Genomic DNA, 57671 nt, shown 5'->3' with positions numbered 1-57671 from the left:
AAGATCTTTAGACAGCGAGCGCAGCATAATCTAATACCAAAAGAAAAAGTGAACGGGATAAAAAGAATGGCAGGGAACGATCAATCGGTGATGATTGTGGTGCAAACAGCAATGTGAAACGTTGAGCTAATGCGGCTGAAATTGAATGAATAAAATCAAACAATAATTGATAACCAACGCTAATAGGATCCGTCACTTTAAGTGAAGACACGACATTTTTATCTCTGGTTAAAACAGGATAAAGGGATAAGAATGCTTTTAATGGGGATCCTAGACGATAGTAATTCCCCGATAATAAAAGGGTCTCTCGAGAATAAAAATAGCCTAAAAATAAAGCGCAACGAGGGAGTAATGTCCAATGGGTAAAAATTTTTTCTACGATAATATCAATATCGCAATCAAGCTGATTAATAAGTTGATATTGCTGGATTAATTGGCGATTAGCTAATTTTTGCCATATCACACTTTCTTCTTTTGACGCTAATACAGAATAATCTTCATGAATATAACTAAGAGGTTCATACATTACCTTAGATATGGTTTCAAATTGTTCAGGTGTTAGATTCATTATTGCTCTCTGCCTTCTGTATTTTTTTACGTTGATACATTATTAATGCCGTTGCAATAACAATGACGGTGACAATAATGACGAATAACAAGCTGGGAAATAACCAAGCGTTAAAAGATGAATTAGGATTATCTTGAAGTAATCTATTGTTTATTAGATTGAATTTATTAATATTTCTTGGATACAGCAAAACGGTAATATTATTCTCATCCATATTACTAAAGGCATTATGAATAAAAGCGCGAACATCTTCGCCCAACTGATCATTATCCAGCATACCTTCTTCATAAAAAACTAAAGCTGAAGCATGTGGTGTTGGAATAACGCGTTCAGTGGGGGCTATTGGATAGCTCACATGTACCCTCGCATCTATAATATGGTCAATTGTAAGTAATGATTGTTCTAATCGCTGCTCAATAGCTGAAATTAAACGGGCTTTTTCTGCTTGGGGTGATGATACCAATGCATCTGATGGAAATAACTGAGTAACTTCAATACGGGAGAGTGAGGGTAATTGATATTCTTTTAAGATCTGAATAGCGATCCCTATATCCTCTTTTTTGACCGAAACATCAAATAACCCTTTCCCTAATGCAGTACGTGTACTCGTTATTTGATGCTTTTGTAAAACTGCTTGAATTTCTGTTGCCTGTCTTTGATCCAAATTGGTCAGTAAAGATTGATCTTTACAGCCACTTAATAATGGAAACAGGCAACATAACAATGCTAATAACACATATCGCATTTTCATTGCTATTGAGCCTTGAGCAATGTTTCAACGATATTCAGTGATTTTCTGGCTAAAGTACTCGCTAAATTCATTGTAATTGTATAGTCGTTAAGTGTTGTTTGTAGCTCAGTGTAACTTTGGGCATCACTTAATTGACTTAATGTAGCCAACTTTTCTTGGATCTGTTTTTCATATTGAAAACCACTCGTAATGCTTTTTACCATCATTGAAGATAAATTATCATCACTCGTGCTTTTATCGGTTGATAATGTTGCTAAATGAACAGGAACAATAGGTGTAATTGCCATAAACAGCCTCCATGAAATAAAAACTAACGCATATTACCGATAATGCTCATTGCTAAATCCTTGATAACTTTAATAGATGTTGATTGTGCATTACGTGTAATATTATATTCAGCAAGTTTGGCTTGGTAATCGGCTAATGCGGCGGCATTCGATGTATCTGCTTTTAATGCCTCTAATGCAGTTTTTAATGCATCACTTTGATTTTTAACGGGCTCTTGGAAGTAATCATCAACTTTATTGATAGAGCTTACATCATCGGCAACAGGATAGGCTGGCATAATATTAGTCCTCTAGGATTAATTCTAAGTTATCACTTATAAGTATCGTTATTATCCCTGAGGAAAATAACGGTGTTGGTTATCAAGAAAAATATATCCACGATCTTCTTGTAATGTTGCTTTATTTTTCAACATAGGATTGCTTATTTTTTCACGGTAAAAGATAAATTTTCTGCCAAAAATGGCCGTTTGTTTTTTGATATAAGTATCCAAAATTTCTTTATTCTTGATAGTTAATGTATTATCAAAAATAAACGTTAATCCGTTATTTTTTTCTTCAATGGAGTAACCTATTGTTTTAGTGAGTTCGAATTCATTTATGTCATTAATAATGTCGGGTATTGATATTTCTTTAATCGTTGGCTGGCAATTTTTTGTAAATTTAGCATTTATAGTATTGACTATCCTTAATTTTTCACTTTCATTATGATAAAAAAAACTAACAATAGGTTTTAATCTATCTCTTAACATTATATTTATATTCTTGTGACGATTTCCAGTAGATAACGTTTTGATTTTTTCTAGATAGATGATTTTAGTTTCTAACGTATCTTTTATTTTTGAAGTGGGATATAGCTCATCATAAACACAATAATATCCATTTTCTCCTTTAAATCCTTTAAAATTTAAACTTATTGATACGGTTGATGTGTTGTTTTCTTCTATTATTGGTCTTTTTATATAAAAAATTAATAATGTAAAGAATAGAATAATTAGTATTGATAATAAAATAATTTTTTTATTCAGCATTCCTTTATTGTTGTTTTTTTTAAAATTAAATGATGAGAAAGATAAATCATATTTATCACTAATAAAAAAGAAAGGAATATCATTGCTATATATGGGGCTGTCGATTTTTAACGGATATTCTTTATCGATTTCTTTTTGTATTAAACTATTTTCAATTTTATATTTATTATTTTCACTGTTATGTTCATCAAGTATAATAGCGATTTTTTTCTCATCTTCCTGTTTATAACAAGGGATGTAAAGTGTGGTTTTCTCATTTTCTTCTTTATTTTCAATGTATTCCTTGTTGTATAAATATAATGAATAGCTATTGGGAGGGAGAGGGATAATGGTTTCTTTTAATGGGCCATTGAGGATATAAATATAATAAAGCATAGATTTAGCCTAATAATTAAATATCATTAATTCATTATATAAATATATTTTAGTTAAAATGGCATAAAAATTCTTTTAAAAAAAAGCATATGTTTTTTATTTGATAGTTGGTATTGATAGATTACTGCCACTTTTTTTAAATAATAAACGTAAAAAATTTGTTATTCATCTTTTGTAGTTAATTGTGGGTGATATTATTGTAATGTTATATAAAGTAAAGTCATGAAAATGAGTGAGCTAAAAATTTATTATTTTTACTTTTAATTTACTAATGAAAATAAGGTTGGGTATTTGTTATGCTAATAAATGATATGAAAATAAGTGGTGATAAAAATATATTGCCGGGTAATTCATTATTCTTTTGTATTCCCATGGATAATGATTATCCAGTTAAAATACATGATGAAAAAACCACTAAAATTATAAAAGGAAAGGCTTTTATTTATAATGCAAAAAATGAAAATGTTATCTTTCAATCAGAAAATCAGTCTTGGCGTATTGAAAAACGATCATTTTTTATTTGTGCAAGATTATTGGCATTTATTGATTACGCTCGTGATTTTTCAAAAATGACAGCAATAGGATCTGAATTTGATATTAATCAGCAGGTTTTTTATATAGAAGATACTAATAAATCTCTAGAATACGTATTAATAAATGAAGCAATAAAAGCAGAAAGCCAATTAGAGCCTTTATTTGTCACGATAAGACACAGTGAAAGTTATTGGCTTATTTTACATCTCATCAGCTACTTAGATGAGAAGAAAAGTAATATTGCACAAATTGGAGAGCGCTATGGTGTATCAGGCACACATTTTAGACGATTGTGTAAACGTTATTTAGGTAACTGTGGAAAAAGCCAATTACGTTCATGGCGTGCGGCATCTTCAATATTAACCACGCTATCAACGGATGAATCACTGACACAAATTGCAGTTGATAATGGATTTAGTTCAGCGTCTCATTTTTCTAATGAAATTAAGACATTATTTGGTATTACGCCAACAGAATTTCGCCGAATTGGTCAGCATCTTTATGAAAATAAAAAATAAGATTTATTGTGTTATTGGGCTAGTACTGTGTTGTAGTTTTTCTTTTCAAACTCAAGCTACGCAAGGAAAGGTGATTTATACGCATCAGGTAAAAAAACCGGATGTATTTATTGCTGTTGATACGCGAGTCGAACAATTTTTTCTGGTGTTATCAGATAAACTAAATAAACCTTTTATTTTGAGTAGTACTGTAAAAAAAGAGAGGATCACCGGAAATTTTGATATTTCTTCACCGGAAGAAGCATTTGAATTGATGGTGAAACGCTTATCATTACTCTATTTTAATGATGGAAAATCAATTTATATTTATGAAAGTAGCGAGATCCAGCAAGAGCTATTTCAAGTACAAAATATAGGTTTAATTGAGCTAAAAGAATATTTACAAGATGTGGGGTTGTATGATCCTCGCTATCCACTGCGAGCGGGTCGTGATCAACGTACTTTTTATATTTCCGGCCCTCCCGTCTATATTCGGTTGGTTAAAGCAGCAGCTGAATTCTTAGATAATGATGTGCAAGAACAAATTAATGAAAATATAAATAACCAGGTGCCAACGGGAAGTTCTCGTTACGGTGATGAATTTGTACAAATATTTCCATTAAAAAATACGTTCGTACAAGACAGAACGTACACTTTACGTGATGAAAAAATTGTTTTACCAGGTATTACTTCTGTTTTACAGCAGTTATTTATGTCTTCGGAGGGAATAAACAGAACAGCAACAGAGCTTCATCGTGATATAGAAAATGGCAATACGCAACAAGATGATGAAGTGGAAAATAGTATTCAAGAAGCTAATGCCCCCATTATGACTAAAATGGGGCGATACAATGTCGAATTAGTTCCTTTACCGGGTTCAAATAGTCTTTTAGTTAAAACCAGTCGAGAGGGTTTGGCTCTGATTGATTCGCTGATTACTCAATTAGATAAACCTAAAAGGCAAGTTGAACTGTCATTATGGATAATCGATATTGCTAAAAATAAAGCCGATAGTTTAGGCGTTAATTGGCAAGCGAGTTATGGATCGAATAAAGGCACTTTCTTTTTTAATACGGCAAGTTTAAGTGCTGCATCTGGTTTGAGTTTTCTAGGAAAAATTAAAGCATTGAGTGAAGATGGTGAAGCTCAAATGGTATCTCGCCCTATTTTATTAACTCAAGAAAATACACCTGCTATTTTTGATAACAACACTACTTTTTATACACAAATAAAAGGCGAACGGGTTGCCTCATTGGAATCAACAACATTTGGTACGATGATCAGTGTATTACCGCGTATTGGTAATTTGAATAAAGATATCGAAATGATCATTAATCTTGAAGATGGTGCTGAGAAAAAAGATGAAAGTGGTGACGATGAGCGTGTTGAAAAATTACCTGTCATTAATCGTACAAATATTAGTACGGTTGCCCGAGTTTCTGAAGGTGGAAGTTTATTAATTGGTGGATATACACGCGAAGATAATGTGAAAGCGGAGAATAGTGTTCCTTTTTTAAGCTCCATTCCTTTAATTGGTCGAGCATTTAGTTATCAATCTGATAATAATAAAAAAATGATCCGTATTTTCATGTTGCAACCTCGATTATTAGAAAAAATGAATACTGAAGCGTTAGGATCTTTAACTGAAAACCCATTTCAACCGATTGATAAAAAAACCTCTCAAGCATTAAAACAACTTCAGATTTTTATGAGGTAATATTATGATTGGGCCAATTAATATCTCTACGTCAACAAAGTTAACTAATGATAGTATTGATAAAAAAAGCCAGCAAGAAACAGAATATAAACAACCAAAAATAAATGAAAATCAAAACTATCAAAATCAATTAATGGATATATCTGATGATATGTCTATGGTTGCAACACTATTTTCTCAACGTTTTGGTCAATCACTAGATAAAAAAGCAAATAGAGGGCAAAGCATATTATATATTGCAGAAGAGGGTGCAGATAAAAAGCTTGATAACGTGATGATGTTATTTAGAAAATCGGGGCGAAGTTTGCAAGAGTTGCTCAGTTATTTACGTAAAATGTTCCCTGATGAAAGTGATCTCGTGATGGTTTTACGAGAATTACTCAGAAAAAAAAAGCTAGGTGCTCAATTAGACGCAGGTATTGAGAATGAGATAAATCGTTTACTTGAAGGGGAAAATGGAAAGCAAATTAGAGCCGGCATTAATATTGCACTTCAGGCCAAAACATTTGCAAAGTTACTTTCTCTTAATGCTTCGACACTAAGAAATCTTTATCGTAGTTTTATTAGCCTCGATCTTGAACCTATTTATTTTTTTAAAATGTGGCTAGAAGAATATGATATTAAACAATGTATACTTATTTTAAGTTTTTTAACACAAAGCTTGATTTGTGATATGCAATCATTAACGCCTAGTTGTTCTCAAAGTTTAGAGTTTGGTTATTTTCTCGAGAGGGTTAATAAGTTGCGGGCTTTATGTAGTTTTATCGAAATCAATATAGATAAACTAGACACACAAGATTTGAAAAATACAATAACAGATAAAGAGTTGTATCAATTGGTTTTTCATGGAATGACATTTCCAGAAGAAATGAAAAAATATTTAGTATCTCTTTTAGAAAATGAATGGATAGATTATTTAGTTAATATAAAAATGAAACTATTACAAGGAATAAAGACGATATTTAATAATTATCCGGAGTCATTATATTTATCTGATGATTTTAGAGATGAATGCCAAATAATTATACAAAAACTTATAGATAATTATCTTAGATTAGAACAGTATCAACAAAGAAAATAAAAAATAATTTATGGATAATTTCTATGATTTATAGATTTCTATTGGCAATAAAGAGTAAGCCAGAGTTAATCGTATTATCGGTTATGATTTTGGTTATTATAATGTTAATTATACCTTTGCCAACGTATATTGTAGATTTCCTTATTGGATTGAATATTACTATTGCTCTTCTTATTTTTATGAGTTCATTCTATATTACTCGAATATTGAACTTTATGACATTTCCAGCATTATTATTAATTACGACACTCTTTCGGCTTGCTCTTTCTATTAGTACGAGTCGATTAATATTACTAGATGCGGATGCTGGTGAAATTATTACTTCATTTGGCGAATTTGTTATTGGTGAAAATTTAGTGGTAGGTTTCGTTGTTTTCTCAATTGTGACTATCGTGCAGTTTTTGGTGATTACAAAAGGTTCTGAGCGTGTTGCCGAAGTTGCGGCACGCTTTTCTTTGGATGGTATGCCAGGAAAACAAATGAGTATTGATGCTGATTTAAAATCGGGCATCATTACTAATGAAGAAGTGAAAATAAGAAGAAAAGAACTAGGTCAAGAAAGTCAATTATATGGTTCCTTTGATGGTGCAATGAAATTTATTAAAGGAGATGCAATTGCAGGCATTGTCATTATTTTTGTTAACCTAATTGGGGGAATTTCTGTCGGTATGGCGCAAATGGATCTCTCAATTTCACAAGCGTTACATACTTATACTCTTTTGACCATTGGTGATGGGCTTGTTGCTCAAATACCAGCATTGCTGATCTCTATCAGTGCGGGTTTTATTGTAACGCGTGTTGGTGGTGAAAATAATAATCTTGGTTTTAGCATTATGAATGAATTACTTGCTCAAGATTTTGCATTATTAGTGACAGCAATCCTTGCTTTTGTTATTGGCTTTTTACCTGGTTTTCCAACACCCGTTTTTCTTATTTTATCTGTAATATTAGGTGGGTATTTCTTTAAAAAACAATGGAAGAATAAGAAAAAAGAAACCACCACAGAAAGTGGGGGGGAGAAAAATGAAGATAATGCTTCAGATCCTGACGGTAAAAAAGGTATTATTTCAAATCTATTTTCAAATAAAAATGAATTAAACGATGAGAATAGCTTATTGAACGAGGATATTACTTTATCTCAAGCAGAAACATTGCCTTTAATTATTACTGTTTCCTCTAAGAAGAAAGCGTATCTTTCAAAACTGGTTTTTGAAAAATGGTTGAAAAAAGAATTTATTTTACAATATGGCGTATTGCTTCCTGATATTGTTATTCATTATTCAGATAAAATTGATGAAAATAAAATCATTATTTTAATAAATGAGGTTAAGGCTGATGAATTTGATTGCCCTTTCCCTCTTGTTTATGTTTCAAATCCTAATGATGAATTATCTTCTTTGAATTTTAACATGATGGAAATTAAGGATAATGATGTTAGCCATTATTGGGTTAATAAAAATGACATGGATAAATTAACATCATTAAATTATAAAATAGAATTACCAGAAATCTATTTCTATAAAAAATTTTCCAACTTGATTACATTGAATGTTGTTGAATTTCTTGGAATACAAGAGACGAAAAATATTCTTGATAAAATAGAGGAAAATTCACCCGAACTTTTAAAAGAGTGTTATAGACAAGTCTCAATTCAACGAATTAATGATGTTTTACAACGATTAGTGCAAGAAAAAATTCCTATTAGAAATATAAAAACAATTATAGGAGGTTTAGTTCAATGGGGAAGTAAAGAAAAAGATCCGATACTTTTAACTGAACATATTCGATCATTACTTTCACGTTATATTAGCCACTTCTTTTCAAAAGATGGAAAGCTTAATGTAATTATTTTATCTCATAATATCGAAGAAATTATTCGTGGTGGAATAAGACAAAGTTCTTCAGGTACATTTTTGAATTTAGAACCTGCGGAACTTGATATGATAATAGAAAAAATATCTACTGCTATCGATGAGATTAAATATATTCAAGATTATGTTTTTTTAACCGCAATAGATATAAGGCGATTTGTTAAAAAAATAATAGAAACACAATATCCACAGTTATCTGTATTGTCTTATGATGAAATTACATCTGATATTGAAATTAACGTTTTACAATCTATTTAGGAGATATTATGTCTTTTGATCTAGCAAGATTAATTATGGATGCCATGAATGCAATTGGACGCAGTGATTTATTCTCAGAAGGAAAGTCTGTTGATAATCATTCAACAATAACAATTAGTTTAGGTGATATGCCTGATATTAATTTATTAGTTGTTGATGAAGTCCCTATGATTTGGTCAGTGCTTGGTGAATACGATGAAAACTTATTATCACAATGTAGTACGCCATTATTATTAAACAATGTGAATAATCAAACTGAAAGTTTTTATCCCGGTCAGCCCGCTTTAGTGAAAGTAGAATCTGAGTTAGAACTACGTGCCTCATTTATGCCGAGCGCGTTGCAAAATGGTGAATCAATGGCAAAAGCTATTGATGAATACTTCCAAATGATGAATAGCGTTCATCAACAATTTATAGGGTAAAGATGAATAGTACATTTTCAATATTTCATCACGCAGCTCACCCTATACGAATACAAGGTAATATTCTTGAAGTTATGCTACGAGATGTATTTATTGGAGAAATTTGCCTATTAAAAGATCCCATCACTAATAGTCAAATTATTGGTGAAGCGATCGTGATTGGTTTTCGTAATGGTATTACGATTTTAAGTATGATGGGAAGTTCGCAAGGTTATTCTTTGCAAATAATCGTAGTACCAACGGGCAACGCTTTCTCAGTCGCTTTAAGTCTCAATGTTTTAGGGAGTATGATTGATATTAAAGGGAATTATTTATTACGTTTTAGTGATAAAAAAATGAAAGAAGAAAACTTCTATTCATATTTTCCTATTGATGGTCATCCTCCCTTATTTAATGAAAGGCGCCCTATTACCACAGTTTTTGAATCAGGTGTTCGTGCAGTCGATGGATTATTAAGTTGTGGATTAGGGCAACGAATGGGAATTTTTGCCAGTGCCGGAACGGGTAAAACAATGCTTATGAATATGTTTATCCGTTTTTCTCAGGCCGATGTTTTTGTGATTGGGTTAATTGGTGAAAGGGGACGTGAAATCACCGAATTTGTTGAGGAGTTAAAAAAAGATAAACGATGCGAAAAAACGGTATTAATTTGCTCAACTTCAGATCAACCCGCAATAGAACGTTGTAATGCGGCATTAGTTGCCACTACGGTTGCTGAATACTTTCGAGAACAAGGTAAGAATGTCGTATTATTTATTGATTCTATGACGCGCTACTGTCGAGCTTTAAGGGATGTTGCCCTTACCGCAGGCGAGCTTCCTGTTCGTAAAGGCTATCCTGCTTCTGTTTTTGATAAATTACCAGCAATTTTAGAAAGACCAGGAGTGACTTATCAAGGCTCAATTACGGCGTTTTATACGGTTTTGCTTGAAAGTGATGATGAACCAGATGCTATAGGTGAAGAAATCCGCTCTATTTTAGATGGGCATATCTATCTTTCACGAAAAATAGCGGCTTCAGGCCATTATCCAGCGATTGATATATTAGGTAGTGTGAGTCGTATTTTTCAGCAAATAACGAGTAATGAACAACAAAAAGCGGCATTAAAAATAAGACAAATATTGATGCGTTTGCAGGATATTAAATTATTACAAGAGGTGGGCGAATATCGTGTAGGTGAAAATGAATTAAATGATATTGCTGTAAATAAACAATCTGCAATAGACGCTTTTCTTATCCAATCTTTTAAAGAAAAAGCCGATTTTCAACAAACATTGAACCAACTTTATGCGCTTACCTCTTAATCAACAGGTATTGATGAATGCGATTGCTAAGCGCCAGCAAAGAATAGAAAAAGAGCAACAAAAGCATCAGCTATTAATAAAAGAAGCTGAAGATAAGAAAAAAGAACAAATGTTATTAGCTTCGGCGTTAGAAAAAGAGATCCCTATGTATGAAAGAGTTGGTCATTATTCTACTCTTTCATTAAATCAACAAAAACGTAAACAGGCTATTATCTTAGCATCACGGAATATTGCCATTACTCAGATTAAGGAAATAGAGTATCAATTAGAAAAATTAAAAAAAGGTAGTCTAAAGTTACAAAAAGAAAGAGAAGTCGTGATCCGAAAACAAAATAAAATGAGACTTTATCTTGAAAGAAAAGCATTAGAAAAAGAGTTATATATTGAAAGATTAGAACAGAACGAGATACAGGAGATGGTATTATATGATATTAATAAAGACAGATAATGTTATCTTAAATAAAAATTTAACAAATGAACAAAATAGTGATAATAAGTCTTTTTTTTCTAAAAAATCGTCACTTTCTTCTGCTAATCTGAAATTATCAGTGACTGATAATGAAAAAATTTCCTCTGAAGATATCAGTAAGATAAAACAAAAATTAGATGATTTTTATCATATAACTCATAAAGATGATATTGAGCTAAAAAGTCATCTAAAAACAAACTCTAATGAAATAGGATCTAAATCTGAAAAGGAAGAAAAGAGTAAAAAAGAAGAAACTGAGTTTTTAAATTTAGAGGGATTATTATTAACACAAAGAAAAATATATTCACAAATTCGCTCTCAAATAAATAAAGTGGATCTAGAAAATAAATCACTCTTTAATTATGAAAGTAAAAGAACACCAATTTCTCATAAGATAACAACCGATAATAATTTAAAAATTATACGTGATTTAAAATTAAATAAAAATATAAGTATTAGTGCTCCTGAGAGTAAAAAGGAAAATAAATTAGATATTAGTGGGTTAGATGTCCTTGGCGAAAGGGAAGTCGCCAATAAGAAAAAAACTAATCATAATGTAGAAAAAATAGATAATAAATTGAAGAATAATCAACTTATCGAGAGCAATGAAAAACAAGTAGACAGTAATATAGGAAATAGTATAGAAATTAATATGGAAAGTAAAGGATCTTCTTATAAAGAGAAATACTCTCTTTATAAAGATAATGCCGTATTAAAAACACAAGAAAATGCATTGGATATTCAGAATAATATAATAGAAAAATCAGTTCATTCAACCGATAAATATACTTATTTAAAAACTAAGGGAATAGAGAATAATAGCCTTTTATTTAACACGGAAAAACTAAATTCGAGTATAGATAAATCGGATAGAAAAAAAGTAAGAGAAGAATTTAACCAAGAAGTTAATAATTTTTCATTTTTTAATACTATAACTCAAAAATATCAACAGAAAATACAAGAATCATCAATAGATAAAAAATTACTTGATATACCCGCTTTAAGTCTTCTTTATAAAGAAGTATCAAAGATAACCCAATCTCCCACTATTACTTATGTTTTTAAAAAATGGGGAAATGAGTTTCATCGGATGAAAATCAATTTCGATGCCAATAAAAAGATCCAACTGATTGCTTCTACTGGGCGTGTTTATCAATCCTCCTTAGAGAACTTTAACCAATATCAAGGGCGATTAGCGCTTTCATTAGAACATGACAATGATGGTTTGCCAATTAATGCGATTGAGCCTTCTGATGATAAAGACGATGAAAAATGATCTTATTAGATAATAATATTAATCAGGCTGAAGATAGTGATGCAATAAAAATACTATCTTCTTTATATAGATCGCAATCGCTGATTGATTCTGCTTTTTATTTTAAAATAAAAGGCAAAAATACATTAGGCTCATTTACAGGATTTGTTGCTGTTAACCAAGTCATGGATAATATTTATCCTGAAAAAAAAATAGATTGGGAACTTGTTCCTGAAACTTATCTTTATGTTCTATTCTCAGAAAAATGTTCACAATTATTGTTTCCTTTTTCAAAAGAAATGATGTCAGTAATCGTAGATAATATCTGTTTAGGGGAGCAAAAAAAAGAACGTTATCCCGTTGTTAATACCTCAATAGGAAACGTATTTATTTGCTCTTTTGAGGGGCATTATGAATGGAGGTTGTCCTTAAAAAATAAAATAAGTGCTATTGCTCAATTTCAGCTCGGTAATAGCAAAATATCAGTTTCATTATTAAAAAACCTTTTGTTAGGCGATATTGTGCTTATTGATAACATTGATTTCTCACTTATTCTTGGTGAAAAAAAATGGATGAGTTATCAATGGCAAGAAGGAGAAAATACGGTGGTTTTAGATGAAGAGTTATTGACTAATGAGATGGAGAAAAAAGCATTAATAGAAGATGTTGATACAAATGCAACTAGACCAGAAAATATCGATTTAAAATCAATAGATACTATTCCTATCACTCTTTCTTTTCTTCTCGCAAGTAAAATATTGCCTATTGAGCAAATTGAAAAATTAGCACCGGGACAACAACTTATATTACCTGACAATGCTTCAAGGCATATTATATTAGTTGTTAATGGTGTTGCGATTGCTGAAGGAGAATTAATTAAAGTTGGTGAGCGATTAGCTGTAGAAATTCAACATTCCCATTTACAGCAAGATTAAATGTATGGAAAGCTCAACGACACTTATTTTAACGTTAGCACTAGCAACATTGGCCCCTTTTATTATTGCGGCAGGAACCTGCTATTTAAAATTTTCTATTGTACTGGTTATGACGCGTAATGCTTTAGGTGTTCAGCAAGTGCCTTCTAATATGGTACTTAATGCGATTGCATTAATAATGGCTCTGTTTGTTATGACGCCACTAGCAAAAAACACCTATCAATATCTTATTGAAAATCCTGTTGATATTACCTCTCCTGACGCTTTTGAGCGATTTTCTGACGACGCATTAGGGGAATATAAACGATATTTGTACAAGTATTCTGATCCTGAGTTATTAGATTTTTTTGAACAAGCACAAGGCAATAGACCTGATAGTGACGGCGATAAAGAAAGTATAGAAAAATCGTTGTTATCACTGCTTCCTGCATACGCATTAAGTGAAATAAAGTCTGCTTTTATTATTGGTTTTTATCTTTACTTGCCTTTTATTGTTATTGATTTAGTCGTTTCTTGTATTTTATTAGCATTGGGGATGATGATGATGAGCCCTGTAACATTATCTGTTCCTTTAAAATTAATTTTATTTATCGCTATGGATGGTTGGACTCTTTTAGCTAAAGGACTCATTAATCAATATCTTGAACTCATGGCGGTAAGGTAATGGATATGGTTTATGCGGCGAATAAAGCCGTTTATTTAGTGATATTGCTTTCAGCTGCGCCGATAGCTATTGCGACATTTATTGGATTGGCTATTGGCTTATTGCAGACCATTACACAAATTCAAGAACAGACATTGCCTTTTGGTGTAAAACTCGTTGGTGTCTTTGTGTGCTTATTAGCCATGATGGGTTGGATGGGTGATAAAATATTAGTTTATGCAAAAGAGATGATGATGCTAGGGTTCACTGGATAAATTATATGTTAATACTGCTAGAGTATATACAGGTCTATTTAGTCGATCTTGTTTTACTTGTTGCAAGATTATTTCCTATCTTTCTTTTTATTCCATTTCTAAATAGTCGAGTGCTAAATAGTCAATTGCTAAAATATATTATCATTTTTTATGTTGCGATGGGGATCAGGCCAAGTATTACAATAACGGATAAAATAAGAGATATATGGGACATAATACTAGTTAGTGAATTAGCACTTGGTATTTTAATTGGATTACTCTTTGCAACACCTTTTTGGATAGCTTCTGCATTTGGTGAGTTTGTTGATAACCAACGAGGAGCAAGTATTGGGGATACGATTAATCCTACGACAGGGATTGAATCTTCTGAATTTGCTTCATTAACCGGATTATTTTGTGCTGCTTATTTCTTATCGACAGGCGGTTTAACTTTATTGATGAGTACGATAAAAGATAGCTATGATGTATTTCCTATTGGCTATTTTAACAAAGAAATTGGTTATTCTTTTATTGGGCATTGGCTAAATAATATGGTTCGTACTGCGCTTGTTTTAGTCTCACCCGTACTGATTATTATGTTTTTAAGCGAAGTTGCACTGGGCGTTTATTCTCTATTCTGTCCTCAATTAAATGCATTTTCATTATCACTATGTATAAAAGGAATTATTGCATTTATATCATTACTTCTTTTCTTTACTTCGGCGATGACCACAGAGCTTTATGAATTTTTTAATCATAGATACTTTTATTCGATTTTTATGAGTATTTATTATGGCTGAAAAAACAGAAAAGCCCACTCAGAAAAAACTCGATGATTCTGCAAAAAAAGGGCAAAGTTTTAAGAGTAAAGAGTTAACCTCGGGGCTTGTTTATCTTATTGGTGTTATGTATTTATTTCATGAGGTTAATTTGGATGAATTTAGCCGATTTTATCAATCTCTTTTACTCCATCCAACAAATATCACGTTAAAGAGTTATGTAGATGTAATATCAAAACTATTTTTTGATATTATCTTACCAATACTTGTTGTTACTTTTCTATCTGGCGCGATCCCCTCTTTATTTAGTTCACGTTTTAAACTTGCAACTGAAGCAATAAAAATTGATCTAAATCATATTAATCCAATTTCAGGGTTTAAAAAAATATTTAGCATAAGAACAATAAAGGATCTATTAAAAACATTATTATTCATAGTTATATTTTTAATTACTTGTTATATTTTTATTATTTTACATGGTACGGAAATATTTATATTATACCGCTCGGATTTAAATATTGTTGTTGATAAATGGTGTTCACTCGTTGTTAATTTTGTATTTGTATTTTTTATTCTATCAATACCTATTCTTATTTTAAATATTATTGCTGATTTCTTTATCTTTATGAAAGATATGATGATGGAAAAACATGAAGTGAAGCAAGAAAATAAGAATATGGAAGGTGATCCTGAAATAAAATCAACTCGTCGGCAGCTTCATCAAGAATTGCTTGATGAACCTATGAAGAAAGTGATCCGAGATTCATCTGCTGTTATCGTCAATCCAACCCATGTGGCTGTTGGTATCTATTTTGATCCGGATAATGGCATTATGCCTTTAGTTTCATTGAGTTGTATTAATGATAAAGCATTGGCAGTGAAGGTTTATGCTAAAAAAGTGGGTACTCCAGTTATTCGCTATCCTGAATTAGCAAGAAAAATTTACCATAAATATCATCTTTTTGATGTCATGATAGATCAAGATTTATTAGATGTTATGGATATTCTTATTTGGCTTAAGAGAATAGAAATGGAAGGCTTATTAAGAGAAGAAATGGATTATATAAAAGTTAAATAAATTAAGAAAACATATCCAGTTATTAATTATAAAAATAATGTATTTATATTTGTAAATATAGGCGTGTGTTTTATTAAAGTAATAAATTAATGATTACTTTATAATTTTATTATTAATTATTCATCATAGATGAAAGGATTAACATCATGTCAGTATATGAAAAAATGTCAGAAAATGAGCTTGATCAACTAGCAAATTATATCGTTTCTATTGTTCAAAATGGGGCACCACTTAAGGATGAAAGTGCTATTCCAGAAGGATTTATGGAAGGGATCTATTCATTTGCTTATGATTTTTACCAGAAGGGAAAACTGGATGAAGCTGAGGCAATTTTTAAGTTTTTATGCCTTTACGATTTTTATAATGTTGATTACATTATGGGACTTGCTGCTGTTAAACAATTAAAAAAACAGTATCAAGCGGCAATTGATCTTTATGCTTTAGCTTACCTTAATGCGAAAAACGATTATCGACCTGTTTTTTATGCTGGGCAATGTAACTTATCTCTTGGAGAAAAAGAAAAAGCAAAATATTGTTTTCATCAAGTTTCAGAGAAAATTAACGATCAATCTTTAAAAGAAAAAGCCAACCTTTATTTAGAGTCATTAAAAGATATTCCCCTTGTTGTTCTTAATACAGAGAAAGAAAATAAGGAAGAACAGTATGAATGATATTAAGAAAATTAATGATAATATTCCATTTTCTACACCTCCACTTTCAAAGGAGGTGGAAAATGTGATTAAAAATACGACTCAACAAGCTCAAAAAATTAATGTTGTAAATGAAAATATTGTTTCTTCACTAATTAAAGATAGAGAAAATAAAGTTTCCTCACCGATTCTTAGAGCACCAATTGAACAGAAAAAAAACAATCAAAGAATTAATGTTCAGGATGATGTACAGTATAAAATAAATGTTTTTTCTCAACAATATATAAAAAATAATAATGAAATTATATCATCAGATAAACAATTATCACCCGAGCATTATGATATCAGTGATCCTCAAAGTCATAAATCAACGAAAGAATATGATTTTTTGTATTTGCAATTATCCTATCAAAATGTAATTCACCAAAATGTTTTAGATAGAATTAAAGATCCGGATAAACTTGATTACTATATAGATAAGTTAAATCAATTATCGAAAGGTATTGATGGTTTAAGGGAGCAATTTAAATCAGCGATAAAAGATTTTGAAAATAATAAGGAGGCTTATATTGATTATTGGATGGAAATTTATAATCAGATAAAAGAAAATAAATTTAAAACGGAAGCTGAGGTCGAAGATTTTTTAAAAAATAATAACATTCCTAAATCTTTAATTAACGAACTGTTATCAGGAAATATTAAATCTAAAAAAGATATGGAAAAGTTACTGGAAAATACATTTCCATTCTTAAAACTACCTGATGATCTCTCTAATTTATCTTTAGATGATTTAGATAAATTATATAGTAATTTATCTCAATTTTTTGATAATGTTTTTAAATATATGCCCAATGTTTCTATTAGTGAAGATAAGATTAATACAATCACTCCATATAAAGATGAATTAAAAGCATTAATTAATAAAACAGAAAATGAATCAATAAAAAAACAATTAGAAAAAATAAAAGAAACATATCGAGAACTTACGACGACTCAAAGTGCATTAGAACTTGAAATAATGTCAGATTCCTTATCAGGAATGGCGTTATTAACTTTTTTATTAGCGAAAACACGAGAATTAACATTAAAAGTGATGCTGCAGCGTTCTGAATCTGAGCAAAAACTTTTTGAGGAAATGCAAGAAGTTACTGAAAAATCACTTAAAGAAAAAATTGAAGATCAAAAAGCTCAAATAAAAAAACAAGAGGAAATTCAATTTTGGGCGGGTATTGGTTTAAAAATATTAGCTGGATTATTAGCAATTGTTGCTGGTGTTGCCTCCATTTTTACCGCAGGTGCTTCAATGGCTTTGATGGCTGTTGCGGTTGTATTGATGGTCGCTGATGCTGCGTTAACTATCGCAGATGAAGTGTACCAAGCAATACATGGAACATCGTTTATGGATGAACTAATGCAACCTATTACTGAAGCAATAATGGAGGCTTTAGATAAAATTGCAAATTTTCTAGTCGACGTAGTTTATAGCTTTTACGATTCATTAAAAGTATTGGGTGTAGATAAAAAAATTATTGAGGAAATAAAAAACTTAATGCGAGATAAGCTAAAAATGGGGCTTAAAATTTTAATTACTGCAGTTTTATTTATTGCTGCAGTAGCATTAAGTTTTATTGTTGGTCCAGCAGTAAATGGTATAACAAGTGCGGTGAAAAAGATAATTAATCAGCAAGTCAGAAATATGCTGAAGAAAGTTTTTAATGAAGCACTTGAACTCATGATGGGAAAAATGATTAAAGAAATTATTGCTCAAGTATTTGAAGAAATAATGGAAAAAATTAATAAATTACTCGCTAAAGAAATGACGAATAAAGCGAGTGTTATGTTAAATAGAACCGTAATTACTTCTAAGTTAGTCAATGCAACAGCAACAAATGCAGTTAATATTTATAGTAGTACTATTTCTGCAAAAATTATGCAATCTATAGCTGACAGTAAAAAATTAGATGCGATATTAAATCTTATTCAAAAGTTAATGGATAAGATAATGGAAAGTTATAATGAGAATACTGATACTATTACTGAAATTTTAAAAAATATGAGTGAACAATCTTCTATAAGTAATCGTACAAAATCAGATATGATAAAAAACATATCTATTTAATAGAATCTATCTTTAATAAGGTATTAATATGAAAATAAGCAATGTTGATGTATTTAATGATTATAACTCTAAAGTTAATGAAATCATTAATAAAAACGATGTTACTAATGATAGTAAATTAAATAAAGAAGATTTAGATAATATAAGAAAAAAAATTGATAATAAATTAAATGATATTTTAGAAAAAACAATAGATAAATCAAAGCCAATTATCACTGAGAAAGAAATAAAAAAACCAGATATAAAAAAGATATTAAAATCACTAGAGGTTGATAATGATAATGATATCTATGATCATATAAAAACAGAAAATTTAGGTATGTTTAATTTTTTATCAAACGATATGATGAAATTAATTAATTTAATTGTTAAATATTTAGAAGCCATGATTAAAAAATTTGAAGCATCTAGAGAAATGGGTGTTATGCTAATGAATATTGAATTAAATATGGCTGATCAAATAAAAGACAATCTTAATAAAAAAGCCAATATTATGATTGGTGCAGCAATTACGAGTGCGGGTATTTCAATGGCGGTTCATGGCATGGGGGCTTTTGTTTCAATTAAGGGGATGGGAAAAGATCTTATCGGTCATTCTAACCCAACAATGATCACGGGTAACTTAGTCACTTCAACTGCTGATCCTTTAGCGCGTGTAGCAGATCAAACTTTACAGTCTCAAGGAATTGTACTCGATGGTAAGCAAAAAGTATTAGAAGCAAGAGGAAGTATTAATAATCATGTTATTAATAATAATAATGAGATGCAACGTGAAGTCACCGAAGTGATAAAGGCATTATTACAAGCAATAGAAACGATTATTCATGCTCAGCAGGATACTGCATCTACAATTAGTTCAAATGTAAAAGGATAATTTTTAAAAATAGTAATTAATATAATAAGTATCATTATTAGAAATAACAAAAAATTTTTAAATATTAAATTTTTATAGAGATTGAAACTAGAGTTGATGGTTTTAGAGAAAACCACCCAATAATGCTAACATTTTATTTAAATGTTTTTTTAAAGCAACTCTTTATTTAAAAGGTTAATATTATGGCTACTGCTACTGCTACTGCTACTGCTACTGCTATTAATTCGATTTTTTCTGAAAGTAATAATAAGTTATATGTGGAAAATAAGCCCTGTAATGAGATAGTACATAATCGGGATAAGTTTTTAATTAATTCAAATATTTTATTCAATGATTTAAAAAGAGAATATCAAGAGATTTATTTTAATGATAAGTCATACGATAGTCAATTTGAAAAATTGTCAGACAAAGAGAAATACTTTTATCTTGAGGGGAAATATGCAACTAATTGTATTGATGAAAAAAATAGTTTAACGGAAGTTAATCAAATTTCTCGTGCTTTAAATAGTGCACAATCAAAGAATAACTATCCAACAGATTCATTAAGGGATTTATTTGATGAAGTAAAACAATCCATCACTTCGGGTAAAAATGATTATTTGGATGTTTTAAAAAACATTTTTTCCAATTATATGGAGTTTGTAAAAGAATTAAGAGAAATATTATCTGAACTAAGCAAATCAGTGAAGGCAGGTAGTAAGGATGGATATATTAATATAGATGTTAATGATCTACTTAATAAGTTATTAGCACTAAGAACAAAAGCAGAAAGGCCTGGTTTTTTTAGTATATGGATGTATTTCAGTAAGGATGATGATGGTCGATATTACAGAGAGATTAATGGAGAAAAAATATATTATCAAAATAATATTGAAGCAGATAATGCTGTTCGTGCAGTAGAAAAATTACTGAATGAGATTAAAGGCGTGACATCAAAGAAAGAAGATAATTCAGCATCTGTTCGGCCTGATATTGATTTCTTATTTAGTGTGAATATAGATTTATCAGGAGTGGATAAATTAATTAATTATTTAAATGGAATGCCACAAGGTTCCCATGATATCTTACAAACAGAGTTTGATTTATTGAAAAAAACATTAGATGCGATTGAAAAAGGTATAAATACTAATTTGGATGAATTATCAAAAAAATACAGTTCTGCAAATAGTAATTATGATAATTTCGTTAAAATAGTCAGCAGTACAATGAACACCTTATTAGAAATGGCAAAAGGGTTCTTACGTTTCTAATTTTTATAGAGTGATATTATGGAAAATAAAGCTATTTTAGGGATAAAAAAGAGCTGATATTAAAATAAATATCAGCTCTTAAATTTATTAATAATGATTTAAATTAGAATTTATACTCTACGCCTAACCAGTAATTACGACCGTCTTCCATATAACCTTGAGTGTATTCATAAGATTTATCAAACAGGTTATTAATAGAAGCATTAGCAGAAACACCATAACCAAAGTCATAATCTAAACGAAGATCCGTTTTTGCATAGCCTGCCAGTTTTTCATTTCCATCAATACGGTTATAGGTCCAGCCTTGTGCTTCTTCCATAATGGTAAAACGAACTTGTTCAACAGGAATAAAGGTCATCCACATATAAGCTTTATGTTTTGGTAGTCCTTCAATATGAGCCACTTTTTTAGGATCACTATGAATATAGCTATAGTTTACGCCAAGCTCTAACCAATCTGTGACACTTCCCTTAGTGCCTAAATCAAGGCCAACATAATCAATACGACCACTGTTTTGATTTTGGAAGAATGCATTGCCATTGCGATAAACGGTATGTGCCATAATCGCATCACTGACACGGTTGTAGTAAATGCTGGTTTGGTAACCCCATTTATCCGTAATATGACCTTCATAGGTTAAGTCGAAAGACAATGCACGTTCAGGATCTAAGTCGGGATTGATGATCCCTTTTTGGGTTTTATCTTTTGGTTTTTCCGTGGTGTAACGCTCTTTTTGCGTTGGGAAGCGACTACGATCAGACACGGAGAAACGCACATTATCGTTATTCGCTAATGTGTATTTCGCCATCATTTCCCAGTTAAACGCCGTCTGCTTGTTATCATCAGCGCCTTTGTCTGTATCCACACTGTCACGCCAGTCATAGCTAATTGCACCGACTAAATCGAGATCATTTGTGGCAGCCCATTGATATTCTGTGGCTAAAGACCATGTTCTGTCTTTGTAACGCATCCAATCACCACCTTTCTCTTTTTGCGCGCGGTGTACGTCATCTTTCCAGTGTGCGGCAAAAGAGAGTAGATCACTTTCACGAGTATCAATACCTAACTGTAATGCCGCCCCGTTACTGTAATCGTCATAATGGCTGTAGGAAGGTTTTTTATCCTGTAAGTCTTCATACATATAGAGGGTATTTTCAAATTTATCGTGGTATGCACGGCTTTGCAGATTAATACCATCGGTGATTTGCGTGATACCACTGTAGTAATAACTCTCTTTATTGTAATCAGGCCACATCCAATATTTATATTTGCTTTTAGAGGGGATGGTCGATGTTGGGCTATTTTTATCACCGTCTTGTTTGACATAAGTCAGGGTGTATTCATCAGAAGCGCGAGGTGTCCAACCCACTTTGATCATGCCACGTTTATCATCAGTTGCGGAATTATCACGACGTCCATGAGTCCCTGCCATCGCATTATTTTCATCAGCACCTGGAATTGGTGTAAAGCGTTGTTTTAATTGGCTACCACTGATTTGAATAAAACCTAAATCATTACGAGCTCCTAAACGCGCACTCATGTTATGGGCATAATCAGCACCGCGAGCAAAACCTTGAGAATAAGCAATGCTTCCTTCTAAGGGTTTTTTCGGTGTCGCAGTGGTGATATTGATAGCGCCGCCCATTAAGTTAGGGCCTTGCAGTAATGAGGTATAGCCTTTGTTGACTTCGATGCTTGCCAGATCGTTAGTGGTAAAGCGCGCTAAGTCTAAGTTGCCATCATAAGGAACATACGTTGGAATACCATCGAAGAATACAGGCACTTGACGGCTATCAAAGCCACGCACTTTAATGGTGTATTCATTACGGTTGCCCGATTTTTGCATCACAACACCGGGTAATGTTGCAATAGCTTGTGCCGCATTGACTTTATTTTGTTCAAGCATTTGTTCTTGTGTTAACACATCTGGATTGGCCGCAATCGGGCTACTCCAAACGGTTAATAGATCAGGCGTTGATTGCCCATAGGTTGTATCTGCAATAGCCATACTTGGCAGTAGTGCAAGAGATAAGCAGTAGCATAGAGGTTTTAGTTTCATCATTCCAATCTCAATATACAATCAATATATAATTTTTTATATAACGATATGTGTAAAAACAAATGAATAAAATGAGTACTAACAATGTGTTAGCACTCGGTTTGTTATAAAACAAAGCAACATAATGAAAATAAGCGAAGCACAGCAAAGTTATTTCTCTATGCTACGACACCCTTTTTCTTGTTAATAACTTTCCTTATTCTGAGCTTATGTTGTCTTTGTTTATTGTTGATTAAATAGGTAAATACTCACTTACTGATAAGCTTTTATTTTTATTTAATCTTTTGGATAAAGGCGAACTTTAATATCCGCCGGTGGTGCGTAATAAGGTGCAGACGTCACCATTAAAGTAATGCCTGTTTGTGCGTATTTCTCAATCGTTTTCAGGTTAATACCGCCAGCTAAAGAAAGGTGGCAATGGGGCGCAATTTCAGGCGCTTCTTGTTGAAGTTGAGCAATATCTTCAATCGAGAATTTATCAAGCTGTAAAATATCAGGCTGTGCTTTTAACGCTTCTCTTGCTTGTTCGATATCATCAGCTTCTACAACAATACATTTTTCAGGTGCCGCTTGGCGTAACTGCTTAACGTGTTGTGCCCAATTATCAGGCTCTGATAAAAATCGACGATGATTAGCAAAGAGTAAAATCGTTTCAGAACAGCCTTGACGATGAATAACACCACCGCCCGCAAGTACCGCTTGTGTTGCCAGTAACTTGGTATTTGGGATATTTTTGCGTGTACAGGCAATTTGCCCTTTAGGTTGATAGCGGTGATAGATTTCTAGCATTCTTGCCATATAGTCACTCACACCACAACTCCACTCCAGCACGTTTTGTACCACTTTCCAGCCTTGGTGTAGTGCATCTGCTCGGCCTTCCGCAGTGATTAAACAATCGCCTTTGTCGGCAAAATCACCGTCTTGTCGATGTGCTTTTACCTCTAACCCTAACTTTTCCAATAAACGGCAACCTAGCGTGATCCCACTAACACAACCGGCTTCACGGCGTGTAAATGTCATTGTACCTAGCTGAGCACCAATATTAAGCGCTCGGCTAGTGAGATCACCATATTGAATATCTTCCATCAATAAATTATCAAGAAAGGCATCAGGATAATAAATCATAGGTTTAGCTCACTTTCAGGGACGACATCCCAAGAAACCATCGCCCAATCACGAGTTGGTGAAATCAGTGAAACACCTTTTTCAATACTTTCATGATAGTAATGAGTTAGGCGTACAATTTCGTCTTCGCTTAAAGGCCCTACGGAGAAGTTAATACCTTCAATAAATTGCTCAAGGTTATTGAAATTACTTTGGCAATTACGGCTACGGATATAATCTACTTTAGGGTGAATGCCCATTTGGTTTAGCATGTTTACCGCATAAATATAGGTGGGTAATGTCGGTACATCACGACCTAACAAGCGAATAATACGCTGATCAACAAAGGTTGGAGAGACTGTGTGAGTGGTATAAACACGTAATTTCGCTTGACGATTCAGTTTGATTAACGCCGCTTTTAAATCCATCACTAACGTTGAGCGTGAAGCCACTGCGATATCACAACGAGGAAGATCATCCCAACTATCTTCCCATGAGCAAGTGATAAATTCAGCATGATTGATACCTGCTTGTTCAGCTCTGCGTTTAGCAACGGCTAACATACCTGTACTGTAATCAATACCAATGGTTTTTTTGAATTTGTCTGCCACATGAATGCTAATAGAGCCAGGGCCACAGCCTACATCTAATAGGGTTTCAGCATCGGTAAAATCCATCATTTCACGAAATTTTATTAAATAAGGATCGTTAGGGTTAGCACAGGTCTCTGCCATTTTTTCAGCACGTTTGTCCCAATGCTCAGGTTCTTTTTTGGTTCTTTCAGCCTGTACCATGTGGTTTTTATAAAGTTCAGCAAAATCCGTGGTTTCAATAGTGTTCATATTCTTGCCTATGGTCATTTTTATTATCAGGGTAGGCGTGAAAATGCGCCTGAATATCTGTGGGTTGTACACCATAAAGGTGCGCTAAATTGTCGGGTGTCAGCAAAATGTTAGGGCTGTTTTGTAAAACAGGTGTATGAGGTGTTAGTAAAATCACCTCATCCGCCAAAGAGGCGGCATGTTGAGGGTGATGTGTAGACATAAAAACACTGATCCCTAATGCTTTTAATGCCTTAACTTGGGTAAGCAGTTTGATTTGATTACCAAAATCAAGGCTTGCAGCAGGTTCATCCATAATCAACAACTTAGGTTGTTGCACCAACGCGCGAGCAATCAATACCATCTGTTTTTCACCACCACTTAAGGTATCAAAAGTTCGGTAAGCAAGATGAGAAAGCGAGAGCATTTCTAAGGTTTCCATTGCCATTGTTTTATCTTGTGAGCTAGGCATAGAGAAAAAGGAGAGATGGGCGCCTCGTCCCATCACAACCATATCGATAACATTGAATGAAAAGGGGATATGTGTGGCTTGAGGAACATACGCTACCACTTTAGCAAGTTCTGTTGGTGACCACTCACTTAGTTTTTTACCCGCAATATTAATCTCACCATCAATGCAAGGTATTAGCCCTAACAGCGTTCTCATCAGTGTGGTTTTTCCGCAGCCATTTGCGCCTAATAAGCAGATGATTTGTCCTTGCTCGATGTGGAATGAGAGATCTTTAATTAAGGTTTTGTCTTTATAGCCAATGGCGATCTGTTTTGCATTAGCAATGATCATGCGCCTTTCCTTGTTCTAAGTAACAACATTAAGAAGAATGGCGCACCAATGGCGGAGGTTAAAATGCCTAATGGAAGTTCAATATTGGCTATTGTTCGCGCTAATGTGTCAGTGATTAGCAGCATAATGGCACCCACAAGCAAGGAAACGGGGAGTTGTTGGCTAAAATTGGCGCCCACTAACAATCTTGCAATATGTGGCACTATTAAGCCTAACCAGCCAATAATGCCTGCGATAGAAACGGCACTTGCGGTGATTAATGTGGCTGACAAAATAAAGACTAATCGTGTTATCTCAACGTTTAAACCTAATGCTCTGGCTTCTTCATCAGATAAACTGAGAATGTTCATACGCCAGCGCAGTAAAATAAGTGGAATAAAACCAATCAGCATTAAAGGTGCTACAGAAATTAAATCAGAAGCCGTAATGGTTGAAAGCCCACCCAAGAGCCAAAAGGTAATTGAAGGCAATTGCGTATAAGGATCAGCGAGAATTTTCATTAATGAGATTGCTGAGCCACATAATGCACTAATCGCAATACCAACCAACACAAGGGAAAGCACCGGATCGTGTTGTTTCGCTAGCCTTGCGATAAAGTAGACTAAGGCAACCGTTACTAAACCGCCGGCAAAGGCAAATAGCTGAATAGATAACATCGATTGCCCAAGGAAAATACCTAAAACTGCACCCACGCCCGCCCCTGATGAAACGCCAAGAATATCAGGGGATACTAATGGATTACGGAACATACCTTGATAAGCTGCCCCCGCAATCGCGAGTCCGCCACCAATTAAGATTGCTGCCAGAACACGGGGAAATCTTATTTGCCAAAAGACGGTTTCAGTTCTGCTGTATTCCACATTGCCGATTAATTTATTACTCATCAGTGTCCACAGTTCATTAGCGGTAAGTGAATACTTACCACTAGTGATGGCAATCAATGCGACGATTGAGAATAACGCAAATAAAAGCGTGATGCGTACTGATTGACTCATGAATACCCCAGCAATTGCTGACATTGTTCAGCACTTAATTGCGTATGATAAAAATGAGCAAAGTAATTTTGTAGATCTTGAGCGGCTTGTTTTTCTATTTTAGCGTCAAAATGGCTCTGTAATCGACGCATCCCCATTAGACGGTTGATACCAGGAGGACCATCTAACCAACCAAATGGTAAGCCTTTAAACAGTAACACTTTGTTGTTTTTAACGGCTTGGATGCTTTTCCATACAGAGTCTTGCATAATTTGCTGATAGGCATTTTCATCTTGAGTGATGATAATTTCAGGATCCCACATTAACAGTTGTTCTGGTGAAACATCCGTTAACCCCGTGAAATCAGGAATATCTACCACATTTTCAAAACCTAACATTTCAATAGCTTCGGTATGGATAGAGCTTTTTGCACCTGTTTGTAACCCTTTCGCTCCACGAGCAAGGTAAAAACGAGGGCTTGTTTTTTGTGTCGATGCAAACAAGGTGGCATCGCTAAGATACTGCTCTGCAATAAGTGCTAATGTTTCTGCTTTTTCTGCAACACCGAGTAAAGCCCCCGTTTGACGTAACTGAGCGGGGCTATCTTTTAATGTGCCATCAATTAACACATAGGGTACACCTGTTTGATCAGAAACACGTTTTGCTAATGAACGATAGGTTTCATCCACATTACCACTATCAATAATGATATCGGGCTCTAGCGCCAGTAACGCTTCTAAAGAGAGTGTACTTCCTCGTCCGGATAAGCGCCCTAAACGAGGTAATTTACGCAGTTCATCTGAAAATAAAGGACTTTTCTCTAAATTAAGTGAGGAAAAACCCAATAATTTTTCGGGGGCTAATGCAAGTAACAATTGATCAGTAGGCGGTCCTGCACTTATTACGCGATGGATTGCGGTTGATGCCGGAACATGACCAAATTGAGCGGCAATACGTGAAGTAATTGCTGCTCTGACAGTATGTGGAAGTGCCGATAGTACGGCAAAAGTAGAGAGGTACGTTAAAAATTGTCGTCTGTGGATTGCCATAGGTTCACGCTATTATTGTTTTATATTGAGGTCGTTATTTCGTTAATTATACAGCGATGAATACTATATTTCCTTTGGCTTAAGTCAAGGGATCATCAGTCAAAATCAAATCTAGGCACACATCTGAAAAACTTTATTCGAAATAGTGTATAACCTAGGGCTATAATCAGCGTTCTTGGAAAATTAAAGCGCGTATTAATACGAGTGTTTTTGGATAGTTGCGATATAAAATGAAGAAAAAACGCCCCTCATTACAGGATGTAGCTTCGCGAGTTGGTGTTACCAAAATGACTGTGAGTCGTTTTTTGCGTAACCCTGAACAAGTCTCAGAAGCTTTACGAGAAAAAATTGCGCGTGAATTAGATAGCCTCAATTATATTCCTAATCGCGCACCTGATATTTTATCTAATTCGACCAGTCATGCGATTGGGGTATTGCTACCTTCTTTAACTAACCAAGTTTTTGCTGAAGTTATTCGTGGTATTGAATCAGTGACTGATAAATACGGTTATCAAACCATGTTAGCGCACTACGGGTATCGTGCTGAAAAAGAAGAAGAACGCCTGCTTTCATTACTCTCTTACAATATTGATGGGCTTATTCTTGCTGAAAGAACGCATACACCAAAAACATTGAAAATGTTAGAAACCGCAGGTATTCCTGTGGTGGAAATCATGGATAGCGTTTCGCCTTGTTTTGATTCGGCCGTGGGATTAGATAACGTTGATGCTTCAGAACAGATGGTCAATGAGATGATTAAACGCGGATGCAAACGCGTTGTCTACCTTGGCGCAAGACAGGATGAACGAACCTTGATGCGTTTACACGGTTATGAAAAAGCAATGCAAAATGCGGGCTTACCTATTGGTAATGTGATGACGCCAAAAAGCTCATCTTATTCGTTAGGGGCTGAATTATTACATGCTGCACGTAAGCAATATCCTGATTTAGATGGACTTTATTGCACCAATGACGATATTGCGATTGGTGCTGTTTTTGAGTGTCAACGTTTAGGCATTTCTGTGCCAGAGGATATTGCGATATCGGGTTTTCACGGACACGATGTTGGACAGGTGATGACGCCTCGTCTGGCGAGTATCTTTACCCCTCGTGATGAAATGGGGCAACAAGCTGCTGATTTATTGCTTAAGCGAATGAAAGGTAAAATGGCTCGAGGTCAAGTGATTGATGTTGGTTTCCGCATTATTACGGGTGAAAGTATATAATTAATTAACTTATTGATAATATTTAAAAATCAATGTTTTCGAACCCTATTGTTATATTTGTAACAGTAGGGTTTTTTATTACTCCCAAATTTGCTGTGAATAAAAGGAAGTGGGGCAGAGATTTTGTTGTCAGTTTGTAGATCATCTTACTTTCATTTGAGAGTAGCTTCACATTTTCACTTCTTAGTTGATCATCGTTGTTGTATTTACCTTGTCACTTCAGATATGTTACCCGTAACAGTTACGGGTAACATTACAAAAAAGACTTAATATCTGCCTTAAAGGAGCATTCTATGAACGATACCCAATCCCTACACCATGTTTTTATCTTAATGGGGGTATCAGGCAGCGGTAAATCTGCGGTCGCAAGTGGTGTCGCACAACGTACAGGCGCTGCATTTTTGGATGGCGATTTCCTCCATCCTCGTTCAAATATTACTAAAATGGCATCAGGCCACGCTTTAAATGATGAAGATCGTAAACCTTGGCTACAAGCATTAAATGATGCCGCATTTGCAATGCAAAGAACCAATAGTGTTTCGTTAATTGTTTGTTCTGCGTTGAAAAAACAATATCGAGATATGTTAAGAGACGGCAATCAATGCCTGCACTTTTTATATTTAAAAGGTGACTATGCACTGATTGAAAGTCGCTTAAAAGCACGTAAAGGGCACTTCTTTAAACCTCAAATGTTAGTGACTCAATTTGAAACCCTAGAAGAGCCAACAAAAGCAGAAAACGATGTGTATGAAATTGATATTTCAATGCCACTTGATGATGTGATTGAAAGTGCAATTAATAAGATAAATTCAGTCACTCAAGGGACTCTTGAAGGGGAAACTGTATGAGTACATTAACGCTTGTGCTAACTGCGGTTGGCTCGGTTTTATTACTGCTCTTTTTTGTGATGTATGCGCGTTTACATGCCTTTATCGCATTAATGATTGTGGCCATCGGTGCGGGTATTTTCTCTGGTATGCCATTAGAAAAAATAACCCAAACCATGCAAAACGGCATGGGGGGAACATTAGGTTTCCTCTCTATCGTTGTCGCGCTAGGCGCAATGTTTGGTAAAGTGCTACACGAAACAGGTGCTTTAGACCAAATTGCAGTGCGATTATTAAAATACTTTGGCGAGAAACGGGCTAACTATGCCTTAGGTATTGCAGGTTTAATCTGTGCATTACCCCTGTTCTTTGATGTTGCTGTTGTTTTATTAATTGGTGTTGTATTTGCTGTTGCTCGCCGTACTGGTGGCAATGTAGTGAAAATGGCCATCCCTTTATTTGCGGGTGTTGCAGGTGCAGCAGCCTTCTTATTGCCGGGACCGACACCGATGTTATTAGCCGACCAAATGAATGCTGATTTTGGGTGGATGATCTTAATTGGTCTGTGTGCGGCTATTCCGGGAATGTTATTAGCAGGCCCTATCTTCGGTAACTTTATCAGTCGTTATGTCACCTTAGAATTACCCAAAGATTTATCTGAGCCGAGTTTAGGTCAGAATAAAATGCCTTCTTTTGGTTTCAGTCTTGCACTGGTGTTATTACCTTTAGTCTTAGTGGGATGTAAAACCATTGGTGCTCGTTTTGTTGAAAAAGGTTCTGACCTGTACAACATCCTTGAATTTGTGGGGCATCCTTTTATCGCTATTCTTGTGGCTTGTTTAGTGGCTATTTATGGTCTTGCTATTCGCCGAGGTATGAGTAAAGAAAAAGTGATGGAGATCTGTTCCGCGGCAATCCAACCAGCAGGTATTATTTTACTGGTGACAGGTGCGGGTGGTGTCTTTAAACAAGTGTTGGTGGATTCTGGCGTTGGCCCAGCTTTAGGTAACGCATTAATTGGTGCCGGTATGCCAATTGCAGTAGCGTGTTTTATTCTGGCAGGGGCGGTGCGTGTTATTCAAGGATCAGCCACGGTTGCATGTTTAACCGCAGTAGGTTTAGTGTTACCTGTTATCAATGAGCTAGGTTACAGTGGCGCGCAAATGGCTGCATTGTCAGTATGTATTGCGGGTGGTTCTATTATTCTTAGCCACGTTAATGACTCAGGTTTCTGGTTATTTGGTAAATTTACAGGTGCAACAGAAGCACAAACCTTAAAAACATGGTCATTAATGGAAACTATTCTTGGCACAACAGGTGCTGTGATTGGTATGATTTTCTTCGCTTTTCTTTGATATCTCATCTTTGTATTTCAGATTATTAGCGCGTCTTTTGACGCGCTTTTTTCATTGCTATAAATGACCATGAAATATGACAGAAAATATCCTGTTTCTCATTAGTCTATAGGCTTATTTAGCGAGCAAACTAGGACGGTTATTTTATGGTTGACTATAATTCGCTTTTTATTAAGCACACGGATTTTAATATTCATATTATTACTTTGATTCGAGACTCTGTTTTAGCCGAGAGTCATAAATTAAGAGAGAAATTAGTTTTATTAGAGGAAATGGATTCTTTATTTAAAGATATGCTAGAAAATGCTCAGTCACTAACTCTATTTTTTGAGGAGATAGATATCCATTTTACTCATAGCAAAGAAGAGATTGAGAATTTCGCGAATTGGCTAAAAAAAATCAAAGATAGCGCGAATAATATCGATAGGTTATCAAATCAAGCGAATATTTTATCCATTAATTCTGCTATTGAAGCAGGGCACATTGGGCGTGAAGGCGCGAGTTTTTCTGTCTTGGCACAAGAGATGAAAAAATTATCACAAGAAATTCAGCAACAATCTTCAGCTATTGCTGCAATTAATAACAATGTGAGTGCTCGTTTTGATCCTATCAAAGAAAATACCCTAAAAAATCAAGAACAATTACAACAAGTCAAACAATTAGTCATTAAAGGGCATCAAGATTTAAGTACACTATCAGCGCAAGCTAGTGAGTTGAGACATATTGTCAATGTGATGTCGATGCAGCAATTTTTTAATACTGTCAAACTCGATCATGTTTTATGGAAAGAAGCGATTTATATGCACTTATTAAATAATGATGATGAACACAGTGTTAATCAGTATACAGAGTGTCGTTTAGGAAAATGGTATTACCAAGGTGAGGGTAAAAAATTTGCAAACATTGACGCTTTTCGTCGCTTAGAAGAGCCTCATAAATTAGTGCATGAATGTGGTCGTTCAGCATTAAAAGCCAATAGAGAAGATAATCCAGAAGGGGTTACAGACTATATAGATAAAATGGAACAAGCCAGCGTTGATGTTATCAAATATGTCGATATTTTATTAAATTTAGATAATTAATAACGTAATGAATAAACTCAGAAACGTAAAAAGGAGCGGTAAGCTCCTTTTTGTATGTTGAACAGAGTGGATCAGCTTTTGTTTATTAAGGTATTCAATTGGCTATAAAGTGTATTGGCGCTGCTTTCATAACCTTCACGAGAAAGATGAACACCATCAGGTCTTGCTAAATCATACAGCGCCCATGCTTTTATCGAACATTCGCCACCCATATAATCACGCCAATCCCAAAAGAGTGTTTTCTCTTGTTGGGCCACTTCTTTCTGAATGCGAACGATATCGCTTAACCATTGAGGCTGTTGTGAACGACAATCAAGCGCTTCTTTATTTTTGATTGAGTCAGAAGGTCCAATTAATAAAATGGCACTATTAGGCGCTTGCTGGCGAATTTTGCGAATTTTATCCGTAAGCTGTTGGCGATAGGCAATTAAATCAAAGGTGTCATTAAAGGCTTCATTTGTACCATAAGCCAAAATTACCATATCAGGATGTAATTGGCCTAACGTTTCAGTCCACTGTGCGCCCCATCTATCCATCATATTAATGGTGGCACCATTAATGCCTAATGAGGAAAGCATGACGCCAGGTTGTTGATTGGTGATCAACCAACCGCCTAATTTAACAGGCTGATTTTTACTCACGGTAATGCTGACTGGGAATGTCATAGCTGTTGGGGTTGAAAACTGCCATTTACCTTGTGTTTGCGATAGTGAAAGGATTTTGCTTGTCGATGACTGTACATTCACTTGAGCTGTAGTTGGCGTTTTATAAAGTGCTTGTAACTGATAGCGTTGCTGAGTGACTGGGTTTTCAGATAATTGTAATTTTGCCCATTTAGCTTGAGGTTCACTAATAAAGCCTCCTAATGGGAAATCAGGATCGCTATCTTTTCTGCTTGAAAGCAGTGTCCATGCTTTTTTGTCACTTTGGTATTGTACGTTTGCAATGCGCTGACCTGCGATATTCGTCGGAGGAATAAAACCAATACCGCCATTACCATAGTCAGCCTGAAAACGTTCACGCAACTTACCACTGAAAAAATCAGCCGCAGTATGGGAATCCCCTAACTGAACAATATGAACAGTTTGGCGGCCTTGTTGTAATTTTTTAACAAAGCCCGCAAAGTGAGGATCATGATAGTTATAAAGCTGTCTTGAACCATCAGCAGGTAATACTGTGGGGGTGGGCAGCTTTACTGTTTTTTCAGTGTCTTGGTTACAAGCAACTAAGAGCGAAACCATAGCCAGTATGATTGAGCTACTGACTAACGTTTTGCGCTCAAGGATGTGCATGAGTTGTTTCATTTACAATAACCGTGTTTTTATCTTTTACATCATCGACTGTATTATCTTCTTTAATTTCTTCTTGAAGATGAATACGTGAGAATACGTGTTGGGCAATAATTTGTTGACCTTTTAAGCTAAAATGAATGCCGTCACCCGCTCTTAACTTAACACGACTGCTACCATCGCCTATATAATCAGAATAAATATCTTTCTCATATTTAAACATATCATTGACGGAAAGGTAAATTTCACCCATTTTTTCAGCTTCTTCACGGTAAAGTTTATCAAGATATGCCATACCTTCAGATAACTTCTGCTTACGCATATTAGGGGGGCCAACCCAAATAACCGTGACATTATTCTGTCTGGCATTGTCTATAATGCTTGCAATACGTGCTCGGTAGGTTGATTCCCATGCCTCACTCGCAAATTTTAAGTAACGTCCTCCACCATCAGGTGGCATATCCCAAGGATCGTTAGGACCTAAAAAGACCACTAATAATTTGATGGAGTCATCACTGGCTAAACGTGTTGCGATAGTTTGTGGCCAATTGAAAAAGCGTGGATAAGCAAGCCCTGTACTCTGTTTACTTAAATCGATACTGCTGATGTTGTAATCCGTTTGCAGTTGACGCTTAAGTAAAGGTGCAACACCTTGCATCATTGAATCGCCCGCAAATAACACTTTATCTTTTGGTGATAAGACAATTTCTGTTTTCTGAACGATAGGTTTTAGGGCTTGTAATGCGGCATCAGACACATCGGTAACCGAATGGTAAGGTAACCCACTCATTGCTTGCTTACGCTCTAATAATTGAGGAAAGCGTTGCGTTAATTGAGAGGCGGGTCGTGTATAGCCATTAAAGAAGTGTAGACCAACAGCAAAGCCTTCGGGAAGTTGCTCAGGTGCGGAGATTTGTACTATTGGTTTTGCCTGATTATCAGGATGATTCACTTGCAGGTAATCACCATAGCTTTCTACCGCAACGAATACGCCATCACGCAGTTGTCCACCCACTTGCCAAGCATAATAGTGAGAAAGCCCAGACCAAGGTGCAGGGCGATGATATTGTTGTTGCCAAAAACGCTCTAGTGATGTTTGGTTTAGCCAAATCAGAAAGAGGGTGCTGAATAGCACCATTAAGGCAACTTTTGCTGTCTTTTTTAAGTTTGAGCAGAAATCAAAAGCTGGCATAAATAAATCCTGGCACCCCATCTGGAGACAACATGAAAATAATCGTGAGGATCAACGCAAGTGGTAGAGGATAAACATACCACGGCACTTTTTTCTCAAGACGAGCCACAATATCCCTTAGTGTGACAAAGCAAGGGTAAAGTAAGAAAAGTCCCCAGAACATAAAGAGGGTTAAACCTTCAGTTTGCAATGATGCCCAAGCCCCCGTACTAAAGAGTTGTTGTATCAATACAAAGGCATCACCCACGGTTTGGCTGCGGAAAAAGATCCACGCAAAGCAAACAAAGTGGAACGTGATAATCCATGACAACAACATATTGAATGACGATAACGCACTAGGCGGAGCATTCTTCTTGGCAGGAAAGAGTCGGTGTTTAATATTCAATAACACCACACCAATCCCATGAATAGCACCCCAAATAATAAAGGTCATTGCCGCGCCATGCCATAATCCTGAAATTACCATCGCAGCAAAGGCATTAAAGTTTTGTCTGATAACACCCTTACGATTACCCCCTAAAGGAATATAGACGTAATCACGAATAAAGGTCGATAAACTGATATGCCAGCGACGCCAGAAATCAGCGAGATTGATCGCTAAATAAGGCGCGTTAAAGTTACGAGGCACGACAAAGCCCAGTAATAAGGCAATGCCTGTTACAAGGTTGGTATAGCCCGAAAAGTTGAAATAGATATGCCATGCATAGGCATAAACCGCCGTCAGCACTTGTCCACTTTGCGCTAAATCGGGGGCATTAAATACCGGATCGACATAGTTTGTTGAGAACCAACCACTTAACCAAAAGAGTTTTGCGATAGCTAAAACAATTAGCATTATCGCCCCTTTATAATCAATGATTTTACGTGTTGGTGCTTGAATTTGCGGGAGAAATTCTTTAGCGCGATTAATTGGCCCTGCAATGATGCTTGGGAAAAAGCATAAATAAAGAACGACATCCAAAAATGGCGCTTTAGGGATCTCTTTTCGGCAAACAGAAACGACATAACTGACCGAATGGAAAATATAGAAAGAGAGTCCTAATGGTGCAAGCAATTCAATAAGAGGCAGCTCAATACTGAGCCCCCATTGCTGGAATGCTTGTGTCAGTGTTTCTTGGAAAAATGAGTAATATTTAAAGGCGGTAAAATAGACCGCAACGAGTAATCCTAATAGCCAGTATATGACTTTAGATGATGTATACTTAGTTAATATATTCGCCAGTAAATAAATAAAGAGCGTATAGCTTAATAAGATAATCGCAGGACGATAATCCGCATAAAAGAGAAAAGCGTAACTAACTGTAATCAGTAGAATATTTTGGATCTTGACGTGCTTTTGGAAGAGCCAGTATAGAATAAAAAAGCTAACAAAGGCTCCGAGAAACTCGAATGAAAAAAAATTCATAAAGGGCTCTAAGGGTGTGATTTAAAAGTCATACCAAATGTGTTACCCCCTATATTATGAATTCTAAGCGGGCTTTCAATCAAAAGATTGTCTAGAGATAAATAAAAGCCACTTTTCTCTAGAAAGAAAAGTGGCTTTTGTCAGATGAAAGCTTGTTAAAGCTTAACTATCTTGTTTCGACTGTAACTGAACTTGAGTGATCAGTTTTTTATTTGAGTCGAACATTTCGGTCAGATAATCGTTATAACTTGAGCCCATTTCTGAGTAACCTTTCAAGTCAGTGATTAACTGTCGAGAGTCGAGTTGTTGCTGCGTCATTCTTTGCTGTGCTCTTGAGGAGCGCAATGAATTATAGGCGCGGTGCGTATTAAGATTACGCATATAAGCAATCACTGAGCCTTCAATATCAGGGTAGGCTGCATAGCCTTTGGTTTTCCCTGGAACGTTATTGCAAGACTGACTCCCACATCGCATACCGAATAGATTATTATTTTGTTGTGCCAACTTCGATGTTCCCCAGCCAGATTCCGTTGCAGCTTGCGTTGCGACAAAGTGTGTCGGAATAATGTCAACGCGAGTTAATAACGAATCCCAATTTACTTTTTTCGGGCTGGTACATGTAACGCCATAGTATTGACAGATTTCACGCAATTTTTTCAAATCTGCGCTGCCCCAGTGCTGGGCTTTACGTTGAGTTGTTAACCACTCACGATCTCTCAAAATCTTATTATTAACATTGTCAATAATAGGAACTATGACATTTAAAAACGCTTTCTTACGCTGTGTTCCCGAAGGGTATTTTTTCAAATCTGGCAACGGTGTTGACGTGCTTTTGAAAGAATACGCCTGCAGCATCTGGGAACTGCCGGTACTGGTTGAAGCAAAGCTTACACCAGTAAAGAGTAGTGAAATCAAGAAAGCGAAGACGGCACTTGTCCTCATCAATTGAGAGGGCATTGCTTCTCCTCGTTTAACTGGATAAAAATCGAACGAATACTAGCAAATTACTTTTTTCATATCTACAAAATATCGCCTCACATTAGGATAACTACGAGTGATTTGTTAAATAAATGTATAAGCTTTACTGGAAGGCCTCGTTTTATAATCGCTTTTTTCTTTTAACAAAAAGTGCTTTTTTATCGTAAGCTTAAATTTATCTTATAAGATAAGGTATGACTTAACCTAAATTTAGTAAAATTAAGCGTTTTTAATGTGTCAATTTTGTTTGTTATTTAGTCAATTTTTGTTGTTTTTGGTCTAGTTTTATTATCAATTTCACGTGCTTTTTCTGTTAAATCAGTAAAATCCGCTTCACTCCAGTAGGTTTTAGGATGAGGTAAATTCGCCATTTCCTTTGTTGGCCAAAGCTGAAATTCTGCTAATTGTTCTAAAACGTAACCAGAATAAGCACTGGGTAAAGTGAGGTAGTGAGGCGGTGTTATTTCCTCGAAAGGTAACATGGGATAGCGTTGGTCTGAGATATGATAATCACGCATTAAAACTAAAAATTTATCGGGAACGCGTTGCTGACTATCCCACCATTGCCCATCAATAACATCAAACCATTGTTGTGTTAATTGGCGAGGTTGAGCTTCTAACTGGTAGAGCGCAGAAGGAATAATACCCTGCATTGATTGATTATAGTGCTCAAGGCTGGTGGCGTGACCCTTTAAGATCAGTGTAAGAGAAAGCCTTGCACCAATTAAATTGGAATAGAGATCTTCGGGTGAAAATGCCGAGATACCTTCTGAAAAACCTGGCACAGAACGAAAGCCATACCATTGTGCAATTTCATGCCATACCGCAAGGCGATAACCAAGGTGTGCGGCAAGATAGGCGCTTAAGGTATAACGTTCTAATTCGTTTTTAGGTGGGGCGAATGCATTAAAGTGGATTTTACGTTGTGCCAATTCATCACTTAACGTTAACGTCCACGCTTGGCCTAATTTTGGATAGATATGACTAAAGAGATAATAAGTGTAATCCGCCGTATCACGAATATGGGCGATATCAAGAAATCCCCCTTTGTGGGAATAAATTAAGCCTGATTTCTCACTTCCCAAGCCTAATACGGCGCCTGTACCTAGCCAAAAACTGTCGTTATAACGATGATTGCCCAAGGCAGAGGCTTCAACAACGTTATCAATACGATAAAACGGGATAGGAATTTCGAATGCTTTAACTTTTAAGTCGTAACCAAAGGCACAACAAGGTCTTAAACCATTGGGTGCTGTTAATGGTGCGGGTGTTTGCCAAAGTTGGGTTGCTTCTTCGTGGGTAACACTCTCAAGATTGGCATGCAGAGATTTTACTGGTGTGACTTGAGTACATCCTGCAATAAATAAGAAGAAGGCAATGGTGTTGATAAAAAGAAACCGCTTAAACATCAAAATGCTTCACCTACTTGAAAATAGAATCCTGTACTTTCTTTACCTATACCAAAATCGAGACGTACATTCATACGGGGTTTAAATTCAAATCGATAACCTACACCGACACTCGGCAACCAATGGCCTTTGCCTAAATCACGCGCTTGGTCGCTTAACGTACCACCACCCACCCAAAGTGCAATGCCATGGCGCCAATCGAGTTTTTGGCGGTACTCTAATTGGGTTGAAAATACGTGATTGTCTTGATATCGCCCTTCATAATAGCCTCGCATTTGCTGCCCATTACTCAGTTTAGACAATTGGCTCCAAGGCACATCACCCGATGTAAAACGCGCATAATTATCAAACGCTAATACCGCATTATCACTTAAAGGATAATAGTAGTTATATTGTATTTGTGTCGCATTAAATCGGTTATTACTGCCTGTATCCGGTGAGTAATGGGTATAGCTGATATCAAAAGCCTGACCTCGATAAGCATTCGGTAAAAAATCGCGACTATCGTAAGTAAAGCGAGCAGTTATTCCCGAACTGGTTGAACGCAAAGGTAAATCGCGTTTATTCATATATGCTTTAAAGGGAGAATCTGGGGCGGCGGCTTGTAGATTGGAGTAATCCCACCCTAATCCTATATAGGTGTTTTTGGTTATTTGACGCAGTAAAGTGGGGGTTAGGCGCAATTCTTGAGAGCGAAACTCACCGAAATGATCTTTTACCCGCCCTTCGTGATAACCCTCTCCCCAATAATGGGTAGGGACATTATTTAATGTTCCTGTGAGATAAAAGCGCCAAGTATCATTTGCCAAATAGGTGTAGTTGCTAAAGGTCATGCCAAAAGCACCGGTTGATGAACCGAAGCCACTTAATGAGAGCGATGAGATTTTGCTATCAGGGCGACTATCGGCTTGATAAAGCCCAACAAGTGCAATTCCTACACCCAATTCTAGCTCTGGCGTATAAAATGGACCCGGTAATATTCCCCAGTCGATAGTTTTGCTGCGATCAAAGCTATTTTCTCCCCCTAACCCCATTAGCCATTGGTCTATTTGTTGTCTATCAGGAAAGAATTGAGCTTGTGCTGTGTATGAAGTAGAGAGGCTGGCAAGTGCCAGCCCCAAAATAAAAGGGTATTTAACCATTAAAAACGGAACTCACCTGAAACAAAGAAGCTATTACGGTTATTAAAACCAAGCTCAGTGATCACATTAAAATTGCGTGTGACTTCTAAACGCGCACCTACTGTTTGGTTCCATTTATGAGCAAGATGTTGTTCAACATCGAATTTTACATTCCCAATATCTAAATCTGGAGAGTTCAAGAAATCATTTAATTTACTAGGTAAGCTCAGTTTACTTACATCGCCTTTAAAACGTTGAGTGATATCTTGGTACATGGCACCTGTCCAAACTTGTAATTTAGTGTTGCCTTGACCTGAAATCAGCGGTGAGAAAACAAACTCATAACCCACACGAGGTGAAATTACTAATGCTTTAATATCACCATCTAAGATATCAAGATTTGTTTTAGTGTAGTTTAGATCAAAGGTACCAAAGAATTGATTATAGCCACCGGCTAAAGTAAAACCAGCTCCATAAGTATTCCCTTTAAAGTCTAAATTAAACTTTTCGTTTTGAGCTACTTGTATGGGAAATCCAAAATCAGCAACAACTTGGTTGATAGTTGTACTAGACGTGCCTTTAGTTCTTCCATATACGCCGTATAAATTAAGAAAAGGGAAAACCCAACTATCAAGTTTAAGTAAATGAGTTTCACTTTTTTCTCGAGTATGACCTACATCAACTGTAACAACATCACTCATTGCAGCCCATTCACTGGCCTCAAAGCCTATTTTATCCACAATAATATCTTGGCGCAGATTCATATAGCTATAGCTAGCACCAAAAGGCTCTGGTAAATCATAACCACGGGCGCGAGCTTCATCGCCCCAAATCGGTAAAACGCGAGATTGGCTGGCTGGGGTACGAGTATCTAATGAACCTTCGCTATTTAAAGCAGTACCGCCGGATTGGCTAACACTTAAAGAGAGCAGTGGGCGATCGCTATCCGCGTAAGAAAAGCCAGTTGCAAGAAGAGAGGCGGTGAATACCACCTTATTTAAATTGGAAAAGTTCATACATAACCCACAGAAAATTAAAAAAGTAAGTAGTAAAAGAGTAGCCGGAAATTTTAATCTTTTTCTTATTAATGATCACCAGCTATAAGTGCGATATACAGTAATTCATGCTTGAATTTTTTATTATTACAGTATTATTAAGGGATTATTAATTTAACATCCCTATTTTTACTAAGAAAATATTAATAAAACTAGTCGATTAAAATTATAAAAGAGAATGATTATTTTTCTTTTAATTATTACTTTTTATTATTTCAATGAAATGACTATCAAGATAAGCTATTTCGATGATAAATCGTTATGATAATAGCCGTTTCACATGGACTCTTTTAATAAAGGAACGTTATGACCTATCAAGAGCTTTATCAGTACGCTATTTTTATGCTCTCTCGTCGTGATTACGGCACAACAGAACTTCAACGACGCCTTGCTCGAAGAATAAGAGAAAGCGATCGTGATGCACAAACCGTCACTGATGAAACCTGCTTACCTCAAGTAATGGAACATTTATTAGAAAATCATTATCTTGATGATAATCGCACTGTTTATGCTTTTTTTCGCAGTTATTTAAATAAATCTTATGGCCCGTTACGTATTCGCCAAGAATTACGCGTAAAGGGGTTCCCCAGTGAAATTATTGAACGCCTTTTTGAAGAAGATGAAACGGATTGGTACACTCTTTGCCAAGAGGTTCACGAAAAAAAATTTGAGGGTAGTAAACCCAAAGATTTTAAAGAGAAAGCCAAGCAAATTCGCTATCTACAATACCGTGGGTTTACTTCTGACTATATAAATGCACTGTTTTAATTAACGTAGTGTCATTGCAATATCGGCTAAATTTTTATTATTCTCTTTTTTAAAATAGACTTTTTGATGTAAAAAAATATCAAAAGGAAAAGGAGATCGTATAAATTGCACTTCATCGTTTGTAATAGTTGAAATATAGTCAATATTTTCGGGTATAAAGCAGTAACCCTCGCCCTCATCAACACAATGTAAGACATCTGCCATCTCCGTTAGCCCTAATGTATGATATTGATATCCCTTGTTTTTCAGTCTTTCTAAAATGGTTGTAAATATCGGATTCCGCAAAGAGCTGTTTCTTTGTATTAAGGTTTCTTTGGCAAAGAAGGTTTTGGTATCTGGATATTTTTCAATCAGCTTTTTATTTACTAATAAACCGACCTTTTGTGTGCATAAATTAATCGCATTGATTTTTTTATAAGGATAATCAAACTCAAGCGATGAAATAACAAGATCGAACTCTTTATCAAAAAGTTCTTCGTTAATATTATCGATATAACCATCTTCTAACGATAAGTTATATCGATTGTTTTTTTGTCGGATCTCCAATAATTTTGTTTTTAAGTCGGGATAATAGAGACCATCTAACTTGATACAAAGTGAGGTATTCTCCTCGTTTGAGTTTATTATTTGATTTTCAATTTTTCGGATTTTTTCATAATAAGGATACAAACGGTTATAAAGTGATTTTCCCGCAGGGGTAAGATCCATCCCATTTTTAGAACGTTTAATCAGTGACTTACCCAATTGGCTTTCAAGTTCATTAATACCATGGCGTAGGGCGGATGGGGTAACATGGGTTTGTTCTGCTGCTTTTACTAGGCTTTGACAAGTCGCGACAGCAAAGAACTGGTTTATTTTTCGTGAGAAAAACATTCAGACATTCTCCACATATCATATAAATTTCATATAAATTGTTTTTTTATAATCCTCCTGAATGATATTTTTATATTGATATTTATCAATAATAAATTTATGACGACTAAAAATGAAAAAATGATAAAGCTAAAATTAAAAAAATAATATTATTGACTAATATTAATAATAAATAATCTTATTTTTTATAAAAAATAAAATCAAATGATTGATTACGTTTTATTAATATATTTTGCTTGTTATTTAGCTCTATTTTTTACGCTTGTATTTTAATTTAAAACAGTAATTAGCCAATAAAGAATAAAAAAACTCAATAGTAGCTTATAAAAAAGTCAATTTTCTTATTTTCTTTTCTTGATATTTTAATTCTCGAGATGAAACACAAGCTTTACTCTCTCTATTTTAAATTAACTTATATTAGGAAAATATTTAATGAAAAACATTAATACGCTTTTAACAAAAATGAAGACGAGTACATCAGACATGATCACGCTTAACGATTTAGCACCATTATCGCTTCATGAAATTTATGCACTTAGTGAAGAAAAACTCAGTTGGCATGAAGCAAAAACATTATATAAAGAAGCACAAAAAGCCGCGAAAATAAGTAAGATCAATGAAGCGCACTATTTAGCACGTCGTAATCCACAAGTACAAAATGCAGTGTCTTTAGGTATTCAATCTCCGATTGCTCAAAGCAATACATTAGGAAATTGGATCCCAAATCGCGACAACCATTATGTCGATTCTAAATCTGTAGCATCGATGTTTTCACCAGCGGGTTATTTAACAGAGCTTTATCGTGAAGCAAAAGAAATACGAGCTGAAGGTCCAATGTATCGCCTTGATAGACGTCGTCCTGATTTAGCTCAATTAGTACTTTCGCAAGAAAATATGGATAAAGAAATTTCAACACTGTCTTTATCAAATCAAATTTTAACGACGGCATTGCAACATAAATTAGGCAATGATAAAGATTTATTTCAAGAACTCGCAACAAACCGCGTAATGGGTGAAAATCCTTATCATCAGCCTTATGAAACTATTCGACAAACATTATTATTACATGATGGATTGGTTGATAAATTAGTGAAAGCTAAGGATTCTCTTGATATTTTAGATACAGAGTGGATCTCAACGATTGTTTCATCTATTTCTCCTGAATTATATGCTATTTTAACTGAAGTCATCTCTGACAATAATGTTGATGAGCTAGTAGAGAAAAACTTCGGAAGTAAGGATATCAGTTTAAAAAATAATTTAAACTTCTTATCAGAATATTATTCTATTCCAGAAGAAGAGATGTCTCCACTATTTAATATACTTAAAGTAAATAATGAGTTACCTTCAAAAGGTATGTTGATCTTAAATAAGATTGTTCGCTTGCATAAAGCAACGGGGATCTCTTTTGATAATCTCATTATTTTAATTAAAACAAAAAATAATGATCATAATATTGATTCTGAGGTTATTCGTTCTATTCTTCATGTAAGAAATATTATGGAGAAATATAATATTAATATTGAGCAATCTATGGTGATTAATGGTGCTAATATTAATGAACAAACAGTTAATAATTCTTCGTCCCTATTTGATACTTTATTTAACTCTCCTCCATTAGGTGTGGTTAAATTTATTGCAGATAATAAAGAACTTGATTTTAATTCATCATCTCCAGATGATCTTATACGTATTAATACATTAAAACGTGCATTTCATGTCGATGATCTTGGTATTGTTGCTATGTGGAATTTAGCTTCGGATAAACCAACTAAATTTACTTGTTCTATAGAAAATATTTCTCTGTTATATCGAGTATATTTATTATCAACAGTATATGGTATAGATTTTTATTCTCTTTCCTTATTACTCAATATGTTGCCTGAGCCTTATAATAAACCCATTAATCAACAATCATCATCAGATGATGCGGCTAATTTAATCTATGCAATAGATAAATATTTAAAATTTATTAAAGAATATAAGTTTAATATTCCAGAACTGTATGTCATGACAGCAAAGAAGTATGATTTGCGTTATACAGATGAAATGAAAAACCTTATTGAAGAATTAATGAATATTAAGTTAGCTGATGCTATTTATTTAACGCCAATGGCAATAATAGAATCCTATTTACCGATAATATCTTCTTATTTTCATCTTCCTTCTTTAAGTCAAGGAAATTCTATATGGCTTACACTCGAAACTACGAGTTCGTTGAATTTAACTATTCTTGATTTTAAAGATTTAGTCAAAAAACAGGATAAAACACAAGAGGATAAAAATAATATTATTACTTATATACAAATGTTATGCCAAATGATCACTATTTTTGCTAAGGTAGGTTTAAACGAAGATGAAATAAAAGTATTAGGTGAACGTGCGATTGGCAATGAATATATCCTCCCAGATATCAAATCGATAAAGGATTTATCTGATTTCCATCGTTTTTATATGGACAAAATAAGTGATAGAAATGAATTACTTAATATTATTATGGGTGTTGACAGAGTTTCAATTTTATCAAAAATATATAAAGTTAGTGAGGATGTAGTTAATCAAATTATTTCTTTATTAAAAATTGGCGATAGAATTAAATTTAATAATATTAAAGAAATTGCTAGCTATATTGATATGGTTAACATTTTTAATATTACACCAAATAATTTTAATCTATTAACTCAATTAAAGTTTTCCATAAGTTCTAATATAGAAAAAGACTATTTAAATTGGGATAGAGTTAGTAAGATTTTACAAAGTGGATTAAATACTCAACAGGCTCTTTTGCTAAAAAGCAAAATGGATGAAAGAGAGAGTGTTGCATTCACTGCATTTTATATTAATCAGTTTAGCGAATTAAACTTACTCACTAGTGATGATGTTTATTATTATCTACTGATTGATAATAAAGTCTCATCTGAAATAAAAACCACCAAGATAGAGCAAGCTATTGCAAGTATACAGCTCTATATTAATGAATTTTTATCCTTAGATATAAAAAGTAATACACCTGTTAAGTCTCGTCAATTCTTTATCGATTGGGATAAATATAATAAGCGCTATAGCACTTGGAGTGGTGTTTCTTTATTAACTTATTATCCTGAAAATTATATTGATCCGACAGTACGTATTGGCCAAACTAAAATGATGGATACGTTGTTACAGACGATCAGTCAAAATAGCATTAACAGTGATACGATTGATGATGCATTTAAAACATATTTAACTTCTTTTGAACAAATTGCTAATTTAGATGTGATTAGTGGTTATCATGATGGTGTGACATTAAAAGATGGAAAGACTTATTTTATTGGTTGCAATGCCTCAGAAAAAGCAAGCTATTATTGGCGCAGTGCAGACCATAGTAAAATAAAAAAAGGTGTCATGGCAGCAAATGCGTGGACAGAGTGGACTAAAATTGAGAATGGTGCCAACCCTTACAATAATTTAATTCGTCCCGTTATTTTTAATAATCGATTATATGTTGCTTGGATTGAACGTAAAGAAATTGAAAATAAAGAAGAAGCTACATTTGAGGAAATTTCTAAGCAGGTACGTTATAGTTTAAATTTATCACACATCCGTTATGATGGTACTTGGAGCTCATCTATTGATTTTCAATTTTCTGATGATTTTATAAAAAATGAAAAAGGAAATTTTCATTTAAGTTATGACCAAGAACTTGATAAATTATATTTTTTAACTTATATCACTAGTCATAGCTATGGTAGTAAATATAAAGAATATAAAGTTTATTCTGTTGATAATGAAATGGTGCTTTCTAATATATTGGACAAAAAACAAGTAGAAGATATTTATATTAATGTGCGGGATGAATTTGATATAGCGGGTGAAGAGTTTATCAGCAATATTAATAATAAATTTATGTCGAGAGGAAAAGTTGCTTATTCTATTTCCCATGATCCTATTGATAATATAGATAACATTGAGTCTATAGATGCTTCTCTCTCAGGAAGTTTAATGAGTGGTGTCAGTGTGGAAGCCAAAAATTCAACATTATCTTGTTACCTTTCTGCTTTTGTTAACTGTGATATTAATTATGGACATCTTGCTCCTGAATCTATTAAAAATATCTTTAAAGAGCTGTTAAAAAATGGTTCTTTATTAGCCGATATTGTTTATACTTTTGGTAGTGTCGGTAAAGTGCATACCAATGTTTTTAATATAAAAACTGATTATAGTTATTATTTTGGGTTTGATATTAAAACAAACACAGCTTACTTTTTTATTTATGACAATAATAAAGGTAAGGTAATTGAAAATTCAGATGTTAATAATGGATCCGATTATAACATAAATCTGTTTATTCTCAGTAAACAGGTCGGTCACTTATTAGATTGTTCATCGAGAAATAAAGCAGCCTTTTCGCTTTCTGATGAGTTAGGAGATTTATCGTTACAAGATTTTTTAAATAAAGAAACATCAAGATTTGTTTTTTATATTTCAGAAGCAAAAACTAATTTTATGATTATGGGTAAATATGGAAAACAGGTATCAGACCGATTGACTATTGGTAAGAATGAGTTGAATAAAATTATCTATAGTGATGATGATATGGTCGAAGATATTCAGATAATATTATCTTCAAATGAAGACAACGATATAAATTACTCTCTTGACGAATGGTCTAATGCCAACACTTCTTTAAATGAAGGTAGTAATAGCTTCAATAGTAAAAATAAAACACTTAAGCTTGATGTTCCTATGAGTGATTTTAATGATAATGGTGAGTTAATACTAACGGCAAATTTAAGCGCTGTTAATAAGAAACAAAAAGTTATTTCTGAAAGTACATATCATTTTAAAATTAATAAATTGGAGCATATAACTGAAAGTGTTATTAGCTTAAAAACAAATCAAAAGCATGCTCAATATATGTCAATGACAGTAGAAAATAAACCTTTGTTAGTGCGTCTAAATACGTTATTTGCACGTCAATTAGTCAAACGTGCGAATAAAGGAATTGATGCTATTTTAACGTTAAGTTCTCAGAGGCTACCTGAACCAGCTTTAGAAAAAGGTGCTGATGTACCGATGGATTTTAATGGTGCTAATGCGCTCTATTTTTGGGAGTTGTTCTATTACACTCCGATGATGTTAGCAAATGTGATGTTGGAAGGACAAAATTACGATGAAGCTAGTCGTTGGCTAGGTTATGTGTTTAACCCAAATGGTTATACTGATGGCAATACTCAAACTCATCGTGTTTGGAATTCGCAGCCATTGTTAGCAGATATAGCTTGGGATAATGAGCAATTGGATTCAACCGATCCAGATGCTGTGGCACAAACTGACCCGATGCACTATAAGCTGGCTACATTTATGAAGTGCCTGGATATTCTTGTGGCACGAGGTGACAGTGCTTATCGTCTACTTGAGCGGGACACTTTAAATGAAGCCAAAATGTGGTATGTACAAGCGCTGAGATTATTAGGAAATGAAACAGAACTATTAGATAGTGAAGTGTGGTCAGCGCCAACATTACATGATGCGGCAACCAAAACACACCAATCAATGTCTTCTGTTAGCGAAGGAAGAAAAAAAGAAGCAACGTTATCACGTACAGCAAATACCTTAACTGCGCTTTTTTTACCACAAATTAATCAGAAGTTAGCGCAGTATCGAGATACGTTAAAAACACGTTTATTTAATCTACGCCATAATTTATCCATTGATGGACAACCGCTATCACTGCCAACTTATGCGACACCAGCTGATCCTAAGGCATTACAAAATGCCGCCGTAAACCAGTCTCAAGGTGGTAGTACATTGCCAAATACAGTGATGCCAACACAGCGCTTCCCTGAAATTTTAAACAGTGCTAAATCCATTGTCAGTCAACTTATCCAGTTTGGTAGCTCGCTTGCTAGCATTATTGAGCGTCAAGATGCTCAAGCATTGTCAGAATTACTCACTACACAAGGTAGTGAAATAATCCTGCAAAATATGAAATATCAAACAAAGAATATCGAAGAATTCACTTATAACGAGAAAGCGCTAAAAGCGTTACGTGTTGGTGCACAAAACCGCTTTGATCATTATGGTAACTTGTATGATGAAAATATCAGTACTTCAGAACAACAAGCAATGGATCTCTATCTAGCATCTTCAGTGTTGAATACCGCCAGCCAAGGGCTAAATATGGCAGGGGCTATAGCAGATTTAGTACCGAATATTTATGGTATGGCTGTGGGTGGTTCGCGTCTTGGGGCTGTTTTTAATGCGACATCCATTGGTCTGCAATTATCGGGAGCTGCAACGCGTATTGCGGCAGACCGATTAAACCAATCTGAATTTTATCGCCGTCGTCGTGATGAATGGAAAATTGCGCGTGATAACGCAAAATCTGAGTTGGAACAAATTAATGCACAACTTGACGGTCTTAAAGTGCGCAAAGAAGCTGCTAATTTGCAGTTAGATAGCATGAAGTTACAACAGAAACAAGCGCAAGAGCATTTAACCTTCTTGCAAAATAAATTTACCAATAAAGCGCTGTATAGTTGGTTACGTAGTAAATCGATGGCGATTTATAAACCATTCTATGACTTAGTCGCATCACGTTGTCGTATGGCGGAAATGGCTTATCAGTATGATTTAGGTGAGACACAAACCTTTATTCGTCCTAGTGCATGGCAAGGTAATTATTCAGGTTTAATGGCAGGTGAAAGCTTAATGCATAACCTGGCAGAAATGGAAAACAGCTATCTTGAAAAAGATAAACGTGTGCTGGAAATTACTAAGATTGTTTCATTAGAAGATGTGTATCAAGGATTAGGTAGTCATAAGTTTGGCTTTGAACAAGTCGCTGATGTGATTAATAAATCAAAAACTCAGCTTGGCACGGCTGAAAATGGTATTACGCTGAAAAATGGCCAATTACAGGCGTCGATTAAGCTCTCTGATTTAGCTATAGGAAAGGATTATCCTGCGGATCTAGGCAAATTACGTCGTGTTAAGCAAATTAGTGTGACATTACCTGCATTAACCGGTGCTTACCAAAATATTAGAGCGGTACTCAATTATGGTGGTAGTGCAGTGAAACCTCGCGGCTGTAGTGCGATTGCGATTTCTCACGGTATGAATGACAGTGGTCAGTTCCAACTGAATTTTAATGATGATCGTTATCTCCCATTTGAAGGTTTACCTGTGGATGATACCAGTACACTGACTTTAAGCTTCCCTGATGCCACAGATAAGCAAAAAGCGATGTTACTGACATTAAACGACATCATTCTCCACATTAATTACACCATTCGTTAATTATCTAAATCTTAATTAATTACAGGCTCCTTAGGGAGCCTGTCAGGAGTTCTACATGCAAAATTCAGAAAAATTGACCTTTGATGCCCCAAATTTACCGAAAGGCGGTGGCGCAGTCACAGGTTTAACCGGCAATATGGGCGCAGTCGGCCCTGATGGTGCCGCCGCTTTTAGCTTACCATTGCCCATTAGCAAAGGTCGTGGTTATGCTCCTTCTTTAGGCTTAACCTATCAAAATCAAGCAGGCAACGGCTCATTGGGTTTTGGCTGGTCTATTGGTGTGATGTCTATCCGTCGTCGTACTTCAAAAGGCGTACCGACTTATACACAATTAGATGAATTTATTGGCGCTAATGGCGAAGTGATTGTCCCCATTATCAATAAGAACGGTGAAGTTGATACTGCACAACGGGATGAATTACTTGGCGTAAAACTTGCTCATCGATATCAAGTTACCACTTATCGCTCTCGTATTGAGAAAAGCTTTAGTCGTTTTGAGCTTTGGTCATTACATGAGGAGAATATCCCTGCCAATGTCCCTACTCAGTTTTGGGTGATGCTGAATGCAAACGGTGATGCTCATTTGTTCGGCTATGAAACCACGGCACAGATTGTGGATAGCCAAAACCGCGCACACATTGCGCAATGGAACCTGAATGCGTCTGTTTCTGCAACGGGTGAACAAATTGAATATCATTATCGTGCTGAAGATGAACAAGGATGTGACCAACAAGAAATTCAATCACATAAAAATGCCAATACACAACGTTATTTAGAGAAAGTGTATTACGGTAACCCGGTGGGTGAACGTGTTTTTTCTTGTGTCAAATCCGATAATACATTACCGAAAAATGCCCTGTTTGTGCTGGTGTTTGATTACGGTGAGCGCAGCAGTGCGTTAGCGACTTATCCTCAATGGCAGAGCAATTCAGCATGGGCATTACGTAAAGACTGTTTTTCTCTTTTTCATTATGGCTTTGAAGTGCGTACTCGCCGTTTATGTCGCCAAGTATTGATGTATCACCGTCTTGAAAGTTTGGAAAAACAGACCGCATTAGCTGAAACACCCGAATTAGTTGCTCGATTAACACTGACTTATGCCGAGTCAGGAGCAGGTTCAATTTTAGTTTCAGCGCAGCAATCTGCGTTTAACGATAATAAAGATGCTCAGTCGTTAGTCACATTACCCCCTGTGAAATTTGATTGGCAAATGCCAGGTGAGACTAAACAAGCACAATGGCAATCATTGGATGAACTGGCTTCTTTTACACCGCAACAGCCTTATCAATATGTCGATTTATTGGGTGAAGGGCTTGCAGGCGTGTTGTATCAAGACAGTGGTGCGTGGTGGTATCGCGCACCGATTAGAAAAGAAGATAAGCAAAATCCTAATGCCATAACATGGGATAATGCGAAGAAACTCCCCATTATTCCATCATTACGAAACTCAGCCATGCTGACGGATGTAACATGTGATGGAAAACTAGAGTGGTTAGTGACACAAGGCCATGTCAATGGTTATTACACTCAGGATGAAACGAAAGCAGAAAGTTGGCTGAATTTTGTGCCACTTGATGCCATTCCTATGGAATATTTTCACCCTAGAGCGGAAATAACTTCATTAACAGGCAGTGGTTTTGCGGATCTCGCCTTAATTGGTCCTCGTAGTATCCGTCTTTATGCTGGCTCTGCTCAGGGCTGGAAAAAAAGCAAAGAGGTGATGCAGGCTGAAGGCGTAACGTTACCCATTAAAAACGTCAATCGTCGTACCTTAGTGGCATTTAGTGATGTACTGGGTTCAGGTCAGCAACATTTGATTAAAGTGGATCACCAAGGTTTGACATGTTGGGTTCATTTAGGTGAGGGCAAATTCAGTTTACCTATTACTGTTCCTGGATTTTCTGCTGATCGTTTTAAATTCAACCCTAATCAACTCTATTTAGCCGATCTTGATGGCAGTGGTACCACGGATATTATTTACGCTCAATCGACCCATTTAGAGGTGTATTTTAACCAAAGTGGCGATCAATTTGTGCGTGGTGATGATATTGCATTACCTAACGGGATACGTTTTGATAACCATTGCCAACTGCAAGTGGCGGATGTTCAAGGCTTAGGTGTTGGTAGTATTTTACTGACAAAATCGTATCCAACACCGCAACATTGGGTGCTTTCTTTACAAAATAAAAAACCGTGGTTATTAACATCGATTAATAACAATATGGGGTTGATTCAAAATCTACACTACCGTAGTTCCGCGCAATATTGGTTGGATGAGAAATTGGCTCGCCAACAACAAAATAAAGCTAAAGCGGTTAGCCACTTACCTTTCGCGTTGCATACGCTGTGGAAAACTGAAACGGTGGATGAAATCACCCAAAGCCGTTTAACGCAAACTTACCACTATCGTCATGGTGTCTGGGATGGTAAAGAAAAAGAGTTTCGTGGTTTTGGTTGTGTTGAAATGACCAATGCAGAGTCATTTAAAAGTGAAGAAGATCTGGCAGACAAAACGCCAAGTGCGTTAACTCGACAATGGTTTTTAACAGGAAAACCCATCGTTGATACCCAAATGCCTGATGAGTTTTGGCAAGGTGACGATGCGGCATTTCCACTGTTTTCTCCTCGATTTACACAAGGTGAAGGCAGCGCAGAAAAAGCCTGTGATAATGCTGTTTATCAGGAACATGCCTATTGGTTTGAGCGTGGGTTACAAGGTCAGTTACGCAGAAAAGAAATCTATGGGTTAGATAATTCTGTGGTTGCTGATGTGCCTTATGCGGTCACTGAACAACGACCACAAGTGCGTTTAATTGAAGCGCAAGGGCGCTCGCCAGTTGTGATGCCGTCTGTCGTGGAAAGCCGTGAATATCATTATGAGCGTATTGCGACTGATCCTGCTTGTCATCAACAGATCATCTTAGAGCAAGATAGTTATGGCTTTGTTTCTAAAGCTGTTTCGATTAACTATCCAAGACGCGCTAAGGGGGCGAAAAATCCTTATCAGCATTACGAAAGTCTGCCAGAAACATTATGGGCATCCAGTTATGACGAGCAACAACAGACACTGCGTTTAAGTTTATCGCGTCAAGCTTGCCATCATCTTGTTCATCCTGAAAAACAGGTTTATCAGCTCGCGATTACTAATGCGAGTCGTCAAGATATTTGGACATTGGGAGCAGAAAAACAGCCGAAGGACGGATTAAGTGTCGAAGCCTTATTAGCAACCAATAATTTGCTGACACAAAAAGCAGGAGCAGTCTTTGTAGGGCAACAACAGCTTGCTTATATGGATGCTGAAGGTAAAGCGACATTATCAGAACCTGATTTCCCTGTGCGTTTAGCCTCTAGCGAAACGGCGGAATTAGATGAAGAAACCGCAAATGCGATTTCACAGCCTTATCCAAATTTAAAACTGGATGAGGTGATGAAAAATGCAGGTTATCAGCAAAAAGCGTATTTATTTGCTGATGCATCAGAAAAAGGTAAAACACTGTGGGTGAAACCACTATTAGGTATCATCCAATATGGTTCATTAGCACAATTTTATCACCCACTGATTTATAAGAATTCCGTGTTGTCTTGTAAATATAACTTATTATGGGATAAGCAATTTTGTGTACTAATGGGCAAAGAGTCACCTTTAAATACACAAGATTTTCATCTTACTTACGACTGGCGCTTTTTATCACCTAACACGGTAATTGATGAAAATAAAAACCTTCATCAAGTGACTTTTGATGGTTTTGGTCGTGTGCTTACAACCCGTTTTTCAGGCACTGAAAACGGTAAACAAAGTGGCTATAGCGATAAAGCATTCACAATGCCGACAACCATCAATGATGCTTTGGCGTTGACATCAACACTGCCTATTGCGACAGGCGTTGTGTATGTCACTGACAGTTGGATGCAAACATCTTCAAAATTGCCACCTCATGTACTGCAAATCATGACTGACCGTTATGACAGCGATCCACAGCAGCAAATTCGTCAACAAATCGCCTTTAGCGATGGTTTGGGTCGCTTATTGCAAACCTCTGTCAGGGTGGAAGCTGGGGATGCCTTCTTGCGCAGTGAAAAAGGAAAACTCGTGGTTGATAGCGCACAACAGGCGCAAACAAAAAGTACAGCAACGCGGTGGGCAATTTCAGGTGAAACAGAATATGACAACAAAGGAAATGTAAAGCGCGTTTATCAGCCTTATTTTCTGAATGATTGGCGTTATATCACTGACAGTTCGGCACAACCTAACCGTTTTGCAGATACCCACTATTACGATGCATTAGGTCGTTTATTCCATGTTATTACAGCGAAGCGCTATCACCGCAATACGATAGCTACCCCATGGTTTATTGCTCAGGAAGATGAAAATGACACCTTGATGTAATGGTTTATGTATACGCGGGTTTTTCACTTTTATTGGGGTGTTTTAACCCGCCTTATTTAGGAGTTTTATTATGCTAGTGGCAATCTCATCTGAAAGCGATGCGCTGGCTTGGATGATTATCGGTGGATTTTCAGCCTGGGGAGGTATCGTGAGGTATTTAATGGAAATTAGACAAAAACAAATTCAATGGTCTTGGTGTGGTATTACTAGCCAAGTGATTATTTCAGTGTTTACAGGATTATTAGGGGGCTTACTGAGTTTTGAAAGTGGGGCAAGTCGTTATATGTCTTACATGATTGCAGGGCTTTTTGGCTCCATGGGGAGTACAACACTGATTTGGTTGTGGCACCGTATTTTTGGTGTGAACAACCTTAAGGAGCCGAAATGAATACCTATACATTGAGTCAACGAAGCCAAAATAACTTAAAGGATGTACATCAAGATCTCGTTCGCGTTGTCCATTTGGCCCTGACATTCAGTCAATACGATTTTGTGGTGATTGAAGGAGTACGTTCATTAGAACGTCAAAAAGTACTCATAAAAGAGGGCAAAAGCAAAACATTGAATAGTCGTCATTTAACAGGTCATGCGGTTGATATTGTACCGTTAGTGAATGGTGCTATTCCTTGGCAAGATTGGTCTGCATTTGAATCCGTCTTCAATGCGATGAAACAAGCCTCTTCTCAATTAGGTGTTTCAATTAATTGGGGAGGAAATTGGGTTTCATTTCGCGATGGGCCTCATTACGAATTGTGCCGCGAGGCATACCCATGAATATAAGCACTTTTTTACGCTTGGGGGTTAAGGGGGGGATAGCGCTCATTGTTGTCGTTACATTGTTGGTTATTCGTTATCAACATAATCAAATAAATCGACTTTCTGAGCAAAATAGTCAGCTTGAATATCAACAACGCACGTTGCAATCACAATTAGTGCAATGGCATGAACAAGCAGAAAAAGTCTCGGAAACATTAACGCGCCAACAAAAGGAGCAACACTATTTAGAGGAAGAAAATCATGCGATACGCCAAGAGTTACGGCAAGTTTTGGCTCAAGCGCCTTGTGCTAATGAGTCTGTGCCTGACGCTGTTATCCAGTTGCAGCAAAACGCCATCAACGCCCGTAATAACCGCGGATAAGTTTGTCCCCTCACATTTGTTACAGCCCTGTTCAGTACCGTTTTTTAATGTGCAAGTGTGGGGAGATTACCCTGATTATGTGGCGCGTTTATTGCTGGTATTAGAAAAGTGCAATACCGATAAAAAAGCGATAGCAGAAATATTGGCGGTAAAAAATCAGCGTAATAGTAATGAATTAGATCATAAAAAGAAAATCAATTAAGGAATTATAACACTATGTCAAATCAACAGTTATATACACGAACACCCACTGTGGTGGTTCATGATAATCGTGGAGCTGCTATTCGTGAAATTAATTATTGTCGTCATCCCGACACAATAAATAAAACAGATGAACGCATTACGCGTCATCACTTTCATGCTCGTGGTTATTTAGAACGCAGTATTGATGCAAGACTGCATGAAGTACAACAGTCAGACGCCACTATTCAACCCAATATTCAGCAAACAGTGAGTTTAGGGGGCGCGCTATCACTGTCACAAGGTGTTGATAATGGAAATAGCTTTAATCTCAATGATATTGAAGGCACGGTTGCACAGCAGATTAATGCAAAAGAAACAGTTACTGCTTATGAATACAGTGATAAGCAGTTTGAGCGATATTTAGAACAAGTCAAAGAAGGAAAACTGGGTGAAAACAGTATTGCCGTAGTACAAAAATTAAAATGGGGACAAGGAAACGCGAGTGAGTTAATCGGCACCAATCAAGTGGGAAAATGCATTGAACACTTTGATACCGCAGGTAAAAAAACGTATAGCCATTATTCGTTACAAGGCGCGGTAATATCAGAAACACAACAATTGTATATGGGGAGTGTTATTGATTGGAGTTCAAGTCATAAATTAAATGACATTGAACAAGCTGAAAAATTTACCACTCAATATATTTATGATGCCACGGGGGCTGTATTAGCAGAAACCGATGCAAAAGGCCATCAACGCCGCTTTGCCTATGATATTGCGGGTTTTGTTAAGCAATCTTGGCTGACCTTAAAAGGCCAAGCAGAGCAAGCTATTTTACGTTCACTCACTTACTCAGCCGCGGGGCAAAAACTGCGTGAAGCGCACGGTAATGGCTTAGTCACCACTTATGAATATGAGCCAGAAACACAACGTTTATTGCATATTAAAACAGAGCGACCTCAAGGCCATGCCTTAGGTGCAAAAATCATGCAAGATCTACGTTATGAGTACGATGCTGTCGGGAATATTATTTGTTTGAAAAACGATGCTGAAGCGACTCGCTACTGGCGTAATCAAAAAATTGTACCTGAAAATCGCTATGTGTATGACTCCCTGTATCAATTGGTGAGTGCTACTGGGCGTGAATCGGCCAATCAGCAAACACCCGCTTCAATGCAATCTCAGAAAGTCGCCACCTTAGTCAAAGATACGCAAAGCTACACTAATTATACCCGTTTATATACCTATGATAGAGGCGGCAATTTAACCCAGATTCGCCACATTTCTTCGATTGCACAACAAAGTTTTACTCATGAGATTACCGTTTCAAATAAAACCAATCGTGCCTTATTAAAATCACAATGTGAAGATCCTAAAAAGGTGGATAGCTATTTTGATGAGAGCGGTAATTTAACCCAGCTTCTTAATGGGGATGCCCTTATTTGGGATAGCCGTAATCATCTGAAAGCGACAAATAAGGTCAGTGAGAGTGGGCAATTATCTGAGGGTGAAACCTATCAATATAACAGTGCGAACCAACGTGTGACGAAAATACGCGGGCGTAAAGCGGCTGGCGGTGATTTAGAAAAAGTCACTACGCACTATTTACCGAGTATTGAAGTCTGGGAAGTAAATGAAAATCCAGTAACAGAAAAATATGCTGTCGTTCAAATCAATGCGGGTACCAGTGCAAAAGTCAGAGCCTTGTGTTGGGAAATAGGTACGCCGAAAGGGATTGAAAATAACACACTACGTTATAGCTATGATGATGGTGTGGGTAACAGTGGATTAGAAACCGATGGTCAAGGGCAATTAGTCAGTTATGAAGAGTATTACCCTTATGGGGGAACGGCGATTTGGTCTAGCGAAAATGCAGTAGAGGCTGATTACAAAACGATCCGTTATTCCGGTAAAGAAAAAGATGCTACGGGGCTGTATTACTACGGTTATCGTTATTATCAACCGTGGATTGGCCGTTGGTTAAGTGCCGATCCAGCGGGCACAGTGGATGGGCTAAATTTATATCGCATGGTGCGTAATAATCCGGTGACATTGCAGGATCCTGATGGTAGAGCACCCACGCCTTCAACGTCTGCAACAACAAGTGAACATTTTATCAATCGATTACCGACGTCATTTCATGAAATGAAAACAGATGATTGGGGGGGATCGTGTATTAAACGGTGTGAAGCCTGGAGTCAAAAATATTCACGAGACTTTAAAAGAGAGACGCACTATACCGCCAGTAAGTTAGGTCGGCATTTTACGCTCTATTCAACCCCTGATTATCCAT

The 57671-nt window shown here is 35.6% G+C and carries 48 protein-coding genes; 29 read left to right on the top strand and 19 right to left on the bottom strand.

Annotated elements, in window-relative coordinates; translation table 11 throughout:
- Positions 1-7: 7 nt before the first annotated feature.
- From B6258_RS16900 to B6258_RS16880, 5 genes are read right to left on the bottom strand one after another with little or no spacing between them, the layout of a single operon-like run.
- Entirely contained in the window at positions 8-568 is a 561-nt protein-coding gene (locus B6258_RS16900; RefSeq protein ID WP_240531620.1) for a type III secretion protein, read from the bottom strand.
- Positions 552-1319 carry a type III secretion system inner membrane ring lipoprotein SctJ gene (sctJ, locus tag B6258_RS16895; RefSeq protein WP_099076258.1) on the bottom strand — a complete coding sequence of 256 codons (768 nt, stop codon included), beginning with the start codon at positions 1317-1319 and terminating at the stop codon, positions 552-554. Before sctJ ends, B6258_RS16900 begins: the two co-directional genes overlap by 17 nt.
- 2 nt (positions 1320-1321) lie before the next feature.
- Entirely contained in the window at positions 1322-1606 is a 285-nt protein-coding gene (gene sctI, locus B6258_RS16890) for a type III secretion system inner rod subunit SctI (protein WP_099076257.1), read from the bottom strand.
- 23 nt (positions 1607-1629) lie between these two features.
- A complete protein-coding gene (gene sctF, locus B6258_RS16885) occupies positions 1630-1884 on the bottom strand; it encodes a type III secretion system needle filament subunit SctF (RefSeq protein ID WP_099076256.1) in 255 nt (84 codons plus the stop codon).
- A 51-nt stretch (positions 1885-1935) separates the two neighbouring features.
- A complete protein-coding gene (locus B6258_RS16880) occupies positions 1936-3009 on the bottom strand; it encodes a hypothetical protein (RefSeq protein WP_099076255.1) in 1074 nt (357 codons plus the stop codon).
- A 296-nt stretch (positions 3010-3305) separates the two neighbouring features.
- Here B6258_RS16880 and B6258_RS16875 point away from each other — a divergent pair, with 296 nt between their 5' ends.
- The 17 genes from B6258_RS16875 to B6258_RS16795 all read left to right on the top strand — a co-directional run bounded on the left by B6258_RS16875 (position 3306) and on the right by B6258_RS16795 (position 20999).
- Positions 3306-4061, top strand: a complete 756-nt coding sequence (locus tag B6258_RS16875) for a helix-turn-helix domain-containing protein (protein ID WP_099076254.1) — start codon at positions 3306-3308, stop codon at positions 4059-4061.
- Complete coding sequence (gene sctC / locus B6258_RS16870; RefSeq protein ID WP_099076253.1) at positions 4045-5757, top strand: type III secretion system outer membrane ring subunit SctC; 1713 nt, start codon at positions 4045-4047, stop codon at positions 5755-5757. Before B6258_RS16875 ends, sctC begins: the two co-directional genes overlap by 17 nt.
- A 4-nt stretch (positions 5758-5761) precedes the next feature.
- Complete coding sequence (gene sctW, locus B6258_RS16865; RefSeq protein ID WP_099076252.1) at positions 5762-6838, top strand: type III secretion system gatekeeper subunit SctW; 1077 nt, start codon at positions 5762-5764, stop codon at positions 6836-6838.
- 23 nt (positions 6839-6861) lie between these two features.
- Positions 6862-8967, top strand: coding sequence for an EscV/YscV/HrcV family type III secretion system export apparatus protein (locus B6258_RS16860; protein WP_099076251.1), 2106 nt, complete (start codon positions 6862-6864; stop codon positions 8965-8967).
- 8 nt (positions 8968-8975) lie between these two features.
- Positions 8976-9389: an InvB/SpaK family type III secretion system chaperone gene (locus B6258_RS16855; protein WP_099076250.1), complete on the top strand. Its 414-nt coding sequence runs from the start codon at positions 8976-8978 to the stop codon at positions 9387-9389.
- A gap of 2 nt (positions 9390-9391) precedes the next feature.
- Complete coding sequence (gene sctN / locus B6258_RS16850; RefSeq protein ID WP_099076249.1) at positions 9392-10693, top strand: type III secretion system ATPase SctN; 1302 nt, start codon at positions 9392-9394, stop codon at positions 10691-10693.
- On the top strand, positions 10677-11141 hold the full coding sequence (locus tag B6258_RS16845) for a type III secretion protein (RefSeq protein WP_099076248.1): 465 nt from the start codon (positions 10677-10679) through the stop codon (positions 11139-11141). The genes sctN and B6258_RS16845 overlap by 17 nt, the downstream gene beginning before the upstream one ends.
- Complete coding sequence (locus tag B6258_RS16840) at positions 11119-12438, top strand: hypothetical protein (protein ID WP_099076247.1); 1320 nt, start codon at positions 11119-11121, stop codon at positions 12436-12438. The genes B6258_RS16845 and B6258_RS16840 overlap by 23 nt, the downstream gene beginning before the upstream one ends.
- Complete coding sequence (locus B6258_RS16835; protein WP_099076246.1) at positions 12435-13352, top strand: FliM/FliN family flagellar motor switch protein; 918 nt, start codon at positions 12435-12437, stop codon at positions 13350-13352. Before B6258_RS16840 ends, B6258_RS16835 begins: the two co-directional genes overlap by 4 nt.
- Before the next feature lie 4 nt (positions 13353-13356).
- A complete protein-coding gene (locus B6258_RS16830) occupies positions 13357-14016 on the top strand; it encodes an EscR/YscR/HrcR family type III secretion system export apparatus protein (protein ID WP_099076245.1) in 660 nt (219 codons plus the stop codon).
- Positions 14016-14270, top strand: coding sequence for a type III secretion system export apparatus subunit SctS (gene sctS / locus B6258_RS16825; RefSeq protein WP_099076244.1), 255 nt, complete (start codon positions 14016-14018; stop codon positions 14268-14270). The genes B6258_RS16830 and sctS overlap by 1 nt, the downstream gene beginning before the upstream one ends.
- A 5-nt stretch (positions 14271-14275) precedes the next feature.
- Positions 14276-15049, top strand: coding sequence for a type III secretion system export apparatus subunit SctT (gene sctT / locus B6258_RS16820; RefSeq protein WP_099076243.1), 774 nt, complete (start codon positions 14276-14278; stop codon positions 15047-15049).
- Entirely contained in the window at positions 15042-16106 is a 1065-nt protein-coding gene (locus B6258_RS16815; RefSeq protein WP_099076242.1) for an EscU/YscU/HrcU family type III secretion system export apparatus switch protein, read from the top strand. Before sctT ends, B6258_RS16815 begins: the two co-directional genes overlap by 8 nt.
- Before the next feature lie 146 nt (positions 16107-16252).
- Positions 16253-16777: a type III secretion system translocator chaperone SicA gene (gene sicA / locus B6258_RS16810; RefSeq protein WP_099076241.1), complete on the top strand. Its 525-nt coding sequence runs from the start codon at positions 16253-16255 to the stop codon at positions 16775-16777.
- Positions 16770-18875: a type III secretion system translocon subunit SseC family protein gene (gene sctE, locus B6258_RS16805; protein WP_099076240.1), complete on the top strand. Its 2106-nt coding sequence runs from the start codon at positions 16770-16772 to the stop codon at positions 18873-18875. The genes sicA and sctE overlap by 8 nt, the downstream gene beginning before the upstream one ends.
- 28 nt (positions 18876-18903) lie before the next feature.
- Positions 18904-19749 carry a type III secretion protein gene (locus B6258_RS16800; RefSeq protein ID WP_240531619.1) on the top strand — a complete coding sequence of 282 codons (846 nt, stop codon included), beginning with the start codon at positions 18904-18906 and terminating at the stop codon, positions 19747-19749.
- Positions 19750-19931: 182 nt separating this feature from the next.
- A complete protein-coding gene (locus B6258_RS16795; RefSeq protein ID WP_099076238.1) occupies positions 19932-20999 on the top strand; it encodes an IpaD/SipD/SspD family type III secretion system needle tip protein in 1068 nt (355 codons plus the stop codon).
- A gap of 103 nt (positions 21000-21102) precedes the next feature.
- Here B6258_RS16795 and B6258_RS16790 read toward each other — a convergent pair whose 3' ends face one another.
- From B6258_RS16790 to B6258_RS16765, 6 genes are all read right to left on the bottom strand, one after another.
- Positions 21103-23058, bottom strand: a complete 1956-nt coding sequence (locus B6258_RS16790; RefSeq protein WP_099076317.1) for a TonB-dependent receptor plug domain-containing protein — start codon at positions 23056-23058, stop codon at positions 21103-21105.
- Between the two features lie 276 nt (positions 23059-23334).
- A complete protein-coding gene (modD, locus tag B6258_RS16785) occupies positions 23335-24183 on the bottom strand; it encodes a ModD protein (protein WP_099076237.1) in 849 nt (282 codons plus the stop codon).
- Positions 24180-25004 (bottom strand): class I SAM-dependent methyltransferase, encoded by an 825-nt coding sequence (locus B6258_RS16780; RefSeq protein WP_099076236.1) that lies wholly within the window; start codon positions 25002-25004, stop codon positions 24180-24182. Before B6258_RS16780 ends, modD begins: the two co-directional genes overlap by 4 nt.
- Positions 24991-25785, bottom strand: a complete 795-nt coding sequence (locus B6258_RS16775) for an ABC transporter ATP-binding protein (protein ID WP_099076235.1) — start codon at positions 25783-25785, stop codon at positions 24991-24993. The genes B6258_RS16780 and B6258_RS16775 overlap by 14 nt, the downstream gene beginning before the upstream one ends.
- On the bottom strand, positions 25782-26780 hold the full coding sequence (locus B6258_RS16770) for a FecCD family ABC transporter permease (RefSeq protein ID WP_099076234.1): 999 nt from the start codon (positions 26778-26780) through the stop codon (positions 25782-25784). The genes B6258_RS16775 and B6258_RS16770 overlap by 4 nt, the downstream gene beginning before the upstream one ends.
- On the bottom strand, positions 26777-27808 hold the full coding sequence (locus B6258_RS16765) for an ABC transporter substrate-binding protein (RefSeq protein WP_099076233.1): 1032 nt from the start codon (positions 27806-27808) through the stop codon (positions 26777-26779). The genes B6258_RS16770 and B6258_RS16765 overlap by 4 nt, the downstream gene beginning before the upstream one ends.
- A 230-nt stretch (positions 27809-28038) precedes the next feature.
- Between B6258_RS16765 and gntR the strand changes: the two genes are divergently transcribed.
- The 4 genes from gntR (at position 28039) to B6258_RS16745 (ending at position 32298) form a co-directional block, all read left to right on the top strand.
- The gene (gntR, locus tag B6258_RS16760) at positions 28039-29034 is read left to right on the top strand and encodes a gluconate operon transcriptional repressor GntR (protein ID WP_099076232.1); all 996 of its coding nucleotides are present in this window, start codon (positions 28039-28041) and stop codon (positions 29032-29034) included.
- A 293-nt stretch (positions 29035-29327) separates the two neighbouring features.
- A complete protein-coding gene (gene gntK, locus B6258_RS16755; protein WP_099076231.1) occupies positions 29328-29882 on the top strand; it encodes a gluconokinase in 555 nt (184 codons plus the stop codon).
- Complete coding sequence (gene gntU, locus B6258_RS16750) at positions 29879-31216, top strand: gluconate transporter (RefSeq protein WP_099076230.1); 1338 nt, start codon at positions 29879-29881, stop codon at positions 31214-31216. The genes gntK and gntU overlap by 4 nt, the downstream gene beginning before the upstream one ends.
- Positions 31217-31488: 272 nt before the next feature.
- Positions 31489-32298: a methyl-accepting chemotaxis protein gene (locus tag B6258_RS16745; protein ID WP_240531618.1), complete on the top strand. Its 810-nt coding sequence runs from the start codon at positions 31489-31491 to the stop codon at positions 32296-32298.
- Positions 32299-32369: 71 nt separating this feature from the next.
- Here B6258_RS16745 and B6258_RS16740 read toward each other — a convergent pair whose 3' ends face one another.
- The 7 genes from B6258_RS16740 to B6258_RS16710 all read right to left on the bottom strand — a co-directional run bounded on the left by B6258_RS16740 (position 32370) and on the right by B6258_RS16710 (position 40708).
- Complete coding sequence (locus B6258_RS16740) at positions 32370-33602, bottom strand: SGNH/GDSL hydrolase family protein (protein WP_099076228.1); 1233 nt, start codon at positions 33600-33602, stop codon at positions 32370-32372.
- Entirely contained in the window at positions 33577-34779 is a 1203-nt protein-coding gene (locus tag B6258_RS16735) for an SGNH/GDSL hydrolase family protein (RefSeq protein ID WP_099076227.1), read from the bottom strand. The genes B6258_RS16740 and B6258_RS16735 overlap by 26 nt, the downstream gene beginning before the upstream one ends.
- Positions 34766-36184: an MBOAT family O-acyltransferase gene (locus B6258_RS16730; protein WP_099076226.1), complete on the bottom strand. Its 1419-nt coding sequence runs from the start codon at positions 36182-36184 to the stop codon at positions 34766-34768. Before B6258_RS16730 ends, B6258_RS16735 begins: the two co-directional genes overlap by 14 nt.
- Positions 36185-36346: 162 nt before the next feature.
- Positions 36347-37141, bottom strand: a complete 795-nt coding sequence (locus B6258_RS16725; protein WP_099076225.1) for a protein bax — start codon at positions 37139-37141, stop codon at positions 36347-36349.
- 275 nt (positions 37142-37416) lie between these two features.
- Entirely contained in the window at positions 37417-38571 is a 1155-nt protein-coding gene (locus B6258_RS16720) for a DUF4056 domain-containing protein (RefSeq protein ID WP_099076224.1), read from the bottom strand.
- Positions 38571-39713 carry a BamA/TamA family outer membrane protein gene (locus B6258_RS16715; protein WP_099076223.1) on the bottom strand — a complete coding sequence of 381 codons (1143 nt, stop codon included), beginning with the start codon at positions 39711-39713 and terminating at the stop codon, positions 38571-38573. Before B6258_RS16715 ends, B6258_RS16720 begins: the two co-directional genes overlap by 1 nt.
- The gene (locus B6258_RS16710) at positions 39713-40708 is read right to left on the bottom strand and encodes a hypothetical protein (RefSeq protein ID WP_099076222.1); all 996 of its coding nucleotides are present in this window, start codon (positions 40706-40708) and stop codon (positions 39713-39715) included. Before B6258_RS16710 ends, B6258_RS16715 begins: the two co-directional genes overlap by 1 nt.
- Before the next feature lie 345 nt (positions 40709-41053).
- Here B6258_RS16710 and B6258_RS16705 point away from each other — a divergent pair, with 345 nt between their 5' ends.
- Positions 41054-41515, top strand: coding sequence for a regulatory protein RecX (locus B6258_RS16705; protein ID WP_099076221.1), 462 nt, complete (start codon positions 41054-41056; stop codon positions 41513-41515).
- Here the strand turns inward: B6258_RS16705 and B6258_RS16700 are convergent, their stop codons facing one another.
- A complete protein-coding gene (locus B6258_RS16700) occupies positions 41516-42388 on the bottom strand; it encodes a LysR family transcriptional regulator (RefSeq protein WP_099076220.1) in 873 nt (290 codons plus the stop codon). It lies immediately after the preceding gene.
- A gap of 432 nt (positions 42389-42820) precedes the next feature.
- On the opposite strand from B6258_RS16700, the gene B6258_RS16695 reads away from it, so the two are divergent.
- From B6258_RS16695 to B6258_RS16665, 7 genes are all read left to right on the top strand, one after another.
- The gene (locus tag B6258_RS16695; protein WP_099076219.1) at positions 42821-49669 is read left to right on the top strand and encodes a Tc toxin subunit A-related protein; all 6849 of its coding nucleotides are present in this window, start codon (positions 42821-42823) and stop codon (positions 49667-49669) included.
- A gap of 55 nt (positions 49670-49724) precedes the next feature.
- Positions 49725-54056: a SpvB/TcaC N-terminal domain-containing protein gene (locus B6258_RS16690; RefSeq protein WP_099076218.1), complete on the top strand. Its 4332-nt coding sequence runs from the start codon at positions 49725-49727 to the stop codon at positions 54054-54056.
- A gap of 70 nt (positions 54057-54126) precedes the next feature.
- A complete protein-coding gene (locus B6258_RS16685; protein ID WP_099076217.1) occupies positions 54127-54444 on the top strand; it encodes a phage holin family protein in 318 nt (105 codons plus the stop codon).
- Entirely contained in the window at positions 54441-54830 is a 390-nt protein-coding gene (locus B6258_RS16680; protein WP_099076216.1) for a M15 family metallopeptidase, read from the top strand. The genes B6258_RS16685 and B6258_RS16680 overlap by 4 nt, the downstream gene beginning before the upstream one ends.
- Positions 54827-55195 carry a DUF2570 domain-containing protein gene (locus tag B6258_RS16675; RefSeq protein ID WP_099076215.1) on the top strand — a complete coding sequence of 123 codons (369 nt, stop codon included), beginning with the start codon at positions 54827-54829 and terminating at the stop codon, positions 55193-55195. Before B6258_RS16680 ends, B6258_RS16675 begins: the two co-directional genes overlap by 4 nt.
- Positions 55125-55397 (top strand): Rz1-like lysis system protein LysC, encoded by a 273-nt coding sequence (gene lysC, locus B6258_RS18585; RefSeq protein WP_129586868.1) that lies wholly within the window; start codon positions 55125-55127, stop codon positions 55395-55397. Before B6258_RS16675 ends, lysC begins: the two co-directional genes overlap by 71 nt.
- Positions 55398-55411: 14 nt before the next feature.
- The coding region (locus tag B6258_RS16665) for an RHS repeat-associated core domain-containing protein (protein ID WP_099076213.1) at positions 55412-57671 on the top strand (2260 nt) is incomplete at its 3' end.

Origin of the sequence: Proteus alimentorum (assembly GCF_002607735.1) — a bacterium.
In the GTDB taxonomy this organism is placed as follows: domain Bacteria; phylum Pseudomonadota; class Gammaproteobacteria; order Enterobacterales; family Enterobacteriaceae; genus Proteus; species Proteus alimentorum.
This window is presented reverse-complemented; position numbering and strand designations above follow the sequence as displayed.

Bases quoted from the DNA above. Each gene is read 5' to 3' on its own strand.
- B6258_RS16845 (WP_099076248.1), top strand. From the start codon at position 10,677: ATGCGCTTACCTCTTAATCAACAGGTATTGATGAATGCGATTGCTAAG.
- B6258_RS16745 (WP_240531618.1), top strand. From the start codon at position 31,489: ATGGATTCTTTATTTAAAGATATGCTAGAAAATGCTCAGTCACTAACT.
- gntK (WP_099076231.1), top strand. From the start codon at position 29,328: ATGAACGATACCCAATCCCTACACCATGTTTTTATCTTAATGGGGGTA.
- B6258_RS16695 (WP_099076219.1), top strand. From the start codon at position 42,821: ATGAAAAACATTAATACGCTTTTAACAAAAATGAAGACGAGTACATCA.
- B6258_RS16735 (WP_099076227.1), bottom strand. From the start codon at position 34,779: ATGCCAGCTTTTGATTTCTGCTCAAACTTAAAAAAGACAGCAAAAGTT.
- sctN (WP_099076249.1), top strand. From the start codon at position 9,392: ATGAATAGTACATTTTCAATATTTCATCACGCAGCTCACCCTATACGA.
- B6258_RS16690 (WP_099076218.1), top strand. From the start codon at position 49,725: ATGCAAAATTCAGAAAAATTGACCTTTGATGCCCCAAATTTACCGAAA.
- sctS (WP_099076244.1), top strand. From the start codon at position 14,016: ATGGATATGGTTTATGCGGCGAATAAAGCCGTTTATTTAGTGATATTG.
- B6258_RS16780 (WP_099076236.1), bottom strand. From the start codon at position 25,004: ATGAACACTATTGAAACCACGGATTTTGCTGAACTTTATAAAAACCAC.
- sicA (WP_099076241.1), top strand. From the start codon at position 16,253: ATGTCAGTATATGAAAAAATGTCAGAAAATGAGCTTGATCAACTAGCA.
- sctI (WP_099076257.1), bottom strand. From the start codon at position 1,606: ATGGCAATTACACCTATTGTTCCTGTTCATTTAGCAACATTATCAACC.
- B6258_RS16720 (WP_099076224.1), bottom strand. From the start codon at position 38,571: ATGTTTAAGCGGTTTCTTTTTATCAACACCATTGCCTTCTTCTTATTT.
- B6258_RS16775 (WP_099076235.1), bottom strand. From the start codon at position 25,785: ATGATCATTGCTAATGCAAAACAGATCGCCATTGGCTATAAAGACAAA.
- B6258_RS16685 (WP_099076217.1), top strand. From the start codon at position 54,127: ATGCTAGTGGCAATCTCATCTGAAAGCGATGCGCTGGCTTGGATGATT.
- modD (WP_099076237.1), bottom strand. From the start codon at position 24,183: ATGATTTATTATCCTGATGCCTTTCTTGATAATTTATTGATGGAAGAT.
- B6258_RS16840 (WP_099076247.1), top strand. From the start codon at position 11,119: ATGATATTAATAAAGACAGATAATGTTATCTTAAATAAAAATTTAACA.
- B6258_RS16795 (WP_099076238.1), top strand. From the start codon at position 19,932: ATGGCTACTGCTACTGCTACTGCTACTGCTACTGCTATTAATTCGATT.
- B6258_RS16790 (WP_099076317.1), bottom strand. From the start codon at position 23,058: ATGAAACTAAAACCTCTATGCTACTGCTTATCTCTTGCACTACTGCCA.
- B6258_RS16800 (WP_240531619.1), top strand. From the start codon at position 18,904: ATGAAAATAAGCAATGTTGATGTATTTAATGATTATAACTCTAAAGTT.
- B6258_RS16815 (WP_099076242.1), top strand. From the start codon at position 15,042: ATGGCTGAAAAAACAGAAAAGCCCACTCAGAAAAAACTCGATGATTCT.
- B6258_RS16725 (WP_099076225.1), bottom strand. From the start codon at position 37,141: ATGCCCTCTCAATTGATGAGGACAAGTGCCGTCTTCGCTTTCTTGATT.
- B6258_RS16675 (WP_099076215.1), top strand. From the start codon at position 54,827: ATGAATATAAGCACTTTTTTACGCTTGGGGGTTAAGGGGGGGATAGCG.
- sctJ (WP_099076258.1), bottom strand. From the start codon at position 1,319: ATGAAAATGCGATATGTGTTATTAGCATTGTTATGTTGCCTGTTTCCA.
- gntR (WP_099076232.1), top strand. From the start codon at position 28,039: ATGAAGAAAAAACGCCCCTCATTACAGGATGTAGCTTCGCGAGTTGGT.
- sctE (WP_099076240.1), top strand. From the start codon at position 16,770: ATGAATGATATTAAGAAAATTAATGATAATATTCCATTTTCTACACCT.
- sctC (WP_099076253.1), top strand. From the start codon at position 4,045: ATGAAAATAAAAAATAAGATTTATTGTGTTATTGGGCTAGTACTGTGT.
- B6258_RS16765 (WP_099076233.1), bottom strand. From the start codon at position 27,808: ATGGCAATCCACAGACGACAATTTTTAACGTACCTCTCTACTTTTGCC.
- B6258_RS16715 (WP_099076223.1), bottom strand. From the start codon at position 39,713: ATGGTTAAATACCCTTTTATTTTGGGGCTGGCACTTGCCAGCCTCTCT.
- B6258_RS16700 (WP_099076220.1), bottom strand. From the start codon at position 42,388: ATGTTTTTCTCACGAAAAATAAACCAGTTCTTTGCTGTCGCGACTTGT.
- B6258_RS16835 (WP_099076246.1), top strand. From the start codon at position 12,435: ATGATCTTATTAGATAATAATATTAATCAGGCTGAAGATAGTGATGCA.
- gntU (WP_099076230.1), top strand. From the start codon at position 29,879: ATGAGTACATTAACGCTTGTGCTAACTGCGGTTGGCTCGGTTTTATTA.
- B6258_RS16860 (WP_099076251.1), top strand. From the start codon at position 6,862: ATGATTTATAGATTTCTATTGGCAATAAAGAGTAAGCCAGAGTTAATC.
- B6258_RS16740 (WP_099076228.1), bottom strand. From the start codon at position 33,602: ATGAAACAACTCATGCACATCCTTGAGCGCAAAACGTTAGTCAGTAGC.
- B6258_RS16875 (WP_099076254.1), top strand. From the start codon at position 3,306: ATGCTAATAAATGATATGAAAATAAGTGGTGATAAAAATATATTGCCG.
- B6258_RS16705 (WP_099076221.1), top strand. From the start codon at position 41,054: ATGACCTATCAAGAGCTTTATCAGTACGCTATTTTTATGCTCTCTCGT.
- B6258_RS16900 (WP_240531620.1), bottom strand. From the start codon at position 568: ATGAATCTAACACCTGAACAATTTGAAACCATATCTAAGGTAATGTAT.
- B6258_RS16855 (WP_099076250.1), top strand. From the start codon at position 8,976: ATGTCTTTTGATCTAGCAAGATTAATTATGGATGCCATGAATGCAATT.
- B6258_RS16880 (WP_099076255.1), bottom strand. From the start codon at position 3,009: ATGCTTTATTATATTTATATCCTCAATGGCCCATTAAAAGAAACCATT.
- B6258_RS16770 (WP_099076234.1), bottom strand. From the start codon at position 26,780: ATGAGTCAATCAGTACGCATCACGCTTTTATTTGCGTTATTCTCAATC.
- lysC (WP_129586868.1), top strand. From the start codon at position 55,125: ATGAGTCTGTGCCTGACGCTGTTATCCAGTTGCAGCAAAACGCCATCA.
- B6258_RS16730 (WP_099076226.1), bottom strand. From the start codon at position 36,184: ATGAATTTTTTTTCATTCGAGTTTCTCGGAGCCTTTGTTAGCTTTTTT.
- sctF (WP_099076256.1), bottom strand. From the start codon at position 1,884: ATGCCAGCCTATCCTGTTGCCGATGATGTAAGCTCTATCAATAAAGTT.
- sctT (WP_099076243.1), top strand. From the start codon at position 14,276: ATGTTAATACTGCTAGAGTATATACAGGTCTATTTAGTCGATCTTGTT.
- B6258_RS16680 (WP_099076216.1), top strand. From the start codon at position 54,441: ATGAATACCTATACATTGAGTCAACGAAGCCAAAATAACTTAAAGGAT.
- B6258_RS16710 (WP_099076222.1), bottom strand. From the start codon at position 40,708: ATGAACTTTTCCAATTTAAATAAGGTGGTATTCACCGCCTCTCTTCTT.
- sctW (WP_099076252.1), top strand. From the start codon at position 5,762: ATGATTGGGCCAATTAATATCTCTACGTCAACAAAGTTAACTAATGAT.
- B6258_RS16830 (WP_099076245.1), top strand. From the start codon at position 13,357: ATGGAAAGCTCAACGACACTTATTTTAACGTTAGCACTAGCAACATTG.